The organism is Kitasatospora sp. NA04385, assembly GCF_013364235.1.
Taxonomy (GTDB): domain Bacteria; phylum Actinomycetota; class Actinomycetes; order Streptomycetales; family Streptomycetaceae; genus Kitasatospora.
This window is the reverse complement of sequence record NZ_CP054919.1, coordinates 4,070,186-4,126,885: the sequence shown is the minus strand read 5'-3', so window position 1 is coordinate 4,126,885 and position 56,700 is coordinate 4,070,186. Positions and strand designations below refer to the sequence as shown.

51 protein-coding genes and 2 tRNA genes (2 of these 53 only partly in view) are annotated in these 56,700 nt (G+C 72.5%); 19 read left to right on the top strand and 34 right to left on the bottom strand.

Features of this window, described 5'->3' with window-relative positions:
• The 4 genes from HUT16_RS18470 to HUT16_RS18455 all read right to left on the bottom strand — a co-directional run.
• A protein-coding gene (locus HUT16_RS18470; RefSeq protein WP_368662690.1) for a class E sortase crosses the window boundary here: on the bottom strand, positions 1-590 show its 5' portion. The gene continues 91 nt to the left of window position 1, outside the view; the window shows 590 of its 681 coding nt (coding positions 1-590); its start codon is at positions 588-590; the stop codon falls past the left edge of the window.
• 280 nt (positions 591-870) lie between these two features.
• Positions 871-1,533, bottom strand: coding sequence for an aminodeoxychorismate/anthranilate synthase component II (locus HUT16_RS18465; protein WP_176189250.1), 663 nt, complete (start codon positions 1,531-1,533; stop codon positions 871-873).
• A gap of 59 nt (positions 1,534-1,592) precedes the next feature.
• Positions 1,593-1,763: a hypothetical protein gene (locus tag HUT16_RS18460; RefSeq protein WP_033214160.1), complete on the bottom strand. Its 171-nt coding sequence runs from the start codon at positions 1,761-1,763 to the stop codon at positions 1,593-1,595.
• A 104-nt stretch (positions 1,764-1,867) separates the two neighbouring features.
• Positions 1,868-2,638 (bottom strand): DUF881 domain-containing protein, encoded by a 771-nt coding sequence (locus HUT16_RS18455; protein WP_176189249.1) that lies wholly within the window; start codon positions 2,636-2,638, stop codon positions 1,868-1,870.
• 154 nt (positions 2,639-2,792) lie between these two features.
• Here HUT16_RS18455 and crgA point away from each other — a divergent pair, with 154 nt between their 5' ends.
• A complete protein-coding gene (crgA, locus tag HUT16_RS18450; protein WP_176189248.1) occupies positions 2,793-3,047 on the top strand; it encodes a cell division protein CrgA in 255 nt (84 codons plus the stop codon).
• 279 nt (positions 3,048-3,326) lie between these two features.
• Here crgA and HUT16_RS18445 read toward each other — a convergent pair whose 3' ends face one another.
• Both HUT16_RS18445 and HUT16_RS18440 read right to left on the bottom strand, forming a co-directional pair.
• Positions 3,327-4,226 carry a rhomboid family intramembrane serine protease gene (locus tag HUT16_RS18445; RefSeq protein WP_254897859.1) on the bottom strand — a complete coding sequence of 300 codons (900 nt, stop codon included), beginning with the start codon at positions 4,224-4,226 and terminating at the stop codon, positions 3,327-3,329.
• 137 nt (positions 4,227-4,363) lie between these two features.
• On the bottom strand, positions 4,364-4,891 hold the full coding sequence (locus tag HUT16_RS18440; protein WP_176189246.1) for a peptidylprolyl isomerase: 528 nt from the start codon (positions 4,889-4,891) through the stop codon (positions 4,364-4,366).
• Between the two features lie 166 nt (positions 4,892-5,057).
• On the opposite strand from HUT16_RS18440, the gene HUT16_RS18435 reads away from it, so the two are divergent.
• The gene (locus HUT16_RS18435; protein WP_176189245.1) at positions 5,058-6,005 is read left to right on the top strand and encodes a DUF5324 family protein; all 948 of its coding nucleotides are present in this window, start codon (positions 5,058-5,060) and stop codon (positions 6,003-6,005) included.
• A 67-nt stretch (positions 6,006-6,072) separates the two neighbouring features.
• Here the strand turns inward: HUT16_RS18435 and HUT16_RS18430 are convergent.
• From HUT16_RS18430 to dnaA, 14 genes are all read right to left on the bottom strand, one after another.
• A tRNA-Ala gene (locus HUT16_RS18430) sits at positions 6,073-6,145 on the bottom strand.
• 110 nt (positions 6,146-6,255) lie between these two features.
• Positions 6,256-6,384, bottom strand: a complete 129-nt coding sequence (locus HUT16_RS37420) for a DLW-39 family protein (protein WP_014137031.1) — start codon at positions 6,382-6,384, stop codon at positions 6,256-6,258.
• A gap of 100 nt (positions 6,385-6,484) precedes the next feature.
• Entirely contained in the window at positions 6,485-6,856 is a 372-nt protein-coding gene (locus HUT16_RS18425) for a DUF6191 domain-containing protein (RefSeq protein WP_368662689.1), read from the bottom strand.
• A gap of 90 nt (positions 6,857-6,946) precedes the next feature.
• On the bottom strand, positions 6,947-7,849 hold the full coding sequence (locus HUT16_RS39260) for an endonuclease/exonuclease/phosphatase family protein (RefSeq protein WP_176189244.1): 903 nt from the start codon (positions 7,847-7,849) through the stop codon (positions 6,947-6,949).
• 283 nt (positions 7,850-8,132) lie between these two features.
• A tRNA-Ile gene (locus tag HUT16_RS18415) sits at positions 8,133-8,206 on the bottom strand.
• Between the two features lie 16 nt (positions 8,207-8,222).
• Positions 8,223-9,608: a cyclopropane-fatty-acyl-phospholipid synthase family protein gene (locus HUT16_RS18410; RefSeq protein WP_176189243.1), complete on the bottom strand. Its 1,386-nt coding sequence runs from the start codon at positions 9,606-9,608 to the stop codon at positions 8,223-8,225.
• 222 nt (positions 9,609-9,830) lie between these two features.
• Positions 9,831-10,475, bottom strand: a complete 645-nt coding sequence (locus HUT16_RS18405) for a DUF3566 domain-containing protein (protein WP_176189242.1) — start codon at positions 10,473-10,475, stop codon at positions 9,831-9,833.
• 149 nt (positions 10,476-10,624) lie between these two features.
• Positions 10,625-13,174: a DNA gyrase subunit A gene (gyrA, locus tag HUT16_RS18400; RefSeq protein WP_176192739.1), complete on the bottom strand. Its 2,550-nt coding sequence runs from the start codon at positions 13,172-13,174 to the stop codon at positions 10,625-10,627.
• 88 nt (positions 13,175-13,262) lie between these two features.
• Positions 13,263-15,254: a DNA topoisomerase (ATP-hydrolyzing) subunit B gene (gene gyrB, locus HUT16_RS18395; RefSeq protein WP_217712081.1), complete on the bottom strand. Its 1,992-nt coding sequence runs from the start codon at positions 15,252-15,254 to the stop codon at positions 13,263-13,265.
• A 273-nt stretch (positions 15,255-15,527) separates the two neighbouring features.
• On the bottom strand, positions 15,528-16,040 hold the full coding sequence (locus HUT16_RS18390) for a DUF721 domain-containing protein (RefSeq protein ID WP_176189241.1): 513 nt from the start codon (positions 16,038-16,040) through the stop codon (positions 15,528-15,530).
• Between the two features lie 68 nt (positions 16,041-16,108).
• Complete coding sequence (gene recF / locus HUT16_RS18385) at positions 16,109-17,245, bottom strand: DNA replication/repair protein RecF (protein ID WP_176189240.1); 1,137 nt, start codon at positions 17,243-17,245, stop codon at positions 16,109-16,111.
• A gap of 36 nt (positions 17,246-17,281) precedes the next feature.
• Entirely contained in the window at positions 17,282-18,157 is an 876-nt protein-coding gene (gene gnd / locus HUT16_RS18380) for a phosphogluconate dehydrogenase (NAD(+)-dependent, decarboxylating) (protein ID WP_176189239.1), read from the bottom strand.
• A gap of 146 nt (positions 18,158-18,303) precedes the next feature.
• Complete coding sequence (dnaN, locus tag HUT16_RS18375) at positions 18,304-19,434, bottom strand: DNA polymerase III subunit beta (protein ID WP_176189238.1); 1,131 nt, start codon at positions 19,432-19,434, stop codon at positions 18,304-18,306.
• A gap of 1,193 nt (positions 19,435-20,627) precedes the next feature.
• A complete protein-coding gene (dnaA, locus tag HUT16_RS18370; RefSeq protein ID WP_176189237.1) occupies positions 20,628-22,499 on the bottom strand; it encodes a chromosomal replication initiator protein DnaA in 1,872 nt (623 codons plus the stop codon).
• Positions 22,500-22,929: 430 nt separating this feature from the next.
• On the opposite strand from dnaA, the gene rpmH reads away from it, so the two are divergent.
• From rpmH to HUT16_RS18325, 9 genes are all read left to right on the top strand, one after another.
• Positions 22,930-23,067, top strand: a complete 138-nt coding sequence (gene rpmH / locus HUT16_RS18365; RefSeq protein WP_033214180.1) for a 50S ribosomal protein L34 — start codon at positions 22,930-22,932, stop codon at positions 23,065-23,067.
• Positions 23,068-23,086: 19 nt separating this feature from the next.
• Positions 23,087-23,515, top strand: a complete 429-nt coding sequence (gene rnpA, locus HUT16_RS18360) for a ribonuclease P protein component (RefSeq protein ID WP_176189236.1) — start codon at positions 23,087-23,089, stop codon at positions 23,513-23,515.
• Positions 23,512-23,826 (top strand): membrane protein insertion efficiency factor YidD, encoded by a 315-nt coding sequence (gene yidD / locus HUT16_RS18355; protein WP_176189235.1) that lies wholly within the window; start codon positions 23,512-23,514, stop codon positions 23,824-23,826. The genes rnpA and yidD overlap by 4 nt, the downstream gene beginning before the upstream one ends.
• A gap of 3 nt (positions 23,827-23,829) precedes the next feature.
• Positions 23,830-25,008, top strand: a complete 1,179-nt coding sequence (gene yidC, locus HUT16_RS18350; RefSeq protein WP_176189234.1) for a membrane protein insertase YidC — start codon at positions 23,830-23,832, stop codon at positions 25,006-25,008.
• Between the two features lie 56 nt (positions 25,009-25,064).
• Positions 25,065-25,586, top strand: coding sequence for a R3H domain-containing nucleic acid-binding protein (locus HUT16_RS18345; RefSeq protein WP_176189233.1), 522 nt, complete (start codon positions 25,065-25,067; stop codon positions 25,584-25,586).
• Positions 25,587-25,725: 139 nt separating this feature from the next.
• Entirely contained in the window at positions 25,726-26,502 is a 777-nt protein-coding gene (gene rsmG, locus HUT16_RS18340; protein WP_176189232.1) for a 16S rRNA (guanine(527)-N(7))-methyltransferase RsmG, read from the top strand.
• Positions 26,503-26,732: 230 nt separating this feature from the next.
• Positions 26,733-27,725, top strand: a complete 993-nt coding sequence (locus HUT16_RS18335; RefSeq protein WP_176189231.1) for a ParA family protein — start codon at positions 26,733-26,735, stop codon at positions 27,723-27,725.
• Positions 27,722-28,780, top strand: a complete 1,059-nt coding sequence (locus tag HUT16_RS18330; protein ID WP_176189230.1) for a ParB/RepB/Spo0J family partition protein — start codon at positions 27,722-27,724, stop codon at positions 28,778-28,780. The genes HUT16_RS18335 and HUT16_RS18330 overlap by 4 nt, the downstream gene beginning before the upstream one ends.
• A gap of 119 nt (positions 28,781-28,899) precedes the next feature.
• Positions 28,900-29,517, top strand: coding sequence for a GNAT family N-acetyltransferase (locus HUT16_RS18325; RefSeq protein ID WP_176189229.1), 618 nt, complete (start codon positions 28,900-28,902; stop codon positions 29,515-29,517).
• A 164-nt stretch (positions 29,518-29,681) separates the two neighbouring features.
• On the opposite strand, the gene trxA is transcribed toward HUT16_RS18325, so the two are convergent.
• From trxA to HUT16_RS18290, 7 genes are all read right to left on the bottom strand, one after another.
• Positions 29,682-30,008, bottom strand: a complete 327-nt coding sequence (gene trxA / locus HUT16_RS18320; protein ID WP_033214191.1) for a thioredoxin — start codon at positions 30,006-30,008, stop codon at positions 29,682-29,684.
• Between the two features lie 165 nt (positions 30,009-30,173).
• Complete coding sequence (trxB, locus tag HUT16_RS18315) at positions 30,174-31,142, bottom strand: thioredoxin-disulfide reductase (RefSeq protein WP_176189228.1); 969 nt, start codon at positions 31,140-31,142, stop codon at positions 30,174-30,176.
• A gap of 152 nt (positions 31,143-31,294) precedes the next feature.
• Positions 31,295-31,780, bottom strand: a complete 486-nt coding sequence (locus HUT16_RS18310; RefSeq protein ID WP_176189227.1) for a hypothetical protein — start codon at positions 31,778-31,780, stop codon at positions 31,295-31,297.
• Between the two features lie 417 nt (positions 31,781-32,197).
• Positions 32,198-32,998, bottom strand: coding sequence for an RNA polymerase sigma factor SigM (gene sigM, locus HUT16_RS18305; RefSeq protein ID WP_176189226.1), 801 nt, complete (start codon positions 32,996-32,998; stop codon positions 32,198-32,200).
• A 104-nt stretch (positions 32,999-33,102) separates the two neighbouring features.
• Positions 33,103-35,328 carry a protein kinase family protein gene (locus HUT16_RS18300; RefSeq protein WP_176189225.1) on the bottom strand — a complete coding sequence of 742 codons (2,226 nt, stop codon included), beginning with the start codon at positions 35,326-35,328 and terminating at the stop codon, positions 33,103-33,105.
• Between the two features lie 288 nt (positions 35,329-35,616).
• The gene (gene murJ, locus HUT16_RS18295) at positions 35,617-38,136 is read right to left on the bottom strand and encodes a murein biosynthesis integral membrane protein MurJ (protein ID WP_176189224.1); all 2,520 of its coding nucleotides are present in this window, start codon (positions 38,134-38,136) and stop codon (positions 35,617-35,619) included.
• Positions 38,137-38,187: 51 nt separating this feature from the next.
• A complete protein-coding gene (locus HUT16_RS18290; protein WP_176189223.1) occupies positions 38,188-40,521 on the bottom strand; it encodes a DUF6049 family protein in 2,334 nt (777 codons plus the stop codon).
• 295 nt (positions 40,522-40,816) lie between these two features.
• On the opposite strand from HUT16_RS18290, the gene HUT16_RS18285 reads away from it, so the two are divergent.
• Complete coding sequence (locus HUT16_RS18285) at positions 40,817-42,244, top strand: CCA tRNA nucleotidyltransferase (protein WP_176192737.1); 1,428 nt, start codon at positions 40,817-40,819, stop codon at positions 42,242-42,244.
• Between the two features lie 7 nt (positions 42,245-42,251).
• Here HUT16_RS18285 and HUT16_RS18280 read toward each other — a convergent pair whose 3' ends face one another.
• Together HUT16_RS18280 and HUT16_RS18275 are read right to left on the bottom strand one after the other, a co-directional pair.
• A complete protein-coding gene (locus HUT16_RS18280; RefSeq protein WP_176189222.1) occupies positions 42,252-42,959 on the bottom strand; it encodes a hypothetical protein in 708 nt (235 codons plus the stop codon).
• A gap of 62 nt (positions 42,960-43,021) precedes the next feature.
• Positions 43,022-44,323: an MFS transporter gene (locus tag HUT16_RS18275; protein WP_176189221.1), complete on the bottom strand. Its 1,302-nt coding sequence runs from the start codon at positions 44,321-44,323 to the stop codon at positions 43,022-43,024.
• 164 nt (positions 44,324-44,487) lie between these two features.
• Between HUT16_RS18275 and HUT16_RS37415 the strand changes: the two genes are divergently transcribed.
• A complete protein-coding gene (locus HUT16_RS37415; RefSeq protein WP_217712080.1) occupies positions 44,488-45,258 on the top strand; it encodes a peptidoglycan-binding protein in 771 nt (256 codons plus the stop codon).
• Positions 45,259-45,381: 123 nt separating this feature from the next.
• Here the strand turns inward: HUT16_RS37415 and HUT16_RS18265 are convergent, their stop codons facing one another.
• The gene (locus HUT16_RS18265; protein ID WP_176189220.1) at positions 45,382-46,464 is read right to left on the bottom strand and encodes an inositol-3-phosphate synthase; all 1,083 of its coding nucleotides are present in this window, start codon (positions 46,462-46,464) and stop codon (positions 45,382-45,384) included.
• Between the two features lie 144 nt (positions 46,465-46,608).
• Positions 46,609-47,271, bottom strand: a complete 663-nt coding sequence (locus HUT16_RS18260; protein ID WP_176189219.1) for a PadR family transcriptional regulator — start codon at positions 47,269-47,271, stop codon at positions 46,609-46,611.
• Positions 47,272-47,832: 561 nt separating this feature from the next.
• Here HUT16_RS18260 and HUT16_RS18255 point away from each other — a divergent pair.
• Both HUT16_RS18255 and HUT16_RS18250 read left to right on the top strand, forming a co-directional pair.
• Positions 47,833-50,331 (top strand): transglycosylase domain-containing protein, encoded by a 2,499-nt coding sequence (locus tag HUT16_RS18255; RefSeq protein WP_254897857.1) that lies wholly within the window; start codon positions 47,833-47,835, stop codon positions 50,329-50,331.
• Between the two features lie 99 nt (positions 50,332-50,430).
• A complete protein-coding gene (locus HUT16_RS18250) occupies positions 50,431-52,044 on the top strand; it encodes a glycosyltransferase family 87 protein (protein ID WP_254897856.1) in 1,614 nt (537 codons plus the stop codon).
• A 76-nt stretch (positions 52,045-52,120) separates the two neighbouring features.
• Here HUT16_RS18250 and HUT16_RS18245 read toward each other — a convergent pair whose 3' ends face one another.
• From HUT16_RS18245 to HUT16_RS18235, 3 genes are all read right to left on the bottom strand, one after another.
• The gene (locus tag HUT16_RS18245; RefSeq protein ID WP_176189218.1) at positions 52,121-53,152 is read right to left on the bottom strand and encodes an alanine racemase; all 1,032 of its coding nucleotides are present in this window, start codon (positions 53,150-53,152) and stop codon (positions 52,121-52,123) included.
• A gap of 40 nt (positions 53,153-53,192) precedes the next feature.
• Complete coding sequence (locus HUT16_RS18240; protein ID WP_176189217.1) at positions 53,193-54,311, bottom strand: peptidoglycan bridge formation glycyltransferase FemA/FemB family protein; 1,119 nt, start codon at positions 54,309-54,311, stop codon at positions 53,193-53,195.
• A gap of 186 nt (positions 54,312-54,497) precedes the next feature.
• Positions 54,498-54,818: a hypothetical protein gene (locus HUT16_RS18235; protein ID WP_176189216.1), complete on the bottom strand. Its 321-nt coding sequence runs from the start codon at positions 54,816-54,818 to the stop codon at positions 54,498-54,500.
• 237 nt (positions 54,819-55,055) lie between these two features.
• Between HUT16_RS18235 and rpsF the strand changes: the two genes are divergently transcribed.
• The 4 genes from rpsF to rplI all read left to right on the top strand — a co-directional run.
• On the top strand, positions 55,056-55,346 hold the full coding sequence (rpsF, locus tag HUT16_RS18230) for a 30S ribosomal protein S6 (RefSeq protein ID WP_030457607.1): 291 nt from the start codon (positions 55,056-55,058) through the stop codon (positions 55,344-55,346).
• Positions 55,347-55,447: 101 nt separating this feature from the next.
• Positions 55,448-56,044, top strand: a complete 597-nt coding sequence (locus tag HUT16_RS18225; protein ID WP_176189215.1) for a single-stranded DNA-binding protein — start codon at positions 55,448-55,450, stop codon at positions 56,042-56,044.
• Between the two features lie 64 nt (positions 56,045-56,108).
• Complete coding sequence (gene rpsR, locus HUT16_RS18220; RefSeq protein WP_030457605.1) at positions 56,109-56,345, top strand: 30S ribosomal protein S18; 237 nt, start codon at positions 56,109-56,111, stop codon at positions 56,343-56,345.
• Between the two features lie 17 nt (positions 56,346-56,362).
• Positions 56,363-56,700 carry the 5' portion of a 50S ribosomal protein L9 gene (gene rplI, locus HUT16_RS18215; RefSeq protein ID WP_176189214.1) on the top strand. 109 nt of this gene lie beyond the right edge of the window, so 338 of the gene's 447 nt are visible here — the first part of the coding sequence; it begins with the start codon at positions 56,363-56,365; the stop codon falls past the right edge of the window.

Here is a 56,700-nt window from a genome sequence, read left to right as displayed (position 1 = left end):
CTGAACTCCGGCGTGCATGTCGTCATCGTCAGGTAGCGGCCCGCGGCGGTGAACGGCGAGCCCTTGGGCACCTTCTGCAGCACCGTCACGTTGCTCGGCGGGGTCTCCGGGATGCCGCCCGCCACCTCGTACGTGTAGTACGCCGTCGCGGTCTCCACCACGATCCTGTCGCCCGGCACCAGCTGCCCGATCTTCCGGAACGGCTGCCCGTGCGTGGTGCGGTGCGCGGCGACCGCGAAGTTGCCCTCCGGGTCGGACGGCATCGCGGTGCCCGTGTAGTGGCCGACCAGGCCGTGGTCGAGCACCTTCTGCTTGTCGGTGCCCTCGGCGATCGGGTAGTCCAGGCCCAGCTTCGGGATGTGGATGATGGCGAAGCCCTGCCCGGGCTGGAACGCGGTCTGCGGCGCCGGGGTGCTCCCGCCGCCGGACGGCACGGGCTGCTGCGCCCACTGCTGCTCCAGCTTGTCGCTGGCGGCGCCGGCGTCCCGGTCGGCCAGCACGTTGGTCCACCACAGCTGGTACGAGACGAACAGCAGCATCACCGCGCCGAGGGTGATGAACACCTCCCCCAGCAGCCGGGCCAGCACCACCCGCCTGCGCTCCTTGGGACGCGGCGGGCGCGGCCCGGCGGCCCGGCCGGCGGCCCGGCGGCGGCCGGTGCCCGCCCGCGGCGGCCGGCGGCGCGGCGGCGCTCCGCCCGGCCGCCGTCCGGCGGCGCGGGTGTGTCCCCGCCCCCGCCCCCGGCCGCGGCGGTGCCGGGCAGCCGCAGTTTCAGGGTCTGCTCGACCGGGGGCTCGTAGACGCCCCAGTCCTCGGACTCCCCCAGCCCCTCGGGCGCGCCCCCCTCCGGACGCACGGCGGTCACCGGCGTCACCCCCGGCCGATGACCGGGGCCAGTCCGGCCGAGCGGCCCACCGCCTCCGGGAATCCGCACTCGGCGAGCCAGTTGGCGAGCATCCGGTGGCCGCCCTCGGTGAGCACCGACTCCGGGTGGAACTGGACGCCCTCGATGAGGAGTTCGCGGTGCCGCAGGCCCATGATCACGCCGCTGTCGGTGAGCGAGGTCACCACCAGCTCGGCGGGCACGGTGGCCGGGTCGACCGCCAGCGAGTGGTAGCGGGTGGCGGTCAGCGGCGAGGGCAGGCCGGCGAAGACGCCGCCGTCCTCGTGCAGCACCGGCGAGGTCTTGCCGTGCAGCAGCTCGGGCGCCCGCCCGACCACCGCGCCGTGCGCCACCGCGATCGACTGCAGGCCCAGGCAGACCCCGAACAGCGGCAGTCCGGTCCGGGCGCAGTGGTGCACCATCTCCACGCACACCCCGGCCTCCTCGGGCGTGCCGGGCCCGGGGGAGAGCAGCACCCCGTCGTAGCCCTCCTCCCCCGCGCGCGGCCGGACGTCGGCCACCGCCAGCTCGTCGTTGCGGACGACCTCGCAGACCGCGCCCAGCTGGTACAGGTACTGGACGATGTTGAAGACGAAGCTGTCGTAGTTGTCGACCACGAGGATCCGGGGCGCTCTGCCGGCGGAGGTCATCGCTACTCCTGGGGTGGGGGTGCGTCCGAGGACGGAGGGGGCTCGAAGCGGCGTCGGACTCAGCCGCCGGTGCCCTGGTCCACCGTCACGTTCCCGAAGGGGAGCAGCGGCTCGGCCCACGGGAAGACGTACTGGAACAGGACGTAGACCACCCCGAGGACGAGCAGCAGCGCGATCAGCGCGCGGACCGGCGCGGGGCCCGGGAGATGCCGCCAGATCCAGCCGTACATGGTGCTCCTCGGTGATTCGGGTCTGCACAAGCGTAGACGCCCGGCCGACCCGCCCAGGGGGGTATCCGCGCATCGGGCACGCGCGCGGCGGCGCGGGGGTACCGTCAGGGGGCCGTGGCGGCCCGCAGGTCGGCGGAGCCGGTGTACCCGGGCAGGGTGAGGTCGCCGTTCTCCTGGACCTTCCAGCCCAGCCCGTACGCGGTCACGTAGCCCAGGTAGTTGCGGATGGTCGGGTCGGCGTCCACCGCGGAGCGCAGGGCGTCGGTCCGGCCGACCGCGCGGATCACGTACGGCGGCGAGTAGACCCGGCCCTGCAACAGCAGGGTGTTGCCGACGCAGCGCACCGCGCTGGTGGAGATCAGCCGCTGGTCCATCACCTGGATGCCCTCCGCGCCGCCCCGCCACAGCGCGTTCACCACGGCCTGGATGTCCTGCTGGTGGATCACCAGGTCGTTGACGTCGGGCTCGGGGACGTTCGGGATCCGCGCGGTGGCGTCCGGCGGGGCGTCGTCCAGGGTCACGGTCAGCCCGGGCCCGCGCAGCGCGTCCAGCCCGGCGGCCTGCTGCAGTTCGGCCAGCCTGGCCGCGTCGTCCGGGCTCTGCCCCTGCCGGGTGGCCAGCCGGTCGGCCCGCTCCCGGTCGGCGGAGACCTGCTCGGACAGCAGCTGGTTCTGGGTGGAGCGCTGCTGTATGACGTCGCTGAGCTTGAGCAGCGAGTTGTCGGTGCGCAGGTCGGTGCCGTGCGCGGTCCGTCCGCTGACGTAGAACAGCAGGCCGGCGAGCGCGAAGACGGTGCAGGTCAGGGCACGTCCGACAATTCGCCCACGCCGGGGGCGCGGAGCCGGGGACGGGGAAGAAATCGTGGAATCAGGCACCGTACCCTTATCTCCTTATGACCCGGCGAGCCACTACGCTAACGGACGCCGGTGGCATGTGCGGAGGACCGACCGTACGGACCGGCCCGCCATTCGCCGCCCGCCCACGCTGACCCACCCGCGCGGTCACAGCGCATCGACAGGAGAACCCCTCGTGCCGAAGTCTCGACTCCGCAAGAAGGCCGACTACACGCCGCCCCCGAGCACCGCGACGGCCGTGAAGATCAGTTCCGGCCGGAGCTGGGTGGCACCACTGATGCTGGTGTTCTTCCTGGTCGGCCTGGTCTGGATCGTCACCTACTACGTGACCAGCGGCGACTGGCCGGTCGGCAGCTGGAACAACTGGAACATCCTGGTCGGCTTCGGCTTCATCGCGGCGGGCTTCGGCGTCTCCACCCAGTGGAAGTGACGCCGGGCCGACCCGCCCGGCAGGCTCCGGCCTGACCCGCCCCCGCCCTGCCCCGTTCCGCCCCGCACCGCTCCGGCCACCGCGCCGGGGCGGTGCCTGCGCTGCCCACACCGGGGCCGTGACGGAACGTCCGAACGTTTATCCACAGGGTTGTCCACACTGGGGAAAACTCCGCCCGACCTGTGGATAACTCGCAACGTGGCAGCATAACGCGCGTAGAGCCGGGAAATCCAATCGACCGGCCGCACACGCTTTGCCGTCCACCGGCTGTGGACAACCTCAGCCGGGCAACCGGGCCGTCCCGACCAGCAGCATCACCAGCGTCAGCGCCAGCCCCCCGGCCACCGCCAGCCCCTGCACCAGGTTCCGGCGCTCGCGCGGGGCGTAGAACATGCCGGCGCCGACCGCCGCGCCCGCCACCAGGCCGCCGAGGTGCGCGCGCCAGTCGATCCCGGACAGCGAGAAGCTCAGCACCAGGTTGACCACCAGCAGCGCGATCACCGGCTGCATCGGCGTCCTGCTCACCTTGAACAGCACCGCGGTGGCGCCCAGCAGGCCGAAGATCGCGCCCGAGGCGCCGACCGAGTTCAGCCAGCGGTCCGGCGGGGCCAGCAGGTAGGCGAACGCGTTGCCCGCCAGCCCCGACACCAGGTACAGGGCCAGGAAGCGCAGGCGGCCGAGCACCCGTTCCAACTGCGGCCCGAGCACCCAGAGCGAGAACATGTTCATCGCGACGTGCAGCACCCCGGCGTGCACGAACATCGCGCTCACCAGCCGGTACCACTCCCCCGGCCCCTCCGCCACGCCCAGCCGCAGCCCCGGCAGCGGGGCGATGCTGCGCAGGGCCAGGTCGCCGAAGAGCGCGGGCGCCAGGTACTCGGTGAGCAGGAACACCGCCAGGTTGATCCCGATCAGCGCCTTGGTGACCAGCGCCCCGTCGCCGAGCGCCAGCAGCGCCCCGGCCGAGGTCCGGGGCCGCTGCCGGTCCCGCTCCTGCCGGGCCTCGGCGCCGTGCACGCAGTCCGGGCACTGGAAACCCACCGAGGCGGGCACCATGCACTCCGGGCAGACCGGCCGGCCGCACCTCGCGCAGCTCACCCCGGTCTCCCGCTCGGGGTGGCGGTGGCACCCGGGCAGCCCGCCGCCCGTCCCCTGGCCGTCCGCCGGCGTCGGTCGCACGGGCTCCTCCGGATGCATCGCCGCTGTTCCTCCTCAACGAGACGGTCCCGGCGCCGCCACCGTCGCGAACGGGGCACCGCCGGGACCGCCCAGGCTACTGCGCGCCGCCCCCGCGGGGAGGGCGCGCGGCGCGGGTCTCAGCCGCGCGAGACGACGACCTGCTGGATCACCACGTCCTCGACCGGGCGGTCGTACGGCTTGGTGGTGGCGGTGGTGGCGATCGCGTCCACCACCTTCTGGCTGGCCTCGTCGGCGACCTCGCCGAAGATGGTGTGCTTGCCGGTCAGCCAGGTGGTCGGGGCGACCGTGACGAAGAACTGCGAGCCGTTGGTGCCCGGGCCCGCGTTGGCCATCGCCAGCAGGTACGGCTTGGTGAAGGCGAGGTCCGGGTGGAACTCGTCGGCGAACTTGTAGCCCGGGCCGCCGGTGCCGTTGCCCAGCGGGTCGCCGCCCTGGATCATGAAGCCCTCGATGACCCGGTGGAAGACCGTGCCGTCGTACAGCGGCTTGGCGGCCAGCTCGCCGGTCTCCGGGTTCTTCCACTCGCGGGTGCCCTCGGCCAGCTCCACGAAGTTGGCCACGGTCTTCGGAGCGTGGTTCGGGAAGAGCTTGACCACGATGTCACCGTGGTTGGTCTTCAGGGTGGCGGTGAGTTCCTCGGCCACGGCAGTACCTTCCTTGTTTTCCACTGACTATCCGAAGAATCATCCCACGCGGCCCGCGTACGGCTCAGCCGAAGGTGCCCGGCGGCCGGGCGCGATGCATGATCTCCTATCAGGTGGAAAAGTGCATACCGGACCACACCGGAGACCCGCCGAGAAGGAGAAGCCCGTGAGCCGTACGGACACCGCGCGCGAGACCGCCGGACGGGCGAAGGACGCCGTCGCGCCCTACGCCGTCTCCGCCAAGGAGGCCGCCCTGCACTACGCGGAAGGGGCCAGGCAGACCCTCGGCCCCAAGCTGGAGGCGCTCGGCCCGAAGGCCGCGGCCGCCGGGGCGCAGGCCAAGGCGGGAGCAGGGCAGGCCGCGCACGCCGCCCGGGTGCAGTACGTCAAGCACGTCGCCCCGCACCTGGAGAACGCCTTCTCCAACCTCCCCCCCGAGACTCAGAAGGCCGCGCTCCGGGCCGTCCACCGGGCCCAGGAGGCCGCCCTCGCCGCCAAGGTCTCGGCCGGGCAGGCCGCCGGGCAGGCCAAGGCCACCGTGGTGCCGAAGGTCACCGAGACCTTCCAGGCCGCCAAGGACACCGTCACCCCGATCGCCCAGGAGGCGCAGCAGCGCGGCGCCGCCGCGGTCACCGCGCTGCACGGCAACGTCAGCGCCGCCGAGATCGGCGCGCTGGCCGCGAAGAACGCCAAGAAGCAGCACCGCAACGGCTGGGCCACCGGTCTCGCGGTGGCCGGCACCCTGGCCATCGGCACCGGCGTGCTGGCCTGGCAGTGGTACCGCAAGCAGAACAACCCCGAGTGGCTGACCGAGGCCCCGGCGCCGGTCACCCCGCCGAGCACCGTCCCGGCCGGTGCCTCGTCCACCGCGACGGCCGCGGCCCCGTCCTCCCCGGTCTCTCCGGTCTCCCCGGTCTCCCCCGACGAGCCAACCCCCGGCAGCGTCGCCGGCGGCCCGGTCGGCGGCGCGGTGCTGAACGGCTCCGTGCCGCGCGAGGAGCCCGGCTCCGGCGACGGCAGCGCGCAGATCGACGGTGACGGTGACACCGACGCCGACGCCAAGCCCGCCTCGGACGACCGCCCCAAGCCGCACGACCCGCGCAAGCCGCACTGAGCGCGCCCCGAGCACACGCGAACGGCCCCCGACCTGTTTCCCCAGGTCGGGGGCCGTTCGTCGACTGTGGAGCCTAGGGGAGTCGAACCCCTGACATCTGCCATGCAAAGACAGCGCTCTACCAACTGAGCTAAGGCCCCGAGCAACGGGGGATAGCCTACCCGCTCCCGGGCAACCGCCCACGCGGGTTTCGGACCGGCCGCGGCCCGTGCTCCGCGGGCCGGTCCGAGAAGACTGCGTCAGTCGGCGCTCAGCGGCCGGCGGGGACCGGGTCGGTCGCCTCGGTCCACAGGTCCTGCTCGGCGCGGTCCGCCTGGACCTGACGGTAGACAAAGAAGCCGCCGAGGGCGACCAGGGCGACCAGGAGGAGCTTCTTCACCGTGGGACCTCGTCCTTCTTGCTTGCTTGGATGGGGGAGCACGAACCGGCGGTCAGGGTGCAGACCGCCCTGGGGCCGATGATACACACCGGTAACCGGTTCAAGAGCGGCCCCCGCCACCGCCAACCGACCGATCCGCCACCGGCTTTGACACCCCACCATCAGTGCGATCGTCCGACCGCCGGTCCCCCGCGCGGATCACCGCCACGCCCCCGTCCAAGTCCACCGTCGAACGCGGCGGGGCGCCCTCGCCCTCCTCGTCCCGGAGCATCAGGGTGGTCTTCCGCTGCTCCAGCTCGGCCTGCTTCCCGGCCGCGAACTGGGCGTGCAACTGCTCGAACCCGGTGGCCGAGACCTGCCCCTCCCGGCCCGACCCGCGCCAGGGCACCCAGCGGCTCCGGCTGGCCCGCAGCGCGAGCTGATCCACGAAGGCCAGCACCACCAGCGCGCAGACCAGCCCCGGCAGGCTCATCGCCCAGAAGATTCCCACGCCCCGGCAACGCGCCCGGGCGCGCCACCGTTCCCGCCCGGCGGCGCGCCCGCGCACCCCTCCCGCTACGGCCTACCGCCGATGCCGCCGCCGCAGGTGGGCCACGTCCCGGCGGATCGCCCGCGCGTCCTCGGCCAGGGCGTCGCACCGGGCCTCCACGGCGTCGATCCGCGCCTCCTGCCGGGAGATCCGCTCACCGATCGCGGTGATCAGCACCCCCTGCGCCTCCAGCCGCCGCTCGATCGACCCGACCGACACCACCAGCCCCGCGACCAGCGCCGGCAGGTCCGCCGCGGTGAACCCGGGCTCCGGCTCCCCCGCGTACGGCACCGCCGGACCGTCCTCCCCCGGCCGGTACGCCCCGAACGGCTCCAGCCCGTCGATCCGCCGCCGCCAGGCCGCCACCGCCGGGTCCCGCCGCTCCGCCTCGTACTCGTCCCACCGCAGCTCGCTCCACCGCCGCCACGGCCGCCCCCGGAACGCGTGCACCACCGGCGGCCGCACCACCGGCCGCGCCGCCGCCTCCACCGCGTCCAGCAACCGCCCGCGCACCCGCCGGGCCACCTCGCTGTCCCGCAGCAGCATCGCGACGTTCAGCACGGCCCGCCGCGAGTAAAGGGCGACGCCGTTGCCACCGCCCTGCGGGCGGCCGTAGGGGTTGTCCGCCGGCGGAGCGCCTTCGCCCCCTTCATGGCCGCTGACCTGCCAGAGTGACATCTTGTCACTCTGGCCTGCGGGGTTTTCCACAGGCTTGTGGATGAAGTATCCGTTGCTCTCCAGCTCCTTCCGGTTGCGTCGGACCAACTGTCGGACGACGTCCTCGCCGACCTCGAAGTAGTCCGCCACCATCCGCGTGGTGACGTACAGGCCGTCGGGCAGCAGGACGAGGGCCTTGACCTCGTCGAGGGCTTCGGTGCGCTCGCACAGGCCGCTGCGGAGCGTCCTGGATTCGAGCAGCGCGGCTTCCATGGACATGGGAGTGCCTCACAGGGTGAATGAAGACATGACGTGGGAACCGCCCGGGAGCCCGGGGCGGGCGGGGCCGGATCATCCGCCGACCGGAGCAGAGGTCGCGCTACGTCCCACGTCACCCGATGACCGGGTCTGTCGCCCGGCTATCCCCGACTTCACATCAGTTTCGAGTCAGCTCACCCTGTGTTGCCTCTGCGCACCGGGCCCAACGAGCGGGCCGGGGCGGGGTTACGGGCCCAACACGTCGAAGGCCCCGATCACCAGGTGATCGGGGCCTTCGCGCAGGTGGGCCTAACAGGACTTGAACCTGTGGCCTCTTCCTTATCAGGGAAGCGCTCTAACCGTCTGAGCTATAGGCCCTTGCCGCACTCAAAGATTAGCGGACCGTCGGCCGATCTCCCAAATCCGTATCCCGGTGCCCCTGCGGACGGCCCTGCTCGCGGTGCTGCTCAGCGGCCCCGGCGAGCCACTGCGGGCGGGTCGGGGGCAGTCCGGAGGCGCCCGCGGGGGTGGGGCGGACGGCGAGGACCTGGTTGATGCCGATGTGGTTCTGCTCGAAGGAGACGGCGCAGGCCGCCATGTAGAGCCGCCAGACCCGGGCCCGGCCGCGGCCGGCCAGGGCGACCGCCTCGGGCCAGTGCGCCTCCAGGTTGGCGACCCACTCGCGCAGGGTGCGGCCGTAGTGCTCGCGCAGGGCCTCGACGTCGCGGACCTCGAAACCGGCCTCCTCCAGCCGGGAGACCGTGGTGCCGACGGGGGAGAGCTCGCCGTCGGGGAAGACGTAGCGGTCGATGAAGGGGGAGAGCCGGTACTCCTGGCCGGGGGGCAGCGGGCGGCGGGCGATCTGGTGGTTGAGCAGCCGGCCGCCGGGCGCCAGCAGCTCGTACAGGTGGCGGGCGTAGCGCAGGTACTGGGCGGAGCCGACGTGCTCGGCCATGCCGACGCTGGAGACGGCGTCGAAGGGGCCGTCGGGGATCTCCCGGTAGTCCTGGAGCCGGATGTCGATCCGGTCGGCGAGACCGGCCGCCGCGACCCGCTGCCGGGCCAGCGCGACCTGCTCGGTGGAGATGGAGACGCCGACCGCCCGGACGCCGTAGTGGCGGGCGGCGTGCAGCACCAGCGAGCCCCAGCCGCAGCCGACGTCCAGCAGCCGCATGCCGGGGCGCAGGCCGAGCTTGCGGCAGATCAGGTCGAGCTTGGCCGCCTGGGCGTCCTCCAGGCTCTTGGCGGCGGGCTCCCAGTAGGCGCAGGAGTAGACCATGCTGGGGCCCAGGACGAGCCGGTAGAAGTCGTTGCCGACGTCGTAGTGGTGGCTGATCGCGGCGCGGTCCCGGCCGCGGCTGTGCGCCCGGCCGCGGCGCTGGACGACCTCCTCGGGCGGGGGAGCGGGGTTGGGGCCGAGCGCGCCCAGCCGCAGGCCGGTGGCGAGCAGGCGGCGGCCGGGAGCGCCGAGGTACTCGCGGGGGCCGAGCTCCGGACGGGGGGCGTCCGGGTCCTCGGCGAAGGCGGTGACGGCGGCCAGCACCTCGTACAGGTCGGTGTCGGGGGCGAGTTCGAGGTCCCCGGAGACGTAGGCGCGGGCCAGGCCGAGTTCGCCGGGCGCCCAGAGCAGGCGGCGCAGCGCGCGGCGGTTGCGCAGGACCACGGTGGGGGCGCCGGCCGGGCCGGCCTGGGAGCCGTCCCAGGCGCGCACCCGCAGGGGGACCGGACGACCGATCAGCTCCTCCACCGCGCCGACCAGTTGCTGTGCGTGCTGCCCCATGACGGACCTTCCGACCAGTCGTGCCCGTGGGGTCGCCCGGTGACCGCGGGAAGCGGCCGGGCGGCCCGCTGACCGTTCCCGTTCTTCCATCTGTGCGCTGCGGGCCGCGGCGCCAATCCCGGTGCACCGGGCGGTCACCCGATTGCCCCCGGGGACGGCGAAGGGCCCCGGAGGCTTCAACGGCCTCCGGGGCCCCGGGAATTCCGCCGGGCCGACGCGGGGTCAGTCCTCCTCGGCGAGGGTCAGTTCGATGCCGCCGGTGAAGCCGGCGGCCGAGTTGTAGATGAACGCGGCCAGGGTCGCCAGGGCGGTCATCAGGACGATGTCGACCAGGGCGATCAGGGTGGTGAAGAGCATCACCTTGCCGAACCCGATGTAGTCCATCAGGTTGAAGGCGCTGGAGCTGTCGGAGCCGCTGCCGGTGACGTCCTTCAGGGTGCCGCTGAGCGAGGAGAAGACGCCGAGGCCGTCGAGCGTCATCCAGAGCACCGCGGCGGCCACGATGATGATCACGCCGAGGGCCAGCGACAGCAGGAAGCTGACCTTCATCACCGACCAGGGGTCGGCCTTGGTGACCCGCAGCCGGGCCTTGCGGGTCCGACCGGTGCCGCCGCCCGGGGTCGGCGCGGGACCGCCGGGACGGCGGGGCTGGCCGCCGCCCTGGCCGGGAGCGCCCGGGGAGCCCGGGGAGCCCGGGACCCGGGTGCCGCGCGGCGGGGTGGGCTGGCCCTTGGCGTAGGTGGTCGGCTGGGAGAAACCGCCCGCGGGCGGAGTGCTCGGCGGCGGGGGCGGGGTCTGGCCTCCGTAGGCCTGCTGCCCGCCCGCCAGGCCGCCCGTGGCACCTCCAGCACCCGTGGCTCCGCTCACCGTGGTCCTCCCGAACCGTCCGCCAGGACGATCGCACCGTCCTGGTCCGTCTTGTGCTCCTGCGCCGCGGGCCGGGTGGCCCTCGGTTCAACCCGTGGTGCCCGCTCCGCCGGGCGGCGGGGCGGGCACCACGGGTGCGCGTCCGGGCGTCAGCCCTGGTCGGGCGTGCCGTCCGCGTCCTGCTCGGTGGCGGTCGCGGCGCCCGTCTCGTCGACGGCGTCCTCCGCGCCCTCCTCCTCGTCGGCCTCCGCGTTGCGGGCCATGCCCACCACCGCGTCGCGCTTTCCGAGGTTGATCAGTTGGACGCCCATGGTGTCACGTCCGGTTTCACGCACTTCGGAAACCCTGGTCCGGATCACGCCGCCGGACAGCGTGATGGCCATGATCTCGTCGCTCTCCTCGACCACCAGGGCACCGACCAGCGAGCCCCGGCCCTCGACGATCTTCGCCGCCTTGATACCGAAACCACCGCGTCCCTGGACACGGTACTCGTCAACCGAGGTCCGCTTGGCGTACCCGCCGTCGGTGGCGGTGAAGACGTAGGTCCCGGGCCGCACCACGTTCATCGAGAGCAGCTCGTCGTCCTCGCGGAAGGACATGCCCTTCACTCCGGAGGTGGCCCGGCTCATCGGGCGCAGCGCCTCGTCGGTGGCCTTGAAGCGGATCGACTGGGCCTTGCGGGAGATCAGCAGCAGGTCGTCCTCGGCGGAGACCAGCTCGGCGCCGATCAGCTCGTCGTCCCGGCCCTCCTCGTCCTGCCGGAGGTTGATCGCGATCAGGCCGCCGGAGCGCGGCGAGTCGTAGTCCTTGAGCAGGGACTTCTTGACCAGGCCGCCGCGGGTGGCGAGGACGAGGTACGGCTTGTCCTCGTAGGTGCGCACGGCCATCACCTGGGTGATGTGCTCCTCCGGCTGGAAGGCCAGCAGGTTGGCGACGTGCTGGCCGCGGGCGTCGCGGCCGGCGTCCGGGAGCTCGTAGCCCTTGGCGCGGTAGACCCGGCCCTTGTTGGTGAAGAACAGGATCCAGTTGTGGGTGGTGGTCACGAAGAAGTGGTCGACGATGTCGTCCTGCTTCAGCTGCGCGCCGCGCACGCCCTTGCCGCCGCGCTTCTGCGAGCGGTAGAGGTCGGAGCGGGTGCGCTTGACGTAGCCGCCGCGGGTGATGGTGACCACGATGTCCTCCTCGGCGATGAGGTCCTCGATGGAGAGGTCGCCGTCGGAGGGGATCAGGGTGGAGCGCCGCTCGTCGCCGTACTTGTCGACGATCGCGGTGAGCTCCTCGGAGACGATCTCGCGCTGCCGGGAGGGCGAGGCGAGGATCGCGTTGTACTCGTTGATCTTGGCCTGGAGCTCGTCGTGCTCGCTGAGGATGCGGGCGCTCTCCAGCGCGGCCAGCCGGCGCAGCTGCATCTCGAGGATGGCGTTGGCCTGCAGCTCGTCGATGGCGAGCAGCTGCATCAGGCCGGTGCGGGCGGCGTCGGCGCTCTCCGAGGCGCGGATCAGGGCGATCACGGCGTCGATCTGGTCGAGCGCCTTGAGCAGCGCGCGCAGGATGTGCGCGCGCTCCTCGGCCTTGCGCAGCCGGAAGGTGGTCCGGCGGACGATGACCTCGATCTGGTGGGCGACCCAGTGCCGGATGAAGGCGTCCAGCGAGAGGGTCCGCGGCACGCCGTCGACCAGGGCGAGCATGTTGGCGCCGAAGTTGGTCTGCAGGTCGGTGTGCTTGTACAGGTTGTTGAGCACGACCTTGGCGACCGCGTCCCGCTTGAGCACGATGACCAGGCGCTGGCCGGTGCGCGAGGAGGACTCGTCGCGGACGTCGGCGATGCCGGCGATCCGGCCGTCCTTGACCAGGTCGGCGATCTTCAGCGCGAGGTTGTCCGGGTTGACCTGGAACGGCAGCTCGGTGATCACCAGGCACTGGCGGCCCTGGATCTCCTCGACCTCGACCACCGCGCGCATGGTGATCGAGCCGCGGCCGGTGCGGTAGGCGTCCTCGATGCCGCGGCGGCCGACGATCAGCGCGCCGGTGGGGAAGTCGGGGGCCTTGATCCGCTCGATCAGGGCCTCCAGCAGCTCCTCGTTGGAGGCCTCGGGGTGCTCCAGCGCCCAGAGCGCGCCGGAGGCGACCTCGCGCAGGTTGTGCGGCGGGATGTTGGTGGCCATGCCGACCGCGATGCCGGTGGCGCCGTTGATCAGCAGGTTGGGGATGCGCGAGGGCAGGACGGTCGGCTCCTGCTGCCGGCCGTCGTAGTTGGCGGCGAAGTCGACGGTCTCCTCGTCGATGTCGCGCATCATCTCCATCGCCAGCGGCATCATCTTGCACTCGGTGTAGCGCATCGCCGCGGCCGGGTCGTTGCCCGGGGAGCCGAAGTTGCCGTTGCCGTCGACCAGCGGCATCCGCATCGACCAGGGCTGGGCGAGGCGGACCAGGGTGTCGTAGATCGAGGTGTCGCCGTGCGGGTGGTAGTTGCCCATCACGTCGCCGACCACGCGGGCGCACTTGTAGTAGCCCTTCTCGGGCCGGTAGCCGCCGTCGTACATCGCGTAGAGCACGCGCCGGTGCACCGGCTTGAGGCCGTCGCGGACCTCGGGCAGGGCGCGCGAGACGATGACGCTCATCGCGTAGTCGAGGTAGGAGCGCTGCATCTCGGTCTCGAGCTCGATGAGCTCGACCCGGTTGCCGCTCTGGGCGGGGATGGTGCTGTCCTCGGGCTGCTCGCCGCCGTCCGGACGGTTGTCGTCGACCACTGCTGGTCAGTTTCCTTTCAACGATCCTTGGCGGACGTCAGACGTCCAGGAAGCGGACGTCCTTCGCGTTGCGCTGGATGAAGGAGCGGCGGGCCTCGACGTCCTCGCCCATCAGGACGGAGAACAGGTCGTCGGCGCGGGCGGCGTCCTCCAGGGTGACCTGGAGCAGCAGGCGGTGCGCGGTGTCCATGGTGGTGACGCGCAGCTCCTCGGCGTTCATCTCGCCGAGGCCCTTGAAGCGCTGGATCGCGTCGTCCTTCGGGAGCCGGCGGCCGGCCTCGACGCCGGCCGCGATCAGCGCGTCGCGCTCGCGGTCGGAGTAGGCGTACTCGAACTCGTCCCGGCCCCACTTGATCTTGTACAGCGGGGGCATCGCCAGGTAGACGTAGCCGGCCTCGACCAGCGGGCGCATGAAGCGGAACAGCAGGGTGAGCAGCAGCGTGCGGATGTGCTGTCCGTCGACGTCGGCGTCGGCCATCAGCACGATCTTGTGGTACCGCAGCTTGTCGGCGTCGTAGTCCTCCTGGATGCCGCAGCCGAAGGCCGAGATCAGCGCCTGGACCTCGGTGTTCTGCAGCACCTTGTCGATCCGGGCCTTCTCGACGTTCAGGATCTTGCCGCGGATCGGGAGGATCGCCTGGGTGCGCGGGTCGCGGCCCTGCTTGGCGGAGCCGCCGGCCGAGTCGCCCTCGACGATGAAGATCTCGCACTCGGCCGGGTCCTTGGACTGGCAGTCCGAGAGCTTGCCGGGCAGCGAGGCGGACTCCAGCAGGCCCTTGCGCCGGGTCAGGTCGCGGGCCTTGCGGGCGGCGACCCGGGCGCTGGCGGCCTGGATGGACTTGCGGATGATGTCCGCGGCCTCGTTGGGGTTGCGGTCCAGCCAGTCGGCCAGGTGCTCGTTGACCACCTTCTGGACGAAGGTCTTGGCCTCGGTGTTGCCGAGCTTGTCCTTGGTCTGGCCCTCGAACTGCGGCTCGCCGAGCTTGACCGAGATGATCGCGGTCAGGCCCTCGCGGATGTCCTCGCCGGAGAGGTTGTCGTCCTTCTCGCGGAGCAGCTTCTTGTCGCGCGCGTAACGGTTCATCAGCCCCGTCAGCGCGGCCCGGAAGCCCTCCTCGTGGGTGCCGCCGCCGTGGGTGTGGATGGTGTTGGCGAACGAGTACACGCCCTCGGTGTAGGACGAGTTCCACTGCATGGCGATCTCGGCGGAGATCGTCTTGTCCTTGTCCTCGGCCTCGAAGTCGATCACCGAGGGGTGGACCGGCTCGCCCTTGCGGGAGTTGAGGTGCGCCACGAAGTCCGCGATGCCGCCGTCGTACCGGTAGGTGACGGAGAGCGGCTTGCCCTCCTCGTCCAGGTGCTCGGGGCGCTCGTCGGTCAGCGCGATGGTCAGGCCCTTGTTGAGGAAGGCCATCTCCTGGAAGCGCCGGGAGAGCGTCTCGAACGAGTAGACGGTGGTCTCGAAGATGTCCGGGTCGGCCCAGAAGGTGACCGTGGTGCCGGTCTCCGCGGTCTCCTCGTGCCGGGCCAGCGGGGCGGTCGGCGCGCCGGACTTGTACTCCTGCGTCCAGCGGGCGCCGTCGGTGCTGATGTCCACCGCGAGGCGGGTGGAGAGCGCGTTCACCACCGAGATGCCGACGCCGTGCAGACCGCCGGAGACCGCGTAGCCGCCGCCGCCGAACTTGCCGCCCGCGTGCAGCACGGTCAGCACGACCTCGACGGCCGGCCGGTCCTGGCCCGGCATGATGCCGACCGGGATGCCTCGGCCGTTGTCGACCACCCGCACGCCGCCGTCGGCCAGGATCGTGACGCCGATGGTGTCGGCGTGGCCCGCCAGCGCCTCGTCGACCGAGTTGTCGACGATCTCGTAGACGAGGTGGTGCAGTCCGCGCTCACCGGTCGAGCCGATGTACATGCCCGGGCGCTTGCGGACGGCGTCGAGGCCCTCCAGCACCTGGATCGCGCTGGCGTCGTAGGCCTTCTGGTCGGACGGGTCTGGGGTCTGGCTGGGGTTGCCGGAATCGGCCACGAAGCGCCCTCTCTGGCACAGCGCGGGCCGCGCCCCTCCCCGACTGCCCGGGCAGGTGTGCGACCACGGCGTTTCGACTCTGTTGCTCCACGCAACGTTGTTTGCGCTTCAGTCTACCGGTACGACCGACAGAGAGGGGCGTTTGGCAGCCCCTGAGGGCAGATGTGCCGCCCTGAATCCCCTCGGGACGTGTCCCGATACTCGCGAGGGGGGCTCAGAGCGCCTGGTAGGGCTGCCAGCGATTCCGGAAGATCCCGATCCGCTCCGCCCGGGTCAGCCCCAGGTGTCGCCCGGCCCCTTGCTCCCGGGCGCCCGCAGCCGCCCGTACCCGCGCACCGGCGCGTCCGGCCCCAGCACCTTGATCACCCGGACCGTGCCGTGCCCCAGCTCGTGGTTCAGCCGTGCCACCAACTGGCGTGCCAGCAAACGGAGTTGAGTCGCCCAGGCGGTGGAGTCGCACTGCACGGTGAGCACCGCCTCGGCCTCCGCGTACGACTTCGGCTCGCAGTGCGCCGCGATGTCCGGGCCGACGATCTGCGACCAGCGGCCCATCACCCCGCCGACCGCGGCCGGCGCCTCCCAGCCCCGCTCGGTGATCAGCCGGTTCAGCGCGGCCCCCAGCGGCACCGGGTCCCGGCCGTCCGCCCGGGCGCCGCTGCGCAGGCCGGTCCGCTTGGCCTCCCGGCGCTCGCGCACCTGCTCGCCGCGCTGCCTGGCCTGCTCCTTGGCGGCGCGCAGCGCCACCCTGGCCAGGTCCACGCCCGAGAGCTCCGGGCCGTCCGCCATCCGCGCTCCATCCCCAGCCTGTGGACAACCGTTCAGACGAGCCGCCCAGGGTACGCGGTTCCCGGGTCTCACGGGGTCAGCCGGTCCACCGTGCCGCCCGAGACGCCGTAGCGGGCGCCGTCCAGCGCCTTCGGCACGTCCTCCGCGACGGCGGCGGTGACCAGCACCTGCTCGCCGCCGGCCACCAGCTCGGCCAGCCGGTCCCGGCGGCGGGCGTCCAGCTCGGCGAACACGTCGTCCAGCACCAGCACCGGCTCGCCGCCCTCGGCCCGCAGCAGCTCGTACGAGGCCAGCCGCAGCGCCAGCGCGTAGGACCAGGACTCGCCGTGGCTGGCGTAGCCCTTGGCGGGCAGCGGGCCCAGCCGCAGCAGCAGCTCGTCGCGGTGCGGGCCGACCAGGGTCAGGCCGCGGTCGACCTCCTGCTTGCGCATCGCCCGCAGGGCCTCCAGCAGCTGCTGCTCGGCCTGCTCGCGGCTGGTGGGCAGCTCGCCCTCGAAGGAGGAGCGGTACTCCAGCACGGTGTCCCCGGCGCCCGGGGCGAGCTGCCGGTACGCCTCGGCGACCAGCGGCTGCAGGGCGGCCACCAGCTGGATCCGGAAGGCGGTCAGCTCGGCGCCGGCCCGGGCCAGGTGGCCGTCCCAGACCTCCAGGGTGGCCAGGTCGGCGGACTTGCCGCCGCCCGCCCGGCGGGCCGTCGCGGCGGTCCGCAGCAGGGCGTTGCGCTGCTTGAGCACCCGCTCGTAGTCGGAGCGCACCCCGGCCAGCCGGGGGGCCCGGGCGGTCAGCAGCTCGTCCAGGAAGCGCCGCCGCTCGCCCGGGTCGCCCTTGACCAGGGCGAGGTCCTCGGGGGCGAACAGCACGGTGCGCAGCACGCCCAGCACGTCGCGCGGGCGGACGTTGTCGGAGCGGTTCAGCCGGGCCCGGTTGGCCCGGCCGGGGGTGATCTCCAGTTCGACCAGGGTGGAGCGGCCGCCCTGGGAGACCACGTCGGCCCGGACCACCGCCCGCTCGGCGCCGAGCCGCACCAGCGGGGCGTCGGTGGCCACCCGGTGGCTGCCCAGGGTGGCGATGTAGCCGACCGCCTCGACCAGGTTGGTCTTGCCCTGGCCGTTGGGGCCCACGAAGGCGGTGACGCCCGGGTCGAGCGGGACCTCGACCCGGGCGTAGGAACGGAAGTCGGCGAGCGACAGGTGCGCGACGTGCATGACGGTGGACTGCGCTCGCCTTCTGTCCGGGGGCGGTTACTTGGACTCGACCGCGTGGCCGCCGAACTGGTTGCGCAGCGCGGCGATCATCTTCATCTGCGGGGAGTCGTCCTGGCGGGAGGCGAAGCGGGCGAACAGCGAGGCGGTGATCGCCGGCAGCGGCACCGCGTGGTCGATGGCGGCCTCGACCGTCCAGCGGCCCTCGCCGGAGTCGGCGGCCCAGCCCTTGAGCTTGGCCAGGTGCTCGTCGTCGTCCAGCGCCCGGACCGCGAGGTCGAGCAGCCAGGAGCGGATGACGGTGCCCTCCTGCCAGCTGCGGAACACCTCGCGCACGTCGGTGACCTCGGGAGCGGCCTCCAGCAGCTCCCAGCCCTCGGCGAAGGCCTGCATCATCGCGTACTCGATGCCGTTGTGGACCATCTTGGCGAAGTGGCCGGCGCCGACCTTGCCGGCGTGCACCGAGCCGAAGTCGCCCTCGGGCTTGAGCGCGTCGAAGACCGGCTGCACCTTCGCGACGTGCTCGGCCTCGCCGCCGTACATCAGCGCGTAGCCGTTCTCCAGGCCCCAGACGCCGCCGGAGACGCCGCAGTCGACGAAGCCGATGCCCTGCTCGGCCAGCTGCTCGGCGTGCTTGACGTCGTCGGTCCAGCGCGAGTTGCCGCCGTCGACCACCACGTCGCCGGGGGAGAGCAGCTCGGCCAGGCGCTCGACGGTCTCCTGGGTCGGGCCGCCGGCCGGGACCATCACCCACACCACGCGGGGGGCCTCCAGCTTGGCGACCAGCTGCTCGATGCTGTCGACGTCGGCGAGGTCCGGGTTGCGGTCGTAGCCGATGACGGTGTGGCCGGCGCGGCGGATGCGCTCGCGCATGTTGCCGCCCATCTTGCCGAGACCGATGAGGCCGAGCTCCATGACAAGTCCTTCACTGTGGTGTCGTGCCTGATGACGGCGCCGTTGCCGCACCCACTGAGCCTACGCCGACGGCGAGGGAGCGCCGGGCAGCCACAGGGGCGCGGAGGCTGCTCGCCCCTCGCGCCCCTGGTAGGTCGGTACGCGGGTCAGCCGGAGAGGCGGACCGGCATGATCAGGTACTGGTAGGCCTCGTCCGGCTCCGCGTCGACCGCGGGCTTGCCGGTCAGCAGGGCCGGCTTGGTCGGGGTGGTGAAGCTCAGCTGCGCGTACGCGGCGTCGATCGCCTTGAGCCCCTCCTCCAGGTAACCCGGGTTGAAGGCGATCGAGATGTCGTCGCCCTCCAGGTCGGCGTCGATCCGCTCGGTGGCCTGCGCGTCGTCGCCCGAGCCGGCCTCCAGGGTGAGCACGCCCTGCTCGAAGTTCAGCCGGACCGGGGTGTTGCGCTCGGCCACCAGCGAGACGCGCTTGAGCGCCTCCAGGAAGGGCTGGGTCTGCACCGCGGCGACCGCCGAGAACTCGGTCGGGAAGATCGACCGGAACTTGGGGAACTCGCCCTCCAGCAGGCGGGTGGTGGTCCGCCGGCCGGCGCCCTCGAAGCCGATCAGGCCCTCGCCCGCGCCGCCGGCGGACAGCGCGATGGTGACCTGGTCGCCGCTGCCCAGCGACTTGGCGATGTCCTGCAGGGTCTTGGCGGGGACCAGCGCGACCGCGTTGATGTCGTCCTGCTCGGGCTTCCAGAGCAGCTCGCGGACGGCGAAGCGGTACCGGTCGGTGGCGGCCAGGGTGATGCCGCTGCCGTTGATCTCGACCCGGACGCCGGTGAGCACCGGCAGGGTGTCGTCGCGGCCGGCGGCCACCGCGGCCTGGCTGACCGCGGAGGCGAACACGTCGCCCGGGACGGTGCCGGTGGCGGTGGGCATCTGCGGCAGCGCCGGGTACTCGTCGACCGGGAGGGTCGGCAGGGTGAAGCGGGAGGTGCCGCAGACCACGCTGACCCGGGCGCCGTCGGTGGAGATCTCCACCGGGCGGTTGGGCAGGTTGCGCGAGATGTCGTTGAGCAGTCGGCCGGAGACCAGGACGGTGCCGGCCTCCTCGACGTCCGCCTCCAGCTCGACCCGGGCCGACACCTCGTAGTCGAACCCGGAGAGCGCCAGGGTGCCCTCCTGCGCGGTCAGCAGCAGGCCGGCCAGCACCGGCACCGGCGGCCGCGCGGGGAGGCTGCGGGCAGCCCAGGCCACCGCCTCCGCGAGGACATCACGCTCCACCCGGAACTTCACCGGTAACCGCCTCCTGGCTGCTGTCGCCGCACGGCCGGCCGGTACCGACCGCCGTGCTGTTGATCGTCTGATCCTCTTCCGGCCCCCGGTCGGGCCCCGGGCGGATCAGCTCCGCCCCGTCCTGCTCCCGGTTGCCGAAGGACAGTCTGACGTACTCGGCTGACAGCCGGGGCAGATGGGCACAAGCGAGCCGAACAAATGTCGGGGCCCGGTTGTCCACAGATTCGGGCCACCCCCACTGTTGATCAAGCTCCGAGCTCTCTATGTGTAGCAGTAGTAGTAGGGCCTGTGGATACCGTGGATAACCCCGTTTTCGCAGCTCAGAGGCCGGATTTTGTCCACAGGACCTGTGGACGGCGGCTGTGGACAACCAGGCCCTCCTGTGGACAGCGGAGAGTAATCCACAGGGCACGCTGAGTATCCACAGGTTATCCACAGCGCTGTCCACAGAAATCCCCAGAGTTATCCACCGCGCCGGATCAACATCACGTGACGCCTTTCACACCCAGGGCTGACAAGGGAGTTGATGTTGCCGAACTGTGGACACGGCTGTGGAAAACCTGGGGATAACCCACCCATTCCTGTGGACAGCCGGTGGATAACTCTGTGGACCGGCTGACGGGGCCTCAGTTCTCCACAGCCTGTGGATAACCGTTGTGCACAAGTCCACAGGTGGTTGACCTGCGCGGAAGAGCGTAGCCGTGATCGGCCTGTGGAGGAACCTCTGGATAACTCGCCCCCGCACACCCTGTGGACGGGGAGAACCCACCCGTTCCTGTGGAAAAGCAGGGGTGCGCGCCCGAACCGTTCGATTCGCAGGTCAGGCGTTCGGTGCGGCGGGCGGCCCGTGGATTCGGCCGCCGAGCGGATTCCTGCCCCGCCCCGGGCCCTTCCACACCCCCGTTCCGGCCCGGCCGGCCCCGACCGGTGCGGGCGGCTGCCCGTTCGATCGGCGTCTCTCTACTACGGGAGGCCCGGTGCGGTCCGCCGAAGGGGCGCCCGTGCACTCGGACGAGTGGCTTCCGTCGTGGGCCCGCCACTCGTCCGGGTAACGCCCGGGGCAGCCGGAAGGGGAGTCGGGCCGCCTCGGCCCGACTCCCCTTCGATGCGCCAACTACCGCTCTGCAGAAGGCTTTTGACTCTCCGACAGAATGATGTCGAGTGCCCTCTCGGCAGTGCGGGACTTTTGTTAGCTAGCTCTTGATGCGGTTGGTCAACTCGGTGACCTGGTTGTAGATGGACCGCCGCTCGGCCATCAGCGAGCGGATCTTGCGGTCCGCGTGCATCACCGTGGTGTGGTCCCGGCCGCCGAACTGGGCGCCGATCTTCGGCAGCGACAGGTCGGTCAGCTCCCGGCACAGGTACATGGCGATCTGACGGGCCGTCACCAGCACCCGGCTGCGCGAGGACCCGCACAGATCCTCGACGCCCAGCCCGAAGTACGCGGCGGTCTGCTGCATGATCACCTGCGCGGTGATCTCCGGCCCGGCGTCCTCGTCCCCGCCCGGGATCAGGTCCTTGAGGACGATGCCGGCCAGCTCCAGGTCCACCGGGGCCCGGTTCAGGTTGGCGAACGCGGTGACCCGGATCAGCGCGCCCTCCAGCTCCCGGATGTTGCGGGTGATCCGGGAGGCGATGAACTCCAGCACGTCGGCGGGGGCGTTCAGCTGCTCCTGGATCGCCTTCTTGCGCAGGATCGCGATCCGGGTCTCCAGCTCCGGCGGGGTGACGTCGGTGATCAGCCCCCACTCGAAGCGGTTGCGCAGCCGGTCCTCCAGGGTGATCAGCTGCTTGGGCGGCCGGTCCGACGAGAGGACGATCTGCTTGTTCGCGTTGTGCAGGGTGTTGAAGGTGTGGAAGAACTCCTCCTGCGTCGACTCCTTGCTGGCCAGGAACTGGATGTCGTCGACCAGCAGGATGTCGATGTCCCGGTAGCGCTTGCGGAACGCGTCCGCCTTGCCGTCCCGGATCGAGTTGATGAACTCGTTGGTGAACTCCTCCGAGCTCACGTAGCGCACCCGGGTGCCCGGGAACAGGCTGCGCGAGTAGTGCCCGATGGCGTGCAGCAGGTGGGTCTTGCCGAGGCCGGACTCGCCGTAGACGAAGAGCGGGTTGTACGCCTTGGCCGGCGCCTCGGCCACCGCCACCGCCGCGGCGTGCGCGAAGCGGTTGGAGGCGCCGATCACGAAGGTGTCGAACAGGTACTTGGGGTTCAGCCGGGCGTTCGGTTCGTCCTTGCGGGGGCCGCCCGCCGGGGGAGCGCCGGGCGGGGCCGGGACACCCGGGGGGCGCTCGACCTGGGAGTGCGCCGGGGTGGCGGGCCGGGCGCCCCGGCGCGCGCCGCCCTGTCGCGGCCGGTCCTCGTCCGGGGAGCCGAGCGCCCCGCCGAACAGGTCGCCCTGCGCGGAGTCCGGTCCGGGCCGGTGCGAGCGGCGCGGGGCGGGCTCCGGGCGCCGCTCGGGCACCGGGGCCGGGTCGCCCCAGCCGCCGGCCTCCGCACCGGGCTGGTGGTCGTGGTACGGGGCCTGGGCCGGCGCCCGGTAGGGCTCGGCGGCCGGGTAGCCGGACGGGTACGGCGGCCGCTGGTAGTCGTCCCCGCCCCGGCCCGGCCAGGCCCCGGGCGGCGGGCCCTGCTGCTGGTAGCCCCCGGCGGGCCCGGACGGGTACGGCTGCTCGGCCCGGGCGGAGTAGGGCTGCTCGACGCGCGCCGGGTAGGACTGCTCGGGACGCGGGTGCGGCCACTCCGGGACGGGCTCGGGGTCGAGCTCCTGGTCCTGGTCCGGCTCGCCGGCCGGGGCGGCGTTGGCGTCCACCATCACCGCGATCCGCACCTGGCGGCCGAACTCCTGCGAGATGGCCTCGGTCAGCTGCGGCAGCAGCCGGCCCTCCAGCACCTGCTTGGCGAACTCGTTGGGCGCCGCCAGCAGGGCGGTGTCGTGCATCATCCACATCGGCTGGGTGCGGCGGACCCAGTTCTTGTCCTTCTCCACGACATCGCTGTCGCTGACCAGTCGCTCGACGACCCTCGACCACATCAGGACGAGATCGCTGTTGACATCAGCCACTGGTACACGCTTTCTCGTTCCCCGAGCAGGGGGAGCCAGGCAAGGTCAGGGGAAGTGGGTTCGGGTGCGGCGGCGGCGGGGCGGCCGCGGCACAGAACAAAAGAGACAAGTCCTGCAACGGTAGTCAGCGCGCAGAGCTGATTCAAGTTGCTGTCCACAGGCTGTGGGCAACGGTGCGGCAGCCACCTGGTTTGACCCTCGGACCCGCTCCCGCGTACCGTAACCAGGTCGAGTTGTCGATGGCCGCTGCCGCATGTCCGCGGGTCCGCCCGCTTCCATGACGCGCGCAGCACGGGCGCCGTGGTGGTCCTCGACCCAGCAGATCTGGGTCCGGGGGCCGGATTTCCCAGTGCAAGGGGAGATCGCGCGGACGCACGGTGACGGCCAAGCGACTCCCCGTCATCCTACGATTCACCCCAGGAGCCCCCGAGTGAGCAAGCGCACCTTCCAGCCGAACAACCGTCGTCGCGCCAAGACCCACGGCTTCCGGCTGCGCATGCGTACCCGTGCCGGCCGCGCCATCCTGGCGAACCGCCGTGCCAAGGGCCGCACCGCCCTGTCCGCCTGATCCGCGCAGAGGGTCTGACGTGCTGCCCACCGAGAATCGGCTGCGGCGGCGCCAGGACTTCGCGACCGCGGTGAAACGCGGTCGCCGCGCAGGCCGGCCCCTGCTGGTGGTCCACCTCCACAGAGAGGTGGACCCCGAGGCGGGAGCCGGCCGGAACAGCGACTCACACCCGCACGTCGCCGAGGGGCTTCCTTCGGCGCGTGCGGGTTTCGTCGTGAGCAAGGCCGTGGGGCCGGCCGTGGTCCGCAACGCGGTGAAGCGTCGGCTGCGTCACCTGGTCCGCGAGCGCCTGTCCCGGTTGCCCGCAGGTAGCCTGATAGTGGTACGGGCGCTGCCGGCTGCGGCGACGGCTCCGTACTCGGACCTTGAGCACGACCTGGACGCGGCGCTGCGGCGCCTGCTCAGGTCGGAACCGACCGGCAGTGCCCCGACGGGAACAGGGCGATGAAGTACCTGCTGATGGGCCTGATCAGGCTCTACCAGTGGACCATCAGTCCGCTGCTCGGTCCGGTGTGCCGTTATTACCCCTCGTGCTCCCACTACGGGTACGAGGCGGTTCGCGTCCACGGCGCGATCAAGGGCGGCTGGCTGACCGGCTGGCGCATCCTCCGCTGCAACCCTTGGTCTCCCGGTGGGGTTGACCACGTTCCGCCGCGAAAGCACCCGGTGTGGCACCGCCGGCTGCGCAATCTGCTGAACCCCACGAGCGGGACCGCCGAGCCGGAGCCGGTGGCGAAGCCCGATGCCCAAGGAGTCTGACCGGTGACCTTCGGTTTTCTGAGTCCCCTCTACACAGCGGTGTCCTGGATCATCGTCCAGTTCCACTCGCTGTTCAGCCACGTCTTCGATCCCGACGGCGGTCTGGCGTGGGGTCTGTCCATCGTGATGATGGTGGTCGTCATCCGGATCTGCCTGATCCCGCTCTTCGTGAAGCAGATCAAGGCGACCCGGGCCATGCAGGCGATCCAGCCGAAGATGAAGGCCATCCAGGAGCGCTACAAGAACGACAAGCAGCGCCAGTCCGAAGAGATGATGAAGCTGTACAAGGAGGCGGGCACCAACCCGTTCTCCTCGTGCCTTCCGATCCTCGTGCAGGCGCCGTTCTTCACCGCCCTCTACGGCGTGCTGGCCTCGATCGCCAACGACAAGACGATCGGCGTCATCGACCAGCCGCTGCTGGAGAGCGCCAAGCAGGCCCACATCTTCGGCGCCCCGCTGTCGGCCAAGTTCGTCGGTGCGGACAGCATCCACATCCAGATCGTCTGCGCGGTCATGATCGTGCTGATGTCGCTGTCGCAGTTCGTCACCCAGCGCCAGCTGATGACCAAGAACGTCGACCTGTCGGTCAAGACGCCGTTCATGCAGCAGCAGAAGATGCTGATGTACGTCTTCCCGGTCATGTTCGCCGTGATGGGCATCAACTTCCCGGTCGGTGTGCTGGTCTACTGGCTCACCACCAACGTCTGGTCGATGGGCCAGCAGCTGATCGTCATCCGCAACAACCCGACGCCGGGCAGCCGGGCGTGGGACGAGCGCCAGGTGCGGCTGAAGAAGGCGGGCCGGATCAACCCGGACGGTTCGATCCAGAAGGCCGGCGTGATGGCGATGCTCACCGGCTCCAAGAACCCGAAGGGCGTGGAGGCCGACGCGCAGGCGGCGGTCGCGGAGAGCGTGCAGGTGCGTCGGCAGCAGCCGCGCAAGCAGAGCAAGGCCCAGCGCCAGGCGACCGCCACCCACCAGTCGCACACCGCGGAGCCCGCGGACGCGCCGGACGCGGCGGCGGACGGGGCGGAGGCCAAGCCGGCCGCGGCCACCTCGGCCGACGCCGGGAAGTCCGGTACGAAGGCGGGCGGGGCGAAGCCGGGGGCCCAGTCGGGCCAGGGCCAGCGCCAGCAGCCGCGGCGCGGTGGCCAGGCCGGCCAGCGGCCGAAGAAGAAGTAGTCCCCACCCTCGTTCTCGGCCCCACCCGAGGGCCTCGTTTCCGAAGGAGTCCACCTGTGACGGATGGCACCACCTCCGCCGTCGACACCGCGCCGGCCGGTGAGAGCGCCCTCTCGCGTCTGGAGCACGAGGGTGACATCGCCGCCGACTACCTGGAGGGTCTGCTGGACATCGCGGACCTGGACGGCGACATCGACATGGACGTCGAGGGGGACCGGGCGCTGGTCTCCATCGTCGGCGAGGGCGACGACCGGACGCTGCAGCGGCTGGTGGGCCAGGACGGCGAGGTGCTGGAGGCGCTCCAGGAGCTGACCCGGCTGGCCGTGCACCGGGAGACCGGTGAGCGCAGCCGCCTGATGCTGGACGTCGCGGGCTTCCGGGCGCGCAAGCGGGCCGAGCTGGCGGAGCTGGGGGCGGAGGCGTCCGAGCGGGTCAAGAGCACCGGCGAGCAGGTCAAGCTGCGGCCGATGACCCCGTTCGAGCGCAAGGTGGTGCACGACGCGGTGGCTGCCGCGGGTCTGCGCAGCGAGTCGGAGGGCGAGGAGCCCCAGCGGTGCGTGGTCGTGCTGCCGGCTTGATGCCGGTGGTGCTGCCGTCCCGGTGTCCGACCCCGCCCGCCTCGCGCGGGCGGGGTCGTCGGCTCTACGGCGGAGTGGTGTTTCACGTGGAACAGTGCTGGTACGGCGGGTGGATTCGACGGTGAGCGGAGAAGCAGAGATGGACAGGGACGACACGGAGCCCGAGGCGCCGTTGGAGGGGCCGGGTCAGACCCCGGAGGCGGCGGGACGGATCTTCGGCGATCGGCTGCCGCAGGCCGTGCGCTACACCGAGCTGCTGGCGACCGCCGGGGTGCAGCGCGGGCTGATCGGCCCGCGCGAGGTGCCCCGGCTGTGGGACCGGCACGTGCTCAACTGCGCGGTGCTGGCCGAGCTGCTGCCCGCCGAGGTCTCGCTGTGCGACGTCGGCTCGGGCGCCGGCCTGCCGGGCATCCCGGTGGCGCTGGCCCGGCCGGACGTGTCGGTGACCCTGCTGGAGCCGCTGCTGCGGCGCACCACCTTCCTGGAGGAGGTGGTCCGCGAACTCGGCCTGGAGAACGTCACCGTGCTGCGCGGCCGGGCCGAGGAGACGGTCGGCAAGCTGGCGGTGGACGTGGTGACCGCCCGCGCGGTGGCGCCGCTGGACCGGCTGGCCGGCTGGGGCATGCCGCTGCTGCGCCCGTACGGGCAGATGCTGGCGCTGAAGGGCGACACCGCCGAGCAGGAGCTGGCGGACTCGCGGGCGGCGCTGGCCCGGCTCGGCGCGGTGAAGTGGTCGGTGATCGGGGTCGGCGAGGGCGTGCTGGTGACCCCGACCCGGGTGGTGCGGGTGGAGGCGGGGGAGAGCCCCGGCGGCGTCAAGGCGGCCACCCGCCGGGCCCGGGCGGCCCGGGCCGGCCGCGGTGGCAAGGGCGGCGAGGGCGCGGGTCGGCGCGGCACCGGCCGCGGGCGGCGCTGAGCGTTTCGCGCTGGTGTTCGGGGCGGGTGGCCGGTGGGCCGCCCGCCCCGTTTCCGTCGGGCGGGGACCGGAGTGTCGGCCTCGCTGATCCCGACATTCCGGGCATCGTGTTCCACGTGAAACGTCGCTTCCTGCTCTCCGGCGTACTTGATCAAGGACTCAATCGGACCCCGGACCGTCACCCGGACGTGACTGTCGCGGCCCCGGTTTCACGTGAAACACTGACCCCCATGCAGGAGTCGGAGATCGTCGATCAGGTGGATGACACCCCCGTCGCCCGGGCCGCGCACACCGCCGTCCCGGCCGTCGGGCACGCCGGGGAGGCGCTGCCCCGGCCCGCCGCGACCCGGGTCATGGTGGTCGCCAACCAGAAGGGCGGGGTGGGCAAGACCACCACCACCGTCAACCTGGCCGCCGGGCTGGCCATGCACGGCCTGCGCGTGCTGGTCATCGACCTCGACCCGCAGGGCAACGCCTCGACCGCGCTCGGCATCGACCACCACGCCGAGGTGCCGTCCATCTACGACGTGCTGGTCGAGGGCAAGCCGCTGGCCGACGTGGTGCAGCCGGTGGTCGACGTGGAGGGGCTGTTCTGCTGCCCGGCCACCATCGACCTGGCGGGCGCCGAGATCGAGCTGGTCTCGCTGGTCGCCCGGGAGAGCCGGCTGCAGCGCGCCATCGCCGCCTACGAGCAGCCGCTGGACTACGTGCTGATCGACTGCCCGCCCTCGCTGGGGCTGCTGACCGTCAACGCGATGGTGGCCGGCCAGGAGGTGCTGATCCCGATCCAGTGCGAGTACTACGCGCTGGAGGGCCTTGGCCAGCTGCTGCGCAACGTGGAACTGGTGCGGGCGCACCTGAACCCCTCGCTGCACGTGTCGACCATCCTGCTCACCATGTACGACGCCCGGACCAGGCTGGCCGCGCAGGTCGCCGAGGAGGTGCGGACGCACTTCGAGAAGGAGGTGCTGGCCACCGCCATCCCGCGGTCGGTGCGCATCTCCGAGGCCCCCAGCTACGGGCAGACCGTGCTGAGCTACGACCCGGGTTCCACCGGCGCGCTCTCCTACCTGGAGGCGGCGCGCGAGCTGGCGCTGCGGGCCGAGGTCGCCAAGTCGACGGTCGGGCGGCACCGGGCGGGCGCGGCGGTCGTTCCGTCGCAGAGCGGCGGGGAGACGTCCGCGCCGACGGCACAGCACAGTTCGATGGAGGGCAAGCGGTGAGTGGCACGCGCAGGGGTCTGGGCAGGGGTCTGGGGGCGCTGATCCCGGCGACCCAGCCGGCGGCCGTAGGTGGAGCTCCGGCCGAGTCGGCCGGGACCGTCGCGGTGGCGCCGGTGGTGCCGACCGACCGCGGCACGGTGGCGGCCAAGGCCGCCGCGGAGAGCCTGCGGGAGCTGGCCGGAGACCAGCGCCGCAGCGTCCTGGAGGCGGCGCTGACCCCGGTGAACGGCGCCCGGTTCGCTGAGCTGCCGCTGGAGTCGATCCGGCCCAACCCGCGCCAGCCGCGCGAGGTGTTCGACGAGGTGAAGCTCGCCGAGCTGGTCTCCTCGATCAGGGAGGTCGGCCTGCTGCAGCCCGTGGTGGTCCGTCAGACCGGGCCCGACGGCTACGAGCTGATCATGGGCGAGCGCCGCTGGCGGGCCTCCCGGGAGGCCGGTCTCGACGTCATCCCGGCGATCGTCCGGGCCACCGACGACGACAAGCTGCTGCTGGACGCGCTGCTGGAGAACCTGCACCGGGCCGAGCTGAACGCGCTGGAGGAGGCCGCGGCCTACGACCAGCTGCTGCGCGACTTCGGCTGCACGCACGACGAGTTGGCCGACCGGGTGGGCAAGTCCCGGCCGCACGTCTCCAACACGCTGCGGCTGATGAAGCTGCCGGTGTCGGTGCAGCTGAAGGTGGCGGCGGGGGAGGTCACCGCCGGGCACGCCAAGGCGATCCTGATGGTGCCGGACGCCGAGCGGCAGGAGAAGCTGGCCGCGCGGGTGGTGGCCGAGCTGCTCTCGGTGCGGGCCACCGAGGAGATCGCCAAGCTGATGGCCGGCGTCGAGCCGAAGAAGCGCGCCCCGCGCGCCGACCCGCTGCCCACCCCGGCCTTCGAGGAGCTGGCCGGGCGGCTCTCGGACCGCTTCGAGACCAGGGTCAAGGTCGAGGTCTCGCAGCGCGACGGCAAGCTCGGCAAGGGCAAGGTGGTACTGGAGTTCGGTTCGGTCGAGGACCTGAACCGGATCCTGGACAGTCTGGCCCCGGGCGAGCGGGGGCTGCCGCTGTCCTGATCCGGCAGCCCCGGACCGCGGACCGACGGGTGCATGTTTCACGTGAAACGTGCACCCGTTCCGTTGGGCGGAGCAGACTGGGGGCAGGAGGGTTTCCGCCTGGAGGAGGAGGTGCGGGCGTGGGACGGAGGGTCGTTCCGCTGACGCTGGACAACCTCGCTGATCTGCCGAACACCTGCCGCTCCTGCGTCTTCTGGGAGCTCGACCCGGTCAGCGGGCGGGACGCGCAGGACGCCGGCAAGGGGGAGTTGGAGAAGGAGGGGTGGATCTCCGCGGTGCTGCTGGAGTGGGGGTCCTGCGGGCGGGTCGCCTACGTGGACGACCGCCCGGCCGGGTTCGTGCTCTACGCCCCGCCCGCCTACGTGCCGCGCGGGCAGTCCTTCCCGACCAGCCCGATCTCGCCGGACGCGGTGCAGCTGATGGTGTCCCGGGTGCTGCCGGACTTCCAGGGGCAGGGCCTGGGACGGGTGCTGGTGCAGTCGGTGGCCAAGGACCTGATCCGGCGCGGCTTCCGGGCGATCGAGGCGTTCGGCGCGCAGGGGCGGGAGGTGCCGAGCTGCGTACTGCCCGCCGACCACCTGCTGGCGGTGGGCTTCAAGACCGTCCGCCCGCACCACAGGTACCCGCGGCTGCGGTTGGAGGCGCGCACCACGCTCTCCTGGCGGGGCGACGTGGAGGGCGCCTTGGAGCGGCTGCTCGGCGGCGGGCGCAAGGAGCCGGCGCTGCGGCCGTTCTGACGTTCCGAGGGAGCCGTTCTCCGCTCCGGGGCGGCCCGCGCGCGGGAGCCGCCGCCGCGCTGAGGGCTTCTCGGCGAAGCCGCCGGAGCGCCGGTGGAGGGCGCCGGGAACGCCGCGGCGGCCCGGACGGGGGTGCCGTCCGGGCCGCCGCGGGGTGGTCGGGCCTACAGGTACTCGGCGAGCTCGCGCAGCAGCGCGGCCTTCGGGCGGGCACCGGTGATGGTCTTCACCAGCTCGCCGCCCTTGTAGACGTTCAGCGTCGGGATGGAGATCACGTTGTACGCCGCGGCGGTCTCCTGGTTGGCGTCCACGTCGAGCTTGACCACGGTCAGCTTGTCGGCGTGCTCGGCCGCGATGTCCTCCAGGACCGGGGCGACCTGGCGGCACGGGCCGCACCAGGTGGCCCAGAAGTCGACGAGGACGGGCTTGTCGCTCTTGAGCACCTCGGCGTCGAAGGTGGCGTCGGTTACTTCCTTGGTGGCGCCGGCCACGGGAACTCCTTGGGGTCGGAGGAGAGGTACGTCAGGGATAACAACGGCGGGGGCGGATCTGTTTCTGCCTCCGCCCGGACGGACCTGCCGGTGGGTCAGGTCCGTCGCGGTCGCCGGGAAGCGGGCGGGTGCGCGGGGGCCGCGGGCGGTGCTGCGGCGGGTGCGTCAGACCGCGACGACGGCGGCCGGGGCCTCGTCGGCGTCGGCCAGCGCGGCCAGGTACCGCTCGGCGTCCAGCGCGGCGGAGCAGCCGGTGCCGGCGGCGGTGATGGCCTGGCGGTAGGTGTGGTCCACCACGTCGCCGGCGGCGAAGACGCCGGGCACGTTGGTGCGGGTGGAGGGGGCCTCCACCTTGAGGTAGCCCTCGGCGTCCAGGTCGAGCTGGCCCTTGAACAGCTCGGTGCGCGGGTCGTGGCCGATCGCGATGAACAGGCCGGTGACGGGCAGCTCGCGCAGGTCACCGGTGTTGGTGTCGCGCAGGGTCACGCCGGAGAGCTTCGGGTCCCCGTGGATCTCCTCGACCGCGCTGTCCCAGGCGAAGGTGATCTTCGGGTCGGCGAAGGCGCGCTCCTGCATCGCCTTGGAGGCGCGCAGCGAGCCCCGGCGGTGGACGACGGTGACGCTGCGGGCGAAGCGGGACAGGAAGGTGGCCTCCTCCAGGGCGGTGTCGCCGCCGCCGACCACCGCGATGTCCTGGTCGCGGAAGAAGAAGCCGTCGCAGGTCGCGCACCAGGAGACGCCGCGGCCGGAGAGCTTGTCCTCGTTCGGGAGGCCGAGCTTGCGGTGCTGCGAGCCGGTCGCGACGATCACGGCGCGGGCGCGGTGCACGGTGCCCTCGGAGTCGGTGACGGTCTTGATCTCGCCGGTGAGGTCGACGGCGACGACGTCGTCCGGGACCAGCTCGGCGCCGAAGCGCTCGGCCTGGGCACGCATGTTGTCCATCAGCTCGGGGCCCATGATGCCGTCGCGGTAGCCCGGGAAGTTCTCCACCTCGGTGGTGTTCATCAGGGCGCCGCCGGCCGTGACCGCGCCCTCGAACACCAGCGGCTTCAGGGAGGCGCGCGCGGTGTAGAGCGCAGCGGTGTACCCGGACGGGCCGGAACCGATGATGATCACGTTACGGACGTCGCTCACTGCTTCTCCTGGTTCGCCTGGCGTCCCGCTCGCGCGGGGAGGGCGGTCTGCTCCGCCGCCCCGGACAACGACTCACCAGTCTCCCGCATTCCCAGGCCCGGCCGCACCCACCGCCCGCACTCCGGGCGCGGTGGGCCCGGCCGGGCGAGGAATCAGGGGGCCGGTACGGCGCTGTGCAGCAGGATCGTCGAACCGGGGCAGTCCGGGGTGGCCAGGTAGACGTCCAGCGGGCCGTCGCCGCCGGGCGGGCGGAACACCAGGGCCAGCACCGGACGGCCCCGGTAGCGGCCGGAGCCGGTGGCGGCCGGCTGCTCGCCCGGGTGCCCGGTGGCGGCCAGGACGCAGGACGGGAGCCCGGTGGCGCCCGTCCCGGACGGGGTGTCCGGGCCGAGCTGCTCCGGCGCGTTCCGGTGCATCAACTCCCGGACCTGCCCGGGGAGCAGGGCGGCGGTGAAGTCCGGGCCGGCGTCCTCGGCGCCGCCGCCCGGGGCGACCTGGTGGGGGGCCGCCGAGTCGCCGCCGCGGTCCCCGGCGGTCGGGGAGCCGGCGGCCGCGTCGGCGGTGTACTTGGCGGCGCTGCTGCTCCCGCCGCCGTCGCGGTCGAGCAGCGAGCCGCCCAGCCCCACGGCGAGCGCCACCACCGCGACGGCCGCGGTGGCCAGCAGCAGCCGTCCGTCGCGCCGCCGCCGGTGCGGCGGACGGCCGGGGCCGGTGGCGGCGGACGGCGCCCGCCGGGGCGCCGGTGCGGTGCGGGGCGGCCGGGGCGGCTTGTGCGGTGGACAGGGGAGCGGGGTGCGCCGGCCGGGTCTCGGCGCGGGCGGCGGACTCGGTGGCCAGCGCGGCCGTCAGCCGGTCCGCGACGTCCTGCGGCATGGCGGGCGCGGGGGTGTCGGCGAGCAGCTCCGGGAGGCCGCACAGGGCGGCGAAGTCCTCGGCGCAGGACGGGCAGTCGGCCAGGTGCGCGCGCAGCGGCGCGGCCTGCTCGGGCGGCAGCAGGTCCTCGGCGAGGTCGGCGAGGGCGTCCGGGCCGGGGTGGCCGGAAGGCGGGTGCGGCGTCATCGCGGGGTCGCATCTCCTTCCAGCGCGGGCGAGGGATCCGTGGGTGGGACGGGGGAGGGCGGGTTCGGGTTCCCGCTCCGGGGCGCGGGCGGGGCGGTCCCGCCCGGGTCCGGCCCGGTTCCACGGGGAACGGCGGGCCGGGCGTCCGCGGACGTTCCACGTGGAACGGCGCCCGGGTCGGTCGGTGTTCCACGTGGAACGGGGGGCGGCTCGGTTCCACGTGGAACACGGCCCGGCCCGAGGTGGCGCAGCAGCGGCAGCAGCCGGGCCCGGCCGCGGGCGCAGCGGCTCTTCACGGTGCCGACCGGGACGCCGAGCACCTCGGCGGCCTCGGCCACCGGGTAGCCCTGCATGTCGACCAGCACCAGCGCGGCCCGCTGCTCGGCGGGCAGTTCGGCCAGCGCGTCGGCCACCTCGCGGCGGGTCTCGGCCCGCACCGCGTGGTGCTCGGCGTCCTCGGCCGGGCCGAGCGCGCGCTCGGCGGTGCCGTCCGGACGGTGGTCGAGCGACTCGGCCCGGCGGACCGCGCCGCGACGGGCCCGGTCCAGGCAGGCGTTGACCACGATCCGGTGCAGCCAGGTGGTGACCGCCGAGCGGCCCTGGAACCCGGCGGCGGCCCGGAACGCGGAGACCAGGGCGTCCTGCAGGGCGTCGGCGGCCTCCTCGCGGTCGCCGAGGGTGCGCACCGCGACCGCCCACAGGCGGTCCCGGTGACGGTGCACCAGCAGCCCGAAGGCGTCCGGGTCACCCGCTGCGTGCCGGGCGAGCAGCTCGGCGTCGGTGGGCTCCTCGGCCATCCGCCCCCTCCTTGCGGTTCGGCCGTCCGCTCCGGCGGCCCTGGGTCACATCGTTGGGGATGCGCCGGAGCGGATCAAGGGGTGTTCGGGAGGAAGCGGGGTGCCTAGCCGTTGACCTGGACCTCGGCGACCTTGCCGCGGAAGCCGCCGTCGTCGCCGACCGGGACGCCGGTCAGCCAGAGCAGCAGGTACCGGGTGGTGACCGGGCTGCCCGGCTTGAGGGTGACCTTGCTGCCGGAGTCGGCCGCGATCGAGGCGCCGAAGCTGCGGAAGCCGGCCTCGTCGGAGCTGGGCTGGGTGGTGGTGCCGGTGGGCGCGGCCTTCAGTTCGGCCTTGGTGTCGCCGAGGAACTGGACGTCCACCGAGCCGACCCGGCGGGCCGAGCCGAGGTCGATCAGCAGGCCGGTGCCGGGGCGGTAGGCGCCGAACTGGTCGTTGTAGCGCTGGGTGGTCCAGGCGGTGGCCGGGTTGCCGTCGGTGGCGTTCGGCAGCTCGCTGAAGTGCTCGCTCTTGTTGTCGCCGAAGGCGTTGAACGGCGAGAGCGTGGTGATGGCGATCTTCTCGCCGGTGGCGGCGGCGGGGGCCGAGCCGGACGGGGCGGGCGCCGGGGCGGTCTGGCTGCTGTCGGGCTTGTCCTGGCGGGCGTTGACGTACTGGGCCAGCTGCCAGGAGCCGACCGCCACCGCGGAGAGCGCGACCAGCGAGGCGGTCCACTTGAGCAGGCGGCGCAGCCCGCGGCGGGTGCGCGGGTGCGGCGCGGGGGCCGGGGCGGGCGCGGGCTCGGTGCGCGGGATCACCTGGGTCTGCGCGGTGCTCGCGTAGCGCGGCCGGGCGGCGGGCAGAGCGCGCAGCGCCGGCGGGGCGGGCTGCTCGGGCTGCCGGATCCGCGGCATCCGGCCGATCGCCGCGGCCAGCTCGGCGGGGCTGGTGATCGGCTCCTTGTGGTTCGGGGGCTGCTCGCACAGGATGCGCGCGGCGAGCTCCGCCAGGCCCTTGTGGACGCCCGCCCGGACCTGGTCCGGGGGGACGCAGCCGAGCCCCTTGGGCAGGCCCTGGAGGTCGTAGCGGTCCTCCGGGTAGGGCCAGCGGTGGGTGAGCGCGGCGTACAGCAGTGCGCCGATCGCCCGGACGTCGGTCAGCTCGGCGTCCTCGGCGGGCAGCCCGCGCAGCGCCGCGTCCACCGCGATGCCGTTGATCCGGTACTGGCCGCCGTCGGTGCGCAGCACGCACTTGGGGGTGAGCCGCAGGTGCGCCTGGCCGCGCTCGTGGGCGGCGGCGATGGCGTCGGTGACCTGGCGGACCATCTGGTACGCGTCGTAGGGCTCCATCGGGCCGTCCGACAGCAGCCCGCCGAGGTCGCGCGCGCCGGGCAGCCACTCGCGGATGACGTAGACCAGCTCGCCCTCCTGCACCGCGTCCAGCACCTGGACGAAGCGCGGGTCGCCGAGCAGGGCGGCGCTCCGGGCGGCGGTGAGCACCGACTTGGCGCGCCGGTGGCCGGCCGCCAGCAGGTGGACGCCGACGGCGCGGCGGAGCTTCTCGTCGACGGCCCGCCAGCTGGTGAAGGTCTCCGACTCGGAGATGCACTCCTCCAGCCGGTAGCGGGCGCCGATCTTGTCGCCGCTGTGCCGCTTCGGGGCGGGCAGCACGGTCGGCAGGGTGGCGGTGTCGGCGTCCAGGGTCTCGGTGCTGGTGGCCGGGGCGGGCTCGGACGGCTCGACCGGCGGCAGCGGGCGGCGCACCCCGCGGCTGCGGGAGGGGCGGTCGGGGCGGGCGCCCTGGGCGGCGAGCTCGGCGTCGATCTCCTGGGCGGAGAGCGGGGCGGTGACCTCGGGGGGCAGGCCCGACGCGCCGTCCCCGGCGGCGTCCGGGACGGGGGTGTCCGGGGCGTCCGGGACGGGGGCGGCCGGGGCGTCCGGGACGGGGGCGGCCGGGGCGGCCGGGGCCCGGCGGGGCCGCGGGGCGTTCGCGGCGGCCGGAGCCGGGGCCGGAGCCGGGGCGGGCTTCGGGCGCGCCGCGCGCAGCGGGGTGGTCTTCGGGTCCGCCTTGGCGGTGCCCTTGCCGTTGCTCCGGCCGGTGCTCTTCGCCCCGTTCCTGGCCGCCTTCGCCGAACCGTTCGCGGAGCCGTTCGGAGAGCCGTTCGCCGAACCGCTCGTGGAGCCGTTCGGGGAGCCCTTCGCCGGGCCCTTGGCGGCCCGGCCGCGCTCGGAGCCGCGGTCGGACCCGTGGTCGGAGCCGGCCTCGCGCTCCGCGCCCGTCGTCGGCGCGGCCTCGGTCGCCGCCCCGTCCGTCTCGGACGTGTCGACGATCGCCTTGGTGCCGTCAGCCACCGTGGTCCTGCCTCCCCTTGTGTCGCCCCGGTCCATCCCAGGACGGTCGACGTCCCCGTTGCCGGGGTGGTCGGCCGTGCAGGGTCAATTGTGCCCACTTCCGCACACCAGGTACGACCTCTGGGGGTGGCGGGAGGTTGCCCGGTTGCCCACATCCGGCGGAACAGCAGACGAATGGGCCGGAACCGGGGGTGTTCCCCGACTCCGGCCCAGGAGAAGCGTACTGAGGATCCGACGGTTCGTCCTCGTCCGGGTTGACGTCGCGTCAATCCGGTGCCGACGGGTCGTTCAGCGGCCGAGCCTCCTGCGGACCATTCCGGTGAGTGCGCTCAGTTCCTCGATGCGCATCTTCCGCGCCAGCACCAGGAAGACCGCGAGCTGCGCACCGGCCGCGACCAGCAGCGTCAGCACGTTGCCGATCCAGCCGTCCAGCACCTGCAGGGCGAGCAGCTCCAGGGCCAGGCCGACGGCGGCGGCGGGCAGCGAGGCGATGGCCAGCCGGACGTAGGTCTTGGTGATCCGGGCGGTGTCCAGGCCGCCGACCTTCGCCTTCAGCTTGGGCACCGCGACGAACACGCCGACCGCGTAGGACAGGCCGTAGCCCAGCGCCATGCCGGTGACCGCCCACTGCGCGGGCAGCACCAGCCAGCACAGCACCGCGGTGGCGGCCTGGGTGAGCGCCACCCAGACGGTGTTGGAGAACGGCGTGCGGGTGTCCTCGTACGCGTAGAAGCCGCGCAGCAGCACGTACTGCACCGAGTACGGGATCAGGCCGAGGGCGAACGCGGAGAGCATGTAGCCGACCGCGGTGGTGCCGTGGGCGACCGCGCCGCCGTTGCCCAGGCCGTAGATCGAGGAGCCGATCACCGGGCCCAGCGACAGGAACAGGAACGCGGCCGGGACGATCGCCACCGCCGAGGTGCGCAGGCCGTAGGAGAGGTCGTCGCGGACGGCGCCGGAGTCCTGGTCGGCGGCGGCCCGGGAGAGCCGGGGGAGCACCGCGCTCATCACCGAGACGGTGATCACCGCCATCGGCAGCTGCCAGATCAGCAGCGCGTTGGAGTAGGCGGCCAGGCCGACGCCGAGGTGGCCGTCCTGCTCGGCGGCCTTGCCGGAGGCGGTGGCCAGCTGGGTGACGACCAGGAAGCCGGCCTGGTTGGCCAGCACGAACAGGAAGGTCCACTTGGCGAGCCGGGCGGCCTTGCCCAGGCCGTGGCCGCGCCAGTCGAACCGGGGCCGGAACGAGAAGCCCGCCGCCCGCAGGTACGGGATCATCGACAGCGCCTGCACGGCCAGGCCCAGCATGGTGCCGATGCCCAGCAGCCGGACGCCCTCCGGGGAGATCGACTGCGGGGTGACCTCGGTGTGCTGGAAGGTGCCGTACACCGCGATGTACATCACGAAGGTGAAGATCACCACGACGTTGTTCAGGACCGGCGTCCACATCATCGCGCCGAACCGGCCGCGGGCGTTGAGGATCTGGCCCATCACCACGTGCACGCCCATGAAGAAGATGGTCGGCAGGCAGTAGCGGGCCAGCGCCACCGTGGTGTCGGCGCTCGCCCGGTCGCGCATCAGCGCGTGCGAGATCAGCTGCACCAGCACCGGCGCGGCCAGCACCGCGACGAACACCACGCCCGCCAGGCCGGTCACCACCAGGGTGAGCAGCCGGTTCGCGTAGGCGGTGCCGCCGTCCTCGTCGTTCTTCATGCTGCGCACCAGCTGCGGCACGAACACCGCGTTCAGCGCGCCGCCGCCGATCAGGATGTACAGCAGGGTGGGCAGCGTGTTGGCGGCGTTGTACGAGTCGCCCATCGAGGCCACGCCGATCGCGGCGGCGATCACCATGGTGCGCAGGAAGCCGGTGCCCCGGGAGACCAGGGTGCCGGCCGCCATCACGGCGCTGGAGTTCAGCAGCCCGGCGACCCTGGCCGCGCCCCCTCCGCCGCCCCCGGTACCGGCGGGGGCGTCGGTGTCGGCGGGTGCCGGGGCGGGCGCCGGCGGGCCGCCGGGCACGGGGGCGGCGGCCGCGTCGGCCTCCAGCACGGCCGCGTCGGCCCGCATCACCGCCTCCTCCTCGGACAGCGGCGGGTCGAACTCGATCGGCGGCACGTACGGGCGCGGGCCGGGCGCGGCCCGCACCCCGCCGTCGCCCTCCCCGTTCTCGGCCTTGCTCCCGGAGGCGTCCCCGCCCTCGTCCGCGGGCTCCTCGGGCCCCGCGGTCCCGGGCTCCTCGGTGGAGTCGGCGGCCGTCCTCGACAGCAGGGTGTCCACCCCGACGTAGTCCTCGACGGGCTCGGGCTCGACCGGGACCTCCCAGCGGGGCGGCCCGGCGGGCCTCCCCGGCGCGACCCCGGCGGCGTCCTCCGCCTCCTCCGCCTCCTCTTCGGCCTCCTCCGGCTCCGCCGCCCGCTGCGTCTGCGCGGCCTCCTGCACGGGTCCCTCCTGCACGGGCCCCTCCTGGACGGGTGCCTCCGCCTCCGCCGCGACCTCGGCGGCGATCGACGCCCAGCGCGGCGCCGGGGCGGTCAGCTGCAGGGTGGCCTCGCCCGGGTGGCCGGGCTGGCCCGGCACCGCGGCCGAGGCCTCCGGGGTGTCCGTCTCGTCGGGCCCCGCGCCCGGCAGGTCGATCGCGCCGTACGGGTCCGCGCTGCCGAACGCCTCCGCGGCGTACGGGTCGTGGGCGTAGGTGTCGGCGACGTACCAGTCGGCGGCCGGTTCCGCGGGGGCGGCGGACCGGGGGCCGCCCGCGCGCTCCCGGGGCCGGCCGCCCTGGTCCTGGGTTGCTCGCTCGCTCCGCTCGTTCATGCCACCAATCCACGTCAGAGAGGGGGATGGGCGCCCGGGGGGTGGGGCGGCCTAGTGATCCACCTTCTCATCACCGGAGACCCGATCCGCGTCATCCGCCGCGGACGAGGGGTCCGCGTCGGACGGCCGTCCGGCGTCCGCCCCGGCCCGGTCCCCGATCGGGCGGTCCGGGTCCTCGTCCACCTCGCCGGCCGCCCGCCGCTTCTTGCGCTGCAGGGAGAACCGCACCCCGGCGAGCACCATCAGCACGGTGCCGCCGGCGATCACGTACATCACGCCGCTGGCCACCGAGGTGACGTCGACGGTGAACTCCATCGCCTCGCCGTAGGGCCGGGCGTTCGGGCCGGTGGTCCACAGCTGCGCGGTGACCCGGACCGGGCCGTTGACCTGCGCCTCGACCGGGAAGCGGAGCGAGGAGTTGGTGCCGGCGTCCAGCACCACCGACTGGATCGGGTAGTCGATCCGCAGCCGGTTCGCCTGGGTCGAGGTGAGCCGCAGCTCCAGGTTGCCGACCGCCTGGGTCAGCCCGTTCTTCACGCTGACCAGCATCGTCGCGTTGTCGCCCGGCAGGGTCACCACGGTCTTCTGGACCACCCGGACCGCGGCCTTCAGGTTGTCCAGGTAGGTGCGCACCCCGAGCCGGTACTCGGCGCCGGCCTTCGGCTGGTCGCGCCACTGGGTGGACATCGAGCGCACCATCGCGGCGCTGAACGGGCCGCGCACCCGCTCCGGCTGGGTGAGGACCATCATCAGCTGGTCCACGCCGTCCTGGAGCTGCATGGTCGCCGACAGCTCGGCGGTGGACAGCTCGCCCGCCGTCGCCCCGGCCGGGTACGACTCCGGGACGGAGGTGTTCGCGGCCTTGTCCGGGGCCATCCCGGCGACCTTCTCCAGCGTCGCCGCGGCCGCCCAGCCGCCCTCCGCGGCCTTCTGCACCGAGTCGTGCAGCGCCTGCGCGGTGCCGACGGTCAGCGTGCGGGGCGGCAGCACCAGCAGGCCGCGCGGGTGCTCCGGCTCCTGGTGGGCGATCGCCATCGTCTCGGCCAGGAAGTGCTGCTCGGTCAGGGTGCGGCGGCTCTCGGTGCCCAGGTCCTGCTGGAACATCGCGGCCAGCGCCGGGTCGGAGACCACCGCGGTCTGCCCGTTGCCGACCGGACGGGCCGCGCCCGGCGTGTAGGGCAGCTTGTCGGACTCCGGCAGCGACGAGCCGTCGACCAGCAGCAGCCGTCCGCCCGCCGCGCCCGCCACCGCCGCGGTGCGCTGGTCCAGCACGCCCAGGTACGGCCAGGCCACGTCCGACCTGGCGTCCACCGAGAGCCTGGCCTCGGTGGTGATCTGCCCGGCCGTCACCGCCTTGCGCAGCGCGTTCTCCATGCCGTTCAGCCCGGCGCCGTTGTGCGCGATCGAGGCCAGGTCGGGGTCGGCGTACGGCAGCGACACCACCTCGTTGCCCGGGGCGGTCAGCGCCTCGCGCAGCTTCGACAGCCAGGCCGTCGCCGCGTCGCGCCCGGTGCCCGGGACGGTGTTCTCCTCGCTCGCGGACTCGCCGGAGGTGCCCGGCTTCTGGACCCGGTACGGCTTGGTCATCGCGTACACGGTGTCCAGCAGGTTCGGGTCGATCGCCCAGGTCAGCCCCTGCATGGTGGAGCCGATCTGGACCAGCTGGTTCAGCCGCCCGTCACCGGTCAGCTCCGCGGCCAGGCCGTCGTCGCGCAGCACCGGCGTCTGGTTGGTGTCCGCCATGGTCTGGGCGACCAGCACCGGCGCGTGGGTCAGCGGCCAGACCACCGCCAGCTGCGAGGGCTGGGCGGTGTCCCGGCCCTGGTAGGGCAGGTAGGTCCGGGCGATGCCCAGCGGGTGGGACGACTCGCCGCCGGTGCTGCCCCAGACGTCCACCGCCAGCTCGTACGGGCCGGTGTCCCTGACCTTCAGCGCGGACACCTTCACCGCCAGGGTGAAGTCCCGGCTCTGCCCCGGGTCCAGGTCGCCGACCTCGTCGACCGGGTCGTCCAGCGCCAGGCCGTCCAGGGTGCTCGGGGTGGTCCGCGACTCGGTCAGCGCGATGTCGCTGCGGGTCTTCATCGGCCGGGCCTGCGGCTGGCGCACCTTGACCGTCGGCGACTTGAGCTTCGTCGGACCCGAGTTGACCACCTTGCCGGTGATCGTCACGGTGTCGTTCTCGTGCGCGACCTGCGGCGCCACGGTGTCGATCTCCACCACGGCCGGGTAGTCCGCCGCGGCGGCCGGTGCGGCGGCGGCCGGAGCGGCGCCCAGGACGCCGACCAGCCCGCTCGCGAGCAGCGCGGCGGACCCCCTGGCCAGCAGGCCCCTCCACCGTCCGCGGCGCGCCGCCACCGCCGCGTTCCGCCCGGTCCGCTCGTCCACGCGCGTCCTCGCCGTTCCCGATCGTCTCGATCACTCCACGCACCGCCGCGACCGTCCCGGTCGGGCGGTCCTCGGCCGAGGAGCGTCCATCCGGCATGGTAACGATGCCGTCCGGCCCGCAGTGTTGCGGCCCGGGGGCTGCCGGACCGGCCCGGAAGCCGCCGGACCGGGTCCTGCGGCGGGAAACGGGAGGGCGGCGGAGCAGGCCGGGCACGTACCCTTGTGAGCCGTGTCCACTGCCAATGCGTCCAGCACCAATCATTCCAGCTCCGCCGACCGGTCCGTCCTGCCGGGGCTGACCGAGGCGCAGACCCTCGGTCTGCAGGAGCTGCTGCGGGTCTCCCCGGTCGCCGACGAGATCGCCCGCCGCTTCCAGGAGGCCGGCCACCGGCTGTCGCTGGTCGGCGGGTCGGTCCGGGACGCCCTGCTGGGCCGGCTCGGCAACGACCTCGACTTCACCACCGACGCCCGACCGCAGCAGATCCTCAAGCTGGTCAAGGGCTGGGCCGACGCGGTCTGGGACGTGGGCATCGCGTTCGGCACCGTCGGCGCCCGCAAGGACACGCCCGAAGGCTCCTTCCTGATCGAGATCACCACCTACCGCAGCGAGGCCTACGACCGCAGCTCGCGCAAGCCCGAGGTCAGCTACGGCGACTCGATCGAGCAGGACCTCGTCCGCCGCGACTTCACCGTCAACGCGATGGCCGTCGACCTGCCCGGTCGGCGGTTCGTCGACCCGCACCACGGCCTGGAGGACCTGGAGGCCCGGGTGCTGCGCACCCCCGCCACTCCCGAGGAGTCCTTCTCCGACGACCCGCTGCGGATGATGCGCGCCGCCCGCTTCGCCGCCCAGCTGGACTTCGAGCCGGCCCCCGAGGTGGTCGCCGCGATGACCGCGATGGCCGAGCGGATCGCCATCGTCTCCGCCGAGCGCGTCCAGGCCGAGCTGAACAAGCTGCTGCTCGCCGAACACCCGGTCAAGGGCCTGCGGCTGCTGGTCGACACCGGCCTGGCCGACCACGTGCTGCCCGAGCTCCCGGCGCTGCGCCTGGAGAGCGACGAGCACCACCGGCACAAGGACGTCTACGAGCACTCGCTGACCGTGCTGGAGCAGGCGATCGCGCTGGAGACCGAGGGCCCCGACCTGGTGCTGCGGCTGGCCGCGCTGCTGCACGACATCGGCAAGCCGCGCACCCGCCGCTTCGAGTCCGACGGCCGGGTCTCCTTCCACCACCACGAGGTGGTCGGCGCCAAGATGACCCGCAAACGGATGCGCGAGCTCAAGTACTCCAACGAGCTGGTCAACGAGGTGTCCCGGCTGGTCGAGCTGCACCTGCGCTTCCACGGCTACGGCGGCGGCGAGTGGACCGACTCCGCGGTGCGCCGCTACGTCACCGACGCCGGCCCGCTGCTGTCCCGGCTGCACAAGCTGACCCGCTCCGACTGCACCACCCGCAACAAGCGCAAGGCCGCCGCGCTGGCCCGCACCTACGACTCGCTGGAGGAGCGGATCGGCGTCCTCCAGGCGCAGGAGGAGCTGGACGCGATCCGGCCCGCGCTGGACGGCAACGAGATCATGCGGCTGCTCGGCCTGAGCCCCGGCCCGGCGGTCGGCCGGGCCTACAAGCACCTGCTCGAACTGCGCCTGGAGCACGGCCCGATGGCGCACGAGGAGGCGGTGGCCGCGCTGCGCGCCTGGTGGGCGGAGCAGCCGCAGGACTGACGCCCGCTCAGCCCTTGCTGAGGGACGGCGCGGGCGCGGCGGCGGCCGGGGCCAGGCACAGCCGGTACCGGTAGGTCCGCTTCTTCGACCGGTACTGGCCGTCGTACGGCGTCGTCCCCGGGTGGTCCTTGCCGCAGTTGAGCGTCGGGGTGCTCCGCCCGGACTCGCGGTACTGCACCTTCCAGGCGGCGCCCGACGCGCTGCAGGACACCTCCTTGTGCTTGGCGTCCAGGCACTCCCCGACCTTCGGGCCGCTGTCGCCGGCACCGGTCAGCGCGGCGAACCCCCACAGGCCGCCGACCACCGCGCCGATCAGCCCCAGGCCCAGCGCGGCCCCGCGGATCTTCGCGCCCCGGCTGACCGGCTTGGACGGCGCCTTCGGCGGCTCCTGCCCCCAGGCGGGCAACTGCCCTTCCCCGACGGGCGGTTGGCCGTACGCGGGCGGCTGGCCGTAGGGCTGCTGCGGCGGCTGGCCGTAACCGGGCGCCGGCGGCTGCTGGCCGTACGCGGGCGGCTGGGCGTAGCCGGACGGGGGCTGCTGGCCGTACGCCGGGGGCTGCTGGCCGTACGGCTGCTGCGGCGGCTGCCCGTAGCCGGACGGCTGCGGCTGGGCGTAGCCGGACGGGCCGCCGTACGCCGGTGGCGGCGGCTGCTGGCCGGGCCGGCCGTACGGGTCGGGCTGGCCGTAGGGCCCCGGCGGCGGCGGTGTGCTCATCTGATCCCCCTGGCGTCGGTTGGGTTGCCGTGCGCCCACGTACCCTAGCGGCCGACCCGCCGTCAGGGGCGCCGGGACGCCCGGAAGTACAGCACCGCCCCGGCCGCGTACAGCACCGACAGGCCCACCATCACCGGCACCGAGCGGCCGTCCAGCGGCAGGACCAGCGCGGTGGCGGCGGCCGCGGCGACGAACGCGACGTTCACCAGGACGTCGTAGATCGCGAACACCCGGCCGCGGTACTCGTCCTCCACCGACTCCTGCACCAGCGTGTCGGCGCAGATCTTGGTGCCCTGGGTGACCACGCCCAGCAGCAGCGCCGCCGCCATCGCCGGGACCTCCCGGAAGGTCAGGCCGAGCGCCGGGACGAACACCGCCGACCCGGCCAGGCAGAGCGTCATCCAGCCGTGCAGGCCGAACCTGCGGGTGGCCCACGGGCTGACCGCCGCGGCCAGGAAGAAGCCCACCGCGGACAGGCCGACCGCCAGGCCCAGGGTGGCCAGGCCGCCGTCGAGGTCGTCGGCCCGGTTGAAGGTGTACCGGCACAGCATCAGCACCACCACGGTCAGCACGCCGTAGCAGAACTTGGCCAGGCTCACCGCGGCCAGCGCCCGCACCGCCGGACGGCACTCCCGCAGCAGGTGCCGCAGACCGGCCAGCAGGTCGTGCCACGCGGTCGCCAGCGCCTGCCGCAGCGGCGGCAGTTCGCGGCGCAGGTCGGGGCCCAGCTCGTCCGGCGCGATCGGCCGCACGGCCAGCGCGGCCACCAGGTACAGCAGCGCGGACAGCGCCACCGTCAGCGCGTTGCCGTTCGAACCGGACGCCAGCAGCCCCACCGCGAGGCCGAGGCCGCCGCCGCCCGCCGCCACCACCGCGCCCAGGGTCGGCGACACCGCGTTGGCGGTGACCAGCGCGGACGGCTCCACCACCCGGGGCAGCGAGGCCGAGAGACCGGCCAGGATGAACCGGTTGATGCCCATCACCAGCAGCGCCGCCGTGTAGAACACCCAGCGCGGCACCCCGACCACCAGCAGCAGCGCGGTCAGCAGGCAGAGCCCGCAGCGGACCAGATTGCCCGTCAGCAGCACCTGCCGCCGCCGCCAGCGGTCCAGCATCACGCCGGTGAACGGGCCGATCGCCGAGAACGGCAGCGTCACCACCGCCAGCGCGGCGGCGATCTCGGCGGGGGAGGACTGCTTGTCCGGGGAGAAGAGCGCGTAGGCGGCCAGCGAGGCCTGGAACACCCCGTCCGACAGCTGGGAGAACAGCCTGACCGTCAGCAGCCGCCGGAAGCCGGGGCCGCGCAGCAGCCCGAGCAGCAGGCCGAACAGGGTGGCCTCCTGCGGGGGCCGTTCGGTGATCACCCGCCAAGGGTGCCACGAGGCCGATCCGGTTTCACGTGAAACATTCACCGACTTCCGGCGAACGAACGCCCCCCGTGTGCTTCCGCACCACCGATGACCGGCCCGTCGCGGGCTCGTTGAGCCCCCGGGGAGGGAACAACCACCTCGGACGACGGGAGGCTCCCATGAGGGACGAGTTCACCGCCCTGCTGCTCGGCGAGGTCGGCCGCCACGAAGGCCGCGACCCCGACGGCAGCTGGAACAACCACCAGCGCTACAGCACCGAGACCCCCGGGCTCGAATGGTCCGACGGCCAACCCTGGTGCGCCACCTTCGAGGCCTGGGCCGCCCACCGGTCCGGCATGGACGGCCTCTGGCCGATGACCGCCTCCTGCCTCGCCGCCGTCGCCTGGTGGCGCGACCACGGCCGCTGGACGGAGTACCCCGTGCTCGGCGGCCCCTTCTACCTCGGCCCGGACGGCGGCGCCCACACCGGCGTCGTGGTCGCCTACGACGCCGACACCATCACCACGGTGGAGGGCAACACCAACGACAGCGGCTCCACCGAGGGCGACGGGGTCTACCGCAAGTCCCGGCCCCGGCGCGGCCCCGGTTCGCCGTACGGGTACGGGGTGCCGGCCTTCCCGGAGGGGACGGTGTCGGCGGACCCGGCGCTCGGCGGGGTGCCGGCCGCCCGGACGTCGGGGCAGGCGACCACCCCGCCGTCCGCGCCGCCGCGCTGGCCGGGGCGGTACCTGCGGGTGCGGACGCCCATGCTGCACGGCGACGACGTGCTGATGTGGCAGCGGCGGCTGGCCGCCCGGGGCTGGTCGATCAGCGCGGACGGCTGGTACGGGCCGTCCTCCGCCGGAGTCTGCCGGGCCTTCCAGCAGCGCCACGGACTCGCCGTGGACGGCGTGGTCGGCCCGGCCACCTGGGCCGCCGCCTGGTCCTGAACACGCCGGAGGGCCGCCCCGCACGAGACGGGACGGCCCTCCGGAAGGTCACTCAGCCCACACAGCGAGCAGGCTTCGCTGCGCTCAGCGCTCAGCCCACACAGCGAGCAGGCTTCGCTGCGCTCAGCGCTCGACCTCGCCGCGGATGAACTTCTCGACGTTCTCCTTGGCCTCGTCGTCGAAGTACTGCACCGGCGGGGACTTCATGAAGTACGAGGACGCGGAGAGGATCGGGCCGCCGATGCCGCGGTCCTTGGCGATCTTCGCGGCGCGCACGGCGTCGATGATGACACCGGCCGAGTTCGGGGAGTCCCAGACCTCGAGCTTGTACTCGAGGTTCAGCGGGACGTCGCCGAACGCGCGGCCCTCGAGGCGGACGTACGCCCACTTGCGGTCGTCGAGCCACGCGACGTAGTCGGACGGGCCGATGTGGACGTTCTTGGCGCCCAGCTCGCGGTCGCGGATCTGGGAGGTGACGGCCTGGGTCTTGGAGATCTTCTTGGACTCCAGGCGCTCGCGCTCGAGCATGTTCTTGAAGTCCATGTTGCCGCCGACGTTCAGCTGCATGGTGCGCTCGAGGATGACACCGCGGTCCTCGAAGAGCTTCGCCATCACGCGGTGCGTGATGGTGGCGCCGACCTGCGACTTGATGTCGTCGCCGACGATCGGGACACCGGCCTCGGTGAACTTGTCGGCCCACTCCTTGGTGCCGGCGATGAACACCGGGAGGGCGTTCACGAAGGCGACCTTGGCGTCGATGGCGCACTGGGCGTAGAACTTGGCGGCGGACTCGGAGCCGACCGGCAGGTAGCAGACGAGGACGTCGACCTGGCGGTCCTTGAGGATCTGCACGACGTCGGCCGGGGCCTCGTCGGACTCCTCGATGGTCTCGCGGTAGTACTTGCCCAGGCCGTCGAGGGTGTGGCCGCGCTGCACGGTGACGCCGGTCGGCGGCACGTCGCAGATCTTGATGGTGTTGTTCTCGCTGTTGCCGATGGCGTCGGCCAGGTCGAAGCCGACCTTCTTGGCGTCCACGTCGAACGCGGCGACGAACTCGACGTCCTTGACGTGGTAGTCGCCGAACTGGACGTGCATCAGGCCGGGGACCTTACCGGCCGGGTCGGCGTCCTTGTAGTACTCGACACCCTGCACCAGCGAGGCGGCGCAGTTGCCCACGCCGACGATGGCTACGCGAACCGAACCCATTCCGGTTGCTCCCTGAATCTCATGAGGTCCGCCGTGCTGTGGCGGCAACCTCGTTCCACATCTGTTCTGACTGTCTGATCGGGCGCACGGGGCGCCCACGCCTCGCCGCGGGCGGCGGGGCCGGCGCGGTGGTGCAGCGCTCCGCTAGGAGCGCCCCGGGCGGTCGTACGGTGGTCCGGGCGGGTCGGAGGACCCGGCGGCCGGACCACGGCCGTCCGAAGTGTGGGGGGACGCGGTGCCGCGTCCGGTGCGGGTGGCCCGCTCGGTCTCGATCAGCTCGTTGAGCCAGCGGACCTCGCGTTCCACGGACTCCAGGCCGTGGCGCTGGAGTTCGAGGGTGTAGTCGTCGAAGCGCTCGCGGGTGCGGGTGATGGAGCTGCGCATCCGCTCCAGCCGCTCCTCCAGCCGGCTGCGGCGGCCTTCCAGCACGCGCATCCGGACCGCCCGGTCGGTCTGGCCGAAGAACGCGAAGCGGACGCCGAAGTGCTCGTCCTCCCACGCCTCCGGGCCGGATTCGGCGAGCAGCTCCTCGAAGCGCTGCTTGCCCTCCGGGGAGAGCCGGTAGACGATCTTCGACCGCTTGCCGTTCAGGGCGGTCGCCGGGACGTACTCGACGTCCGGGTTGTCCTCCACCAGGAAGCCCTGGGCGACCAGGCTCTTCAGGCAGGGGTAGAGCGTTCCGTACGAGAAGGCCCGGAACGAGCCCAGCAGGACGTTGAGCCGCTTGCGCAGCTCGTAGCCGTGCATGGGCGCGTCGTGGAGCAGGCCGAGGACGGCGAATTCGAGGACGCCGGAGCGTCGGCTCATGCCGCCTTCCTCCTTCCGTGAGGGTTCCTGCTCGTCGGGCACGGGCTACCGGTCCAGCAGTGTATGCCGAACCGATGTGTCGCGCCGATGTATCGGCTCGATATATCGGCAACAGTAACCCTGGGTCACGGCAGGAGCAAGAGGGGCACGCGTAACCACGATCACAAGGCCGCTGGGCAACGGGCATGTAATGAATCCCGGTCAGTTCGTCCCGGTTGGATTCCAATGCCCGATTAGGTGGTTTTTCGGGAGCCGTACTCTTTCGCCTGTGCACCCTGACCGAGGAGCTGCGGAGAGATGAGCGAACACCGGCGCAGGTCGGCCAACCCCGGGGGCGAGCAGCAGCCACCGCGGCGGCCCGACCCCGGACGGCCGTATGCGTACGGAAGCCCGGTCGAGGGCGCACCCCAGTACGGCCGCGGCGGCCCGGGCGGGCCCGGTGGACCGGCCGGCGGGCCTCCCGGGCTGGAGCGGTCCGGCCGTCCCGGCCAGGTTCCCGGCCAGGGCGGTCGGCGGGCCGCGCGCGAGACGGCGGAGCAGCCCCGGCCGACCCGGGCGGAGATGCGCAAGCAGTCCCGCAAGGGCGGCGGCAGCGCGGGCGGGCCGCCGAACGGCCGCGGTCCCGGTGCCGGCTCCGGCCGCAACGGCAAGCCGGGCCGGAAGCGCTGGCTCGACTACCCGCGGTTCGGCAAGTCCGGGTTCCGGCGCTGGCTGCCGTCCTGGAAGCAGGTGCTGAGCCTGTTCCTGGTCTTCTTCGGCGGCAGCGTGGCGGCGGTGGGCCTGGCCTACGCGCTGGTCCAGGTGCCGGACGAGAAGGTCCCGCTGCAGATCCAGAACAACGTCTACTACTGGGCCGACGGCACCGAGATGGCCCGCACCGGCACCGAGAACCAGCAGCTGGTCGAGCTCTCGCAGATCAGCCGCCCGGCGCAGGACGCGGTCATAGCCGCCGAGAACGACACCTTCCGGACCGACTCCGGCATCGACCCCAAGGGCATCGCCCGCGCCGTCTACAAGATGGCCACCGGCGGCGAGACCCAGGGCGGCTCGACCATCACCCAGCAGTACGTCAAGAACGTCTACCTGTCGCAGGACCAGACGCTCTCCCGCAAGGCCAAGGAATTCTTCATCACCCTGAAGGTCAACGGTGAGAAGACCAAGGACCAGATCCTCACCGGCTACCTGAACACCAGCTGGTTCGGCCGCGGCGCGACCGGCATCCAGGCCGCCGCGCAGGCGTACTACGGCATCGACGCCAGCAAGGTCGACGTCTGCCAGGGCGCCATGCTGGCGGGCCTGCTGAAGGGCGCGGGCCTGTTCGACCCGAGCCTGAGCAAGGCCAACCACGAGCGCATGGTCACCCGCTGGAACTGGATCCTGGACCGGATGGTCACCACCAAGGTGCTGTCCGCCGACGACCGGGCCAAGTGCAAGGACTTCCCCGAGCCGATCGAGGTGAAGACCGCCACCAAGACCACCGGCGAGATCACGTACCTGATCCAGATGGCCAACCAGTACGTGACCAACAAGGACCCCAGCATCACCACGGCGGCCCTGGACCGCGGCGGCTACGAGATCCGCACCACCTTCCAGAAGGACAAGGTCGACGCCCTGAAGAAGGCCGTGGACGACTTCTCGGCGGCCACCCTGAAGCCGGACAGCCGGGAGAAGGACAAGTTCGTCCAGGTCGGCGCCGCCTCGGTGGTGCCCAACGACGGTGCGATCGTGGCCATCTACGGCGGCCCGGGCAGCGAGAACGGCCACTACACCAACAACGCGGACGGCTCGGTGCTGGTCGGCTCGACCTTCAAGCCCATCGTGCTGGCGGCCGCGATGGAGGACGGCGTCCTCACCAAGAACGGCCCGGACGGCAAGCCGGCCAAGATCAACACCAGTTCCCGCTACCTGGCCGACGACATGGCGCAGATCTACAAGGCCGACGGCAGCAAGGCGATCGGCGACGACGGCCAGCCGTACCACCAGAAGAACAGCGACCCGGGCAACAAGGGGTACGTGACGCTGCGGACGGCCATGCAGTGGTCGTACAACGTGCCGTTCGTGCAGCTCGGCCAGGACGTCGGCGGCGACAAGGTGGTCGCCATGGCGGAGAAGCTCGGCCTGCGCAAGCAGACCCTGGCGGGGGCCGACACGCTGACCCTCCCGCTGGGCACCTCGACGCCGAGCGCGATCCGGATGGCCTCGGTCTACTCGGTGTTCGCGGCGCACGGCCAGCAGGTCGACCCGTACTCGGTGAGCCTGCTGAAGTTCCACGGCAAGGAGCTGCCGAACTTCACCAAGCCGACCCCGAAGACCGCGCTGGACCCGGCGGTCGCCGACAACATCACCGACGCGCTGCAGAACGCGGCGAAGAACGGCACCGGCAGCAAGACCAACGAGCTGGGCTTCCCGGTGGCGGGCAAGACCGGCACCACCGACGACAGCGTCTCGGCCTGGTTCGTCGGCTACACGCCGAGCCTGGCCACCGCGGTCGGCATGTGGCGCGAGGACGTCACCCCCAAGGAGAAGCAGGCCGACGGCAGCACCAAGCCGGACGAGCGGCTCGACCTGCGGGGCGTCGGCGGCAAGCCGGAGGTGCACGGCGGTGACTACCCGGCGGACATCTTCACCCGCTACATGAAGAGCGTCGGCCCGGGCACCCCGCGCAACTTCACCGCCCCCACCCCCTGGGGCGAGGAGGTCGACTCCTCCGGGGCCCCGGCCACCGCCTCGGCCTCCGCGTCCGCCTCGGCCTCCACCTCGTCCTCGGCCACCCCGAGCGAGCAGCCGCCGTCCGAGACGGCCGACCCGTCGCCGACCGAGAGCGAGCGCCCGACCGGACGCCCGAGCGGCCGGCCGTCGAGCTCGCCCAGCGCCTCGTCGAGCTGCCTGCTCGACCTGTGCGCCAACGGCGGCACCACCAACGGCGGGACGACCAACGGCGGCACGACGAACGGCGGGACCACCAACGGCGGGACGGGCCCCTCACCGAGCTCCGGCGCCACCGGCGGGGGCGGCGGCGGCAGGAACGGCGGCACCACCGCCGGGACCACCGGCCAGTAGCGCCGCATCCCGGCGCAAACACCGCAGAGGGGCACGGATCGCGAGGGCGATCCCGTGCCCCTCTTCGATTGCGCGGAAGCGTGCGGCAGTATGTCCGCCATGACCTCCAGCCTTCGTGACGAGACCTCGCCGCCCGGCCCCGCGCAGGCCGACGGTCCGCTGCCCAACACCGTGGTGGTGCCCGCGGACGAGGACCCGGTCGCGGAGGCGGGCAGCGAGCTGTTCGGCGGCCCGCCCGGCCGCCGGGCGCTGCTCGGAGTGTCCTGGTGGACGCCGGCCAAGTTCCTCGCGCTGGCGGTGATCGCGGTCTACGTGCTGGGCCTGTTCCAGAAGGCCCCGTGCTACGCCGACGGCTGGTTCCACGGCGCCACCACCCAGTACACCAAGGCCTGCTACAGCGACATCCCGCACCTGTTCTCCGGCCGCGGCTTTGCCGACGGGCTGACGCCCTACCTGGACCCGATCCCGCAGGGCTCGCCGGACATGCAGTACCTGGAGTACCCGGTGCTGACCGGGCTGTTCATGCAGGTCGCGGCGTGGCTGACCACCCACAGCGGCGACCTGATGAGCCGTGAGCAGTGGTTCTGGATGGTCAACGCCGGAATGCTGATGATCTGCGCCGTGGTCGCGGTGGTCGCCACCTCCCGCGCCCAGCGCCGCCGCCCGTGGGACGCGCTGCTGTTCGCCCTGGCCCCGGCCCTGGCGCTGAACGCCACCATCAACTGGGACCTGCTGGCGGTGGCCCTGGCCGCCGTGGCGATGGCCTACTGGTCCGGCTCCCGGCCGGTCTGGGCGGGCGTGTTCATCGGTCTGGCGACCGCCGCCAAGCTCTACCCGGTGCTGCTGCTCGGCCCGCTGCTGGTGCTCTGCCTGCGGACCGGCAAGTGGAAGGAGTTCGGCCAGGCCTTCGGCGGTGCGGTCGGCGCCTGGCTGGTGGTCAACCTGCCGATCATGATGGCCAACTGGAAGGGCTGGCTGACCTTCTACAGCTTCAGCCAGACCCGCAAGGAGGACTACGGCTCCTTCTGGCTGATCCTGATGCAGGGCGTCCGGGACGGGAAGAACCTGGAGACCCTGAACACCTGGATCGCCGTTCTGCTGGTGCTCAGCTGCCTGGCCGTCGGCTGGCTGGCGATCAGCGCCCCGCGCCGCCCGCGCTTCGCCCAGCTGGCCTTCCTGGTGGTGGCGGCCTTCATCCTGACCAACAAGGTCTACTCGCCGCAGTACGTGCTCTGGCTGATCCCGCTGGCCGCGCTGGCCCGGCCGCGCTGGCGCGACTTCCTGATCTGGCAGGCCTGCGAGGTGCTGTACTTCCTCGGCGTCTGGTCGTACCTGGCCTACAACGGCGACGCCAAGCACCACGGCATCGACCAGGAGTGGTACCACTTCGCCGTCGCCCTGCACCTGGTCGGCACCCTGTACATCTGCTACGTGGTGGTCCGCGACATCCTCCACCCCGAGCACGACCCGGTCCGCTGGGACGGCAGCGACGACCCCTCCGGCGGCGTGCTGGACGGCGCCCCGGACCGGTTCGTCCTCGGCTCCGCCCGGGCCCTGCGCGAGCAGGAGACGTACGCCGCGTACGCCCCGCGCGAGGACTGGCTGAGCAAGGAGCCGCTGGACGGCGACGGCGACGGGGACGAGGACGGGACCGCCGGGGCGGAGGCCGCGCCGGGCACCGGCTTCGGCACCGCGCCGGAGCCCGCCAAGTAGCCGCGCCGCGCACGGAGAAGCGGGAGGGGCCCGTCCACCGGACGGGCCCCTCCCGCTGTTCCCCTCCGGGTGCGGCCTAGCGCTCGACCACCCGGTCGAAGTGGGTGGTGGTGTGGCGGACGGTCAGGGTCAGCTCGTCGCCGATCGCGGGCGGCTTCAGCTCGCCGGGCAGGAACAGGATCGACACCTGCATGTGCGGCGGCTCGGCGAACCACAGCTGCTTGCCCTGCCAGGAGTACGGCGAGAGCGTCCGGTTGACGGTGGCCAGGCCGGCCCGGGCCAGGCCCTTGGCCCGGGGCAGCACCCCGTGCACGTACTTGGGCGCCTCCAGGCCGACGCCGTGCGCGGTGCCGCCGGTGGCGACCAGCAGGTGGCCCTCGGCAGGGGCCTTGTGCTGCCGGTAGCCGTAGCGCTCGCCGCGGGCGACCGGGGTGACGTCCAGGACGGTGGCGCGGGAGGACAGCGCCTCCACCTCGCCGAGCCACAGCCGGGTGCCGATCCGGGAGCGGAACCCGGTGCCGGGGTGCCGTTCGGCCAGCCGCAGCCCGTCCTTGGCGGACAGGTGGCTGAGGTAGACGGTGCCGGTGGGCAGCCCGGCCTCGCCGATCGCCCGGACCAGCCGGTCCACCTCGTCCACCGGGTCGCTCCCGTCCGGCCGGTCCAGCGGCAGGTGCAGCGCGAAGCCCTCCACGGTCAGGTGGCGCACCGGCAGCCCGGGCAGCTCGCCGACCGCGACGCCGTGCCGCCGCATCGAGGTCATGCACTCGATGACGACCCGGCTCCCGGCGGGCAGCGCGGCCAGCGCCTCGGCGTGCGCGACGGTGCGCACCACCCGGCCCGCGGGCAGCTCCACCTCGGGCTCGCCGGCCCGGTAGGGGGTGAGCACCAGCAGGTCGCCGGGGAAGTCGCCGGCCACCGCCGCCGCCTCGTCGGTGGTGCCGACCGCCAGCATCGGGACGCCCAGCCGGGCGGCCTCGGCGGCCAGCCGGGCGTTGCCGAAGCCGTAGCCGTTGCCCTTGGCGACCGGGACCAGGCCGGCGAACTCGGCCAGCAGTCCGCGCTGGTGCGCCCGCCAGCGGCCGGTGTCCACGTACATCGTCAAGGTCATGCCGTTCTCCCCGGTCTCCCCATCGTCTTCCTCAGGTGGCTCAGCGGCGCGACATGTAGAGGTCGAGCGCCTTGTGCAGCAGCTTGTTGAGCGGGAAGTCCCACTCGCCGAGGTACTCCGCGGCCTGGCCGCCGGTGCCGACCTTGAACTGGATCAGCCCGAACAGGTGGTCGTCCTCGTCCAGGGTGTCGCTGATCCCGCGCAGGTCGTAGACGCTCGCGCCGAGCGCGTAGGAGTCCCGGATCATCCGCCACTGGACCGCGTTGGACGGCTTGACCTCGCGCTTGTGGTTGGCGGAGGCGCCGTAGGAGTACCAGACGTGCTCGCCGACCACCAGCATCGTGGTGGCGGCCAGCGGCTCGCCGTCGTGGTAGGCGACGTACAGCCGCATCCGGTTCGGGTCCTCGGCGTTGAGCGCCTTCCACATCCGCTGGAAGTAGGACAGCGGCCGGGGCGTGAAGCGGTCGCGCTCGGCGGTGACCACGTACAGCTTGTGGAAGACCGCGAGGTCCTCGAAGCCGCCCTGGACCACCTCGACGCCGCTCTTCTCGGCCTTCTTGATGTTGCGCCGCCACAGCTGGTTGAAGCCGCGCTGCACGTCGTCCAGCGAGCGGCCGCCCAGCGGCACCTGGAACACGTACCGGGGCTGGACGTCGCCGAAGCCGGCGCCGCCGTCCTCGCCCTGCAGCCAGCCGGAGCGGCGCAGCCGCTCGGCGGTCTCCAGGGCGCGGGGCTCGCTGAAGTCGGGGTCGACGTCGCGCAGCCGCTTGGCCTGCTTGCCCGCGATGGCGTCCTTGATGGTGGTGGCCTCCCAGCGGCGGACCACCACCGGCGGGCCCATCTTCACGGTGAAGGCGCCCTGTGCCTTCAGGTGGGCCAGCATCGGCTTGAGCCAGCGGTCGAGGTCCTGGTCGAACCAGTCGATCACCGGGCCCTCCGGCAGGTACGCCAGGTACCGCTTCACCTTGGGCAGCTGGCGGTAGAGGACCAGCCCGGCGCCGACGACCTCGCCGGAGGCGTCGAACCAGCCCAGGCTCTCCGCGCGCCACTCCGCCTTCACGTCCCCCCAGGAGGGCACCTGCATGTGGCTGGCGGAGGGCCGGCTCCGGATGAAGTCCAGGTGTTCCTCGCGCGTGATCGTCCGCAGTCGCAGGCTCATGCCGCGTGCTCCTCCTCGTCGGATCTACCCATGGTGACCCTATCGCCCGAATGGTCCGATTCGACCGGGAACCGACCCGACATGATGATGCCCCCCCGTGCGCACCCGCTGGTACAGGTACTACGCCGGGAGGGCATCGGAGGTTGCGCGGCAACGGGCAGGTTCACCCCGCTCCGCGCCCGGGCGTCACCACACGCCCCCGAACAGGCCGCCGTGGGCGACCCCGAGGAAGAGCCCGAACGCGGCGGCGCCGGTGCCGATGACGACCGCGAACCGCTCGGCCGTGGTCGCCGAGACGAACAGTCCGATCAGGCCGGTGATCACGCCGATCAGGCCGGTCCACGAGGTCAGGATGTGCAGGTTGTGGAAGAACGAGGTGACGAAGGCGATCGCGCCGAGCAGCACGGTCACGCCGACCAGGGCGTTCTCCCGGGGGTGCGGGTGTCCGTCGGTGTTGAGGGTGAACTGCGGCCGGTGGTTCTGCGGCCTGGGTACGGCCTGTGCCATGGGACCCACCTCCTGGGGGAGGGAACGTTCGTTCTGTCCAGGTTGCGGCCGATGTGACCGAAGTGACAACCCCGGTGGACAACTGTTTTGTCCGCCGGTCGGCTCACCCGGTAGGCTGGCCCCTCTGCACATGGTGTAGGGGCGTGCCCGCATGCCCCGGAGCACCGGTGCCGACGCGCACAACCCTCCTGCCACGGAAATGCCGTGGCCGTTGAGTCCAAAGGAGGTGGGTTACACATGCGTCACTACGAGGTGATGGTCATCCTCGACCCCTCGGTCGAGGAGCGCGCTGTCTCCCCCCTGATCGAGAGCTTCCTCAACGTCGTCCGCACCAGCGGCGGCAAGGTTGAGAAGGTCGACACCTGGGGCCGTCGTCGCCTGGCGTACGAGATCAACAAGCAGTCCGAGGGCATCTACTCGGTCATCGACCTCAAGGCCACGCCCGAGGTCGTCAAGGAGCTCGACCGCCAGTTCAGCCTGAGCGAGTCGGTTCTGCGGACCAAGGTCCTGCGCCCGGACACCCACTGAGCCCACTTCCGGCGGTGACGCCGGAGGGCTCGCGTCCGGTGTTCCACGTGGAACACCGCTGACGAGCACCGCAGAACTCCTTTCCGAGAGGTCATCACCACATGGCAGGCGAGACCGTCATCACCCTCGTCGGCAACCTCGTCGACGACCCCGAGCTGCGCTTCACCCCGTCGGGTGCCGCGGTGGCCAAGTTCCGCATCGCGTCCACCCCGCGCACCTTCGACCGCCAGACCAACGAGTGGAAGGACGGCGAGAGCCTCTTCCTCACGTGCAACGTCTGGCGTCAGCCGGCGGAGAACGTGGCCGAGTCGCTGCAGCGCGGCATGCGCGTGATCGTGCAGGGCCGACTGCGCCAGCGGTCTTACGAGACCAAGGAAGGCGAGAAGCGGACGGTCTTCGAGGTCGAGGTCGATGAGGTCGGCCCGAGCCTGCGCTCGGCGACCGCCAAGGTCACCCGCGCCAACCGGACCGGTGGTCCGGGCGGTGGCGGCGGCGGCTTCGGTGGCGGCCAGCAGGGTGGCGGCGGCTACGGCGGCGGCGGCAACCAGGGCGGCGGTGGCTGGGGTGGCAACTCCGGCGGCGGCAGCCAGGGCCCGTCCGACGACCCGTGGGCGTCCAGCGCCCCCTCGTCCAACCAGGGCGGCGGCGGCTGGGGTGGCAACTCCGGCGGCGGCTACTCGGAAGAACCCCCGTTCTAAGCGGTGCTTGGCCGGGCCACTGGCCCGGCAACGCTGACAGATCTCGTACTTAACGGAGCACACAATGGCGAAGCCGCCTGCTCGCAAGCCGAAGAAGAAGGTTTGCGTCTTCTGCAAGGACAAGGCCACGTACGTGGACTACAAGGACACGAACCTGCTGCGGAAGTTCATCTCCGACCGCGGCAAGATCCGTGCCCGCCGGGTCACCGGCAACTGCACCCAGCACCAGCGTGACGTCGCCACGGCCGTGAAGAACAGCCGTGAGATGGCCCTGCTGCCCTACACCTCCACCACGCGCTAAGAGAGGGTGACCGAAGAATGAAGATCATCCTCACTCACGAGGTCCCCGGTCTCGGCAGCGCCGGTGAGGTCGTCGAGGTCAAGGACGGCTACGCCCGCAACTTCCTGGTCCCGCGCGGCTTCGCCATCCGCTGGACCAAGGGCGGTCAGAAGGACGTCGACGCCATCCGTCGCGCCCGGAAGATCCACGCCATCCAGACCCTCGAGGCCGCCAACGAGGTCAAGGCCAAGCTGGAGGGTCTCCAGGTCAAGCTGGCCGTCCGCTCCGGCGAGGCCGGCCGCCTGTTCGGCTCGGTGACCCAGGCCGACGTCGTGGAGGCCATCAAGGCCGCCAGCGGCCCGTCCGTGGACAAGCG

What these genes read in the sequence shown, in the direction of transcription:
- HUT16_RS18240 (WP_176189217.1), bottom strand. Translation starts at nt 54,311, where the DNA reads ATGAGCCTGCGACTGCGGACGATCACGCGCGAGGAACACCTGGACTTC.
- sigM (WP_176189226.1), bottom strand. Translation starts at nt 32,998, where the DNA reads ATGGCCGAGGAGCCCACCGACGCCGAGCTGCTCGCCCGGCACGCAGCG.
- HUT16_RS18245 (WP_176189218.1), bottom strand. Translation starts at nt 53,152, where the DNA reads ATGACCTTGACGATGTACGTGGACACCGGCCGCTGGCGGGCGCACCAG.
- gnd (WP_176189239.1), bottom strand. Translation starts at nt 18,157, where the DNA reads ATGGAGCTCGGCCTCATCGGTCTCGGCAAGATGGGCGGCAACATGCGC.
- HUT16_RS18425 (WP_368662689.1), bottom strand. Translation starts at nt 6,856, where the DNA reads ATGAGCCTGCCGGGGCTGGTCTGCGCGCTGGTGGTGCTGGCCTTCGTG.
- HUT16_RS18460 (WP_033214160.1), bottom strand. Translation starts at nt 1,763, where the DNA reads ATGTACGGCTGGATCTGGCGGCATCTCCCGGGCCCCGCGCCGGTCCGC.
- murJ (WP_176189224.1), bottom strand. Translation starts at nt 38,136, where the DNA reads ATGAACGAGCGGAGCGAGCGAGCAACCCAGGACCAGGGCGGCCGGCCC.
- recF (WP_176189240.1), bottom strand. Translation starts at nt 17,245, where the DNA reads ATGCACGTCGCGCACCTGTCGCTCGCCGACTTCCGTTCCTACGCCCGG.
- HUT16_RS18390 (WP_176189241.1), bottom strand. Translation starts at nt 16,040, where the DNA reads ATGGCGGACGGCCCGGAGCTCTCGGGCGTGGACCTGGCCAGGGTGGCG.
- HUT16_RS18335 (WP_176189231.1), top strand. Translation starts at nt 26,733, where the DNA reads ATGCAGGAGTCGGAGATCGTCGATCAGGTGGATGACACCCCCGTCGCC.
- rpsF (WP_030457607.1), top strand. Translation starts at nt 55,056, where the DNA reads ATGCGTCACTACGAGGTGATGGTCATCCTCGACCCCTCGGTCGAGGAG.
- HUT16_RS18225 (WP_176189215.1), top strand. Translation starts at nt 55,448, where the DNA reads ATGGCAGGCGAGACCGTCATCACCCTCGTCGGCAACCTCGTCGACGAC.
- HUT16_RS18255 (WP_254897857.1), top strand. Translation starts at nt 47,833, where the DNA reads ATGCGCAAGCAGTCCCGCAAGGGCGGCGGCAGCGCGGGCGGGCCGCCG.
- HUT16_RS37415 (WP_217712080.1), top strand. Translation starts at nt 44,488, where the DNA reads ATGAGGGACGAGTTCACCGCCCTGCTGCTCGGCGAGGTCGGCCGCCAC.
- HUT16_RS18410 (WP_176189243.1), bottom strand. Translation starts at nt 9,608, where the DNA reads ATGGGGCAGCACGCACAGCAACTGGTCGGCGCGGTGGAGGAGCTGATC.
- HUT16_RS18265 (WP_176189220.1), bottom strand. Translation starts at nt 46,464, where the DNA reads ATGGGTTCGGTTCGCGTAGCCATCGTCGGCGTGGGCAACTGCGCCGCC.
- rsmG (WP_176189232.1), top strand. Translation starts at nt 25,726, where the DNA reads ATGGACAGGGACGACACGGAGCCCGAGGCGCCGTTGGAGGGGCCGGGT.
- HUT16_RS18260 (WP_176189219.1), bottom strand. Translation starts at nt 47,271, where the DNA reads ATGAGCCGACGCTCCGGCGTCCTCGAATTCGCCGTCCTCGGCCTGCTC.
- yidD (WP_176189235.1), top strand. Translation starts at nt 23,512, where the DNA reads ATGAAGTACCTGCTGATGGGCCTGATCAGGCTCTACCAGTGGACCATC.
- rpsR (WP_030457605.1), top strand. Translation starts at nt 56,109, where the DNA reads ATGGCGAAGCCGCCTGCTCGCAAGCCGAAGAAGAAGGTTTGCGTCTTC.
- HUT16_RS18235 (WP_176189216.1), bottom strand. Translation starts at nt 54,818, where the DNA reads ATGGCACAGGCCGTACCCAGGCCGCAGAACCACCGGCCGCAGTTCACC.
- HUT16_RS18280 (WP_176189222.1), bottom strand. Translation starts at nt 42,959, where the DNA reads ATGAGCACACCGCCGCCGCCGGGGCCCTACGGCCAGCCCGACCCGTAC.
- HUT16_RS18465 (WP_176189250.1), bottom strand. Translation starts at nt 1,533, where the DNA reads ATGACCTCCGCCGGCAGAGCGCCCCGGATCCTCGTGGTCGACAACTAC.
- HUT16_RS39260 (WP_176189244.1), bottom strand. Translation starts at nt 7,849, where the DNA reads ATGTCCATGGAAGCCGCGCTGCTCGAATCCAGGACGCTCCGCAGCGGC.
- HUT16_RS18250 (WP_254897856.1), top strand. Translation starts at nt 50,431, where the DNA reads ATGACCTCCAGCCTTCGTGACGAGACCTCGCCGCCCGGCCCCGCGCAG.